The 57,671-nt window shown below is 29.0% G+C and carries 53 protein-coding genes and 1 pseudogene (2 of these 54 cut by a window edge); 41 read left to right on the forward strand and 13 right to left on the reverse strand.

Going from position 1 to position 57,671, the window contains the following annotated elements; translation table 11 throughout:
* The 10 genes from topA to RATSFB_RS03300 form a co-directional block, all read left to right on the forward strand.
* Nucleotides 1-1,349: the 3' portion of a type I DNA topoisomerase gene (topA, locus tag RATSFB_RS03255; protein ID WP_014094621.1), read on the forward strand. The gene continues 703 nt to the left of window position 1, outside the view; 1,349 of the gene's 2,052 nt are visible here — the last part of the coding sequence; its start codon lies beyond the left edge, outside the window; the stop codon is at nucleotides 1,347-1,349.
* A gap of 144 nt (nucleotides 1,350-1,493) precedes the next feature.
* A complete protein-coding gene (gene rpsB, locus RATSFB_RS03260) occupies nucleotides 1,494-2,219 on the forward strand; it encodes a 30S ribosomal protein S2 (RefSeq protein ID WP_014094622.1) in 726 nt (241 codons plus the stop codon).
* Between the two features lie 14 nt (nucleotides 2,220-2,233).
* The gene (gene tsf, locus RATSFB_RS03265; protein WP_014094623.1) at nucleotides 2,234-3,163 is read left to right on the forward strand and encodes a translation elongation factor Ts; all 930 of its coding nucleotides are present in this window, start codon (nucleotides 2,234-2,236) and stop codon (nucleotides 3,161-3,163) included.
* A 77-nt stretch (nucleotides 3,164-3,240) separates the two neighbouring features.
* Nucleotides 3,241-3,948, forward strand: a complete 708-nt coding sequence (pyrH, locus tag RATSFB_RS03270; protein ID WP_014094624.1) for a UMP kinase — start codon at nucleotides 3,241-3,243, stop codon at nucleotides 3,946-3,948.
* Nucleotides 3,949-3,962: 14 nt separating this feature from the next.
* Nucleotides 3,963-4,520, forward strand: coding sequence for a ribosome recycling factor (gene frr, locus RATSFB_RS03275; RefSeq protein ID WP_014094625.1), 558 nt, complete (start codon nucleotides 3,963-3,965; stop codon nucleotides 4,518-4,520).
* Between the two features lie 16 nt (nucleotides 4,521-4,536).
* Nucleotides 4,537-5,262: an isoprenyl transferase gene (locus RATSFB_RS03280; protein WP_014094626.1), complete on the forward strand. Its 726-nt coding sequence runs from the start codon at nucleotides 4,537-4,539 to the stop codon at nucleotides 5,260-5,262.
* A complete protein-coding gene (locus tag RATSFB_RS03285; RefSeq protein WP_014094627.1) occupies nucleotides 5,252-6,037 on the forward strand; it encodes a phosphatidate cytidylyltransferase in 786 nt (261 codons plus the stop codon). The genes RATSFB_RS03280 and RATSFB_RS03285 overlap by 11 nt, the downstream gene beginning before the upstream one ends.
* Before the next feature lie 11 nt (nucleotides 6,038-6,048).
* Nucleotides 6,049-7,089: an RIP metalloprotease RseP gene (gene rseP, locus RATSFB_RS03290; RefSeq protein ID WP_014094628.1), complete on the forward strand. Its 1,041-nt coding sequence runs from the start codon at nucleotides 6,049-6,051 to the stop codon at nucleotides 7,087-7,089.
* A gap of 28 nt (nucleotides 7,090-7,117) precedes the next feature.
* Nucleotides 7,118-8,167, forward strand: coding sequence for a flavodoxin-dependent (E)-4-hydroxy-3-methylbut-2-enyl-diphosphate synthase (gene ispG, locus RATSFB_RS03295; RefSeq protein ID WP_014094629.1), 1,050 nt, complete (start codon nucleotides 7,118-7,120; stop codon nucleotides 8,165-8,167).
* A gap of 51 nt (nucleotides 8,168-8,218) precedes the next feature.
* Nucleotides 8,219-12,415, forward strand: a complete 4,197-nt coding sequence (locus tag RATSFB_RS03300) for a PolC-type DNA polymerase III (RefSeq protein ID WP_014094630.1) — start codon at nucleotides 8,219-8,221, stop codon at nucleotides 12,413-12,415.
* On the opposite strand, the gene RATSFB_RS03305 is transcribed toward RATSFB_RS03300, so the two are convergent.
* Nucleotides 12,401-13,111, reverse strand: coding sequence for a Crp/Fnr family transcriptional regulator (locus tag RATSFB_RS03305; protein WP_242821424.1), 711 nt, complete (start codon nucleotides 13,109-13,111; stop codon nucleotides 12,401-12,403). The two genes, RATSFB_RS03300 and RATSFB_RS03305, sit on opposite strands and share 15 nt — an antisense overlap.
* 59 nt (nucleotides 13,112-13,170) lie before the next feature.
* Between RATSFB_RS03305 and hcp the strand changes: the two are divergent.
* The 23 genes and pseudogenes from hcp (at nucleotide 13,171) to RATSFB_RS03415 (ending at nucleotide 36,329) form a co-directional block, all read left to right on the forward strand.
* Nucleotides 13,171-14,759, forward strand: a pseudogene (gene hcp / locus RATSFB_RS03310) (hydroxylamine reductase).
* A 151-nt stretch (nucleotides 14,760-14,910) separates the two neighbouring features.
* Nucleotides 14,911-15,372: a ribosome maturation factor RimP gene (rimP, locus tag RATSFB_RS03315; RefSeq protein WP_014094632.1), complete on the forward strand. Its 462-nt coding sequence runs from the start codon at nucleotides 14,911-14,913 to the stop codon at nucleotides 15,370-15,372.
* Between the two features lie 10 nt (nucleotides 15,373-15,382).
* Nucleotides 15,383-16,528 carry a transcription termination factor NusA gene (nusA, locus tag RATSFB_RS03320; protein ID WP_014094633.1) on the forward strand — a complete coding sequence of 382 codons (1,146 nt, stop codon included), beginning with the start codon at nucleotides 15,383-15,385 and terminating at the stop codon, nucleotides 16,526-16,528.
* Nucleotides 16,518-16,787 carry an RNase P modulator RnpM gene (gene rnpM, locus RATSFB_RS03325; protein ID WP_014094634.1) on the forward strand — a complete coding sequence of 90 codons (270 nt, stop codon included), beginning with the start codon at nucleotides 16,518-16,520 and terminating at the stop codon, nucleotides 16,785-16,787. The genes nusA and rnpM overlap by 11 nt, the downstream gene beginning before the upstream one ends.
* A gap of 25 nt (nucleotides 16,788-16,812) precedes the next feature.
* Entirely contained in the window at nucleotides 16,813-18,951 is a 2,139-nt protein-coding gene (gene infB, locus RATSFB_RS03330; RefSeq protein WP_014094635.1) for a translation initiation factor IF-2, read from the forward strand.
* A gap of 21 nt (nucleotides 18,952-18,972) precedes the next feature.
* On the forward strand, nucleotides 18,973-19,329 hold the full coding sequence (gene rbfA / locus RATSFB_RS03335) for a 30S ribosome-binding factor RbfA (RefSeq protein WP_014094636.1): 357 nt from the start codon (nucleotides 18,973-18,975) through the stop codon (nucleotides 19,327-19,329).
* Nucleotides 19,322-20,281 carry a DHH family phosphoesterase gene (locus tag RATSFB_RS03340; RefSeq protein WP_014094637.1) on the forward strand — a complete coding sequence of 320 codons (960 nt, stop codon included), beginning with the start codon at nucleotides 19,322-19,324 and terminating at the stop codon, nucleotides 20,279-20,281. Before rbfA ends, RATSFB_RS03340 begins: the two co-directional genes overlap by 8 nt.
* Nucleotides 20,278-21,159 (forward strand): tRNA pseudouridine(55) synthase TruB, encoded by an 882-nt coding sequence (gene truB / locus RATSFB_RS03345; protein WP_014094638.1) that lies wholly within the window; start codon nucleotides 20,278-20,280, stop codon nucleotides 21,157-21,159. Before RATSFB_RS03340 ends, truB begins: the two co-directional genes overlap by 4 nt.
* Nucleotides 21,160-21,164: 5 nt before the next feature.
* Nucleotides 21,165-22,088, forward strand: a complete 924-nt coding sequence (locus RATSFB_RS03350) for a bifunctional riboflavin kinase/FAD synthetase (protein WP_014094639.1) — start codon at nucleotides 21,165-21,167, stop codon at nucleotides 22,086-22,088.
* A gap of 102 nt (nucleotides 22,089-22,190) precedes the next feature.
* Nucleotides 22,191-22,454 (forward strand): 30S ribosomal protein S15, encoded by a 264-nt coding sequence (gene rpsO / locus RATSFB_RS03355; protein WP_044035644.1) that lies wholly within the window; start codon nucleotides 22,191-22,193, stop codon nucleotides 22,452-22,454.
* Between the two features lie 72 nt (nucleotides 22,455-22,526).
* Nucleotides 22,527-24,644, forward strand: coding sequence for a polyribonucleotide nucleotidyltransferase (locus RATSFB_RS03360; protein WP_014094641.1), 2,118 nt, complete (start codon nucleotides 22,527-22,529; stop codon nucleotides 24,642-24,644).
* 116 nt (nucleotides 24,645-24,760) lie between these two features.
* The gene (locus tag RATSFB_RS03365; protein WP_014094642.1) at nucleotides 24,761-25,048 is read left to right on the forward strand and encodes a YlmC/YmxH family sporulation protein; all 288 of its coding nucleotides are present in this window, start codon (nucleotides 24,761-24,763) and stop codon (nucleotides 25,046-25,048) included.
* 24 nt (nucleotides 25,049-25,072) lie between these two features.
* Entirely contained in the window at nucleotides 25,073-26,272 is a 1,200-nt protein-coding gene (locus tag RATSFB_RS03370) for an aspartate kinase (RefSeq protein WP_014094643.1), read from the forward strand.
* A 110-nt stretch (nucleotides 26,273-26,382) separates the two neighbouring features.
* Nucleotides 26,383-27,168, forward strand: a complete 786-nt coding sequence (locus tag RATSFB_RS03375; protein WP_014094644.1) for a ClpP family protease — start codon at nucleotides 26,383-26,385, stop codon at nucleotides 27,166-27,168.
* Nucleotides 27,169-27,288: 120 nt separating this feature from the next.
* Nucleotides 27,289-29,610 carry an FtsK/SpoIIIE family DNA translocase gene (locus tag RATSFB_RS03380; protein ID WP_014094645.1) on the forward strand — a complete coding sequence of 774 codons (2,322 nt, stop codon included), beginning with the start codon at nucleotides 27,289-27,291 and terminating at the stop codon, nucleotides 29,608-29,610.
* 28 nt (nucleotides 29,611-29,638) lie between these two features.
* Nucleotides 29,639-30,955 (forward strand): 30S ribosomal protein S12 methylthiotransferase RimO, encoded by a 1,317-nt coding sequence (gene rimO, locus RATSFB_RS03385; RefSeq protein ID WP_044035645.1) that lies wholly within the window; start codon nucleotides 29,639-29,641, stop codon nucleotides 30,953-30,955.
* A complete protein-coding gene (pgsA, locus tag RATSFB_RS03390; protein ID WP_014094647.1) occupies nucleotides 30,955-31,524 on the forward strand; it encodes a CDP-diacylglycerol--glycerol-3-phosphate 3-phosphatidyltransferase in 570 nt (189 codons plus the stop codon). Before rimO ends, pgsA begins: the two co-directional genes overlap by 1 nt.
* Nucleotides 31,525-31,527: 3 nt before the next feature.
* Nucleotides 31,528-32,598 carry a recombinase RecA gene (gene recA / locus RATSFB_RS03395; RefSeq protein ID WP_014094648.1) on the forward strand — a complete coding sequence of 357 codons (1,071 nt, stop codon included), beginning with the start codon at nucleotides 31,528-31,530 and terminating at the stop codon, nucleotides 32,596-32,598.
* A 179-nt stretch (nucleotides 32,599-32,777) separates the two neighbouring features.
* Nucleotides 32,778-34,349, forward strand: coding sequence for a ribonuclease Y (rny, locus tag RATSFB_RS03400; RefSeq protein ID WP_014094649.1), 1,572 nt, complete (start codon nucleotides 32,778-32,780; stop codon nucleotides 34,347-34,349).
* A gap of 137 nt (nucleotides 34,350-34,486) precedes the next feature.
* Complete coding sequence (locus RATSFB_RS03405) at nucleotides 34,487-34,747, forward strand: stage V sporulation protein S (RefSeq protein ID WP_014094650.1); 261 nt, start codon at nucleotides 34,487-34,489, stop codon at nucleotides 34,745-34,747.
* Nucleotides 34,748-34,839: 92 nt separating this feature from the next.
* Complete coding sequence (locus RATSFB_RS03410) at nucleotides 34,840-35,100, forward strand: HPr family phosphocarrier protein (RefSeq protein ID WP_014094651.1); 261 nt, start codon at nucleotides 34,840-34,842, stop codon at nucleotides 35,098-35,100.
* A gap of 59 nt (nucleotides 35,101-35,159) precedes the next feature.
* Complete coding sequence (locus RATSFB_RS07240) at nucleotides 35,160-35,294, forward strand: GNAT family N-acetyltransferase (RefSeq protein ID WP_242821425.1); 135 nt, start codon at nucleotides 35,160-35,162, stop codon at nucleotides 35,292-35,294.
* A gap of 90 nt (nucleotides 35,295-35,384) precedes the next feature.
* Complete coding sequence (locus tag RATSFB_RS03415) at nucleotides 35,385-36,329, forward strand: tyrosine recombinase XerC (protein WP_014094652.1); 945 nt, start codon at nucleotides 35,385-35,387, stop codon at nucleotides 36,327-36,329.
* Between the two features lie 25 nt (nucleotides 36,330-36,354).
* Here the strand turns inward: RATSFB_RS03415 and RATSFB_RS03420 are convergent, their stop codons facing one another.
* The 6 genes from RATSFB_RS03420 to RATSFB_RS03445 form a co-directional block, all read right to left on the reverse strand.
* The gene (locus RATSFB_RS03420; protein WP_014094653.1) at nucleotides 36,355-37,626 is read right to left on the reverse strand and encodes an aminotransferase class I/II-fold pyridoxal phosphate-dependent enzyme; all 1,272 of its coding nucleotides are present in this window, start codon (nucleotides 37,624-37,626) and stop codon (nucleotides 36,355-36,357) included.
* Nucleotides 37,627-37,638: 12 nt separating this feature from the next.
* Nucleotides 37,639-38,559 carry a tRNA (adenosine(37)-N6)-dimethylallyltransferase MiaA gene (gene miaA, locus RATSFB_RS03425; RefSeq protein WP_014094654.1) on the reverse strand — a complete coding sequence of 307 codons (921 nt, stop codon included), beginning with the start codon at nucleotides 38,557-38,559 and terminating at the stop codon, nucleotides 37,639-37,641.
* Between the two features lie 5 nt (nucleotides 38,560-38,564).
* Nucleotides 38,565-40,394, reverse strand: coding sequence for a DNA mismatch repair endonuclease MutL (mutL, locus tag RATSFB_RS03430; RefSeq protein ID WP_014094655.1), 1,830 nt, complete (start codon nucleotides 40,392-40,394; stop codon nucleotides 38,565-38,567).
* A 10-nt stretch (nucleotides 40,395-40,404) separates the two neighbouring features.
* A complete protein-coding gene (gene mutS, locus RATSFB_RS03435; RefSeq protein WP_014094656.1) occupies nucleotides 40,405-42,966 on the reverse strand; it encodes a DNA mismatch repair protein MutS in 2,562 nt (853 codons plus the stop codon).
* 30 nt (nucleotides 42,967-42,996) lie between these two features.
* The gene (gene miaB / locus RATSFB_RS03440) at nucleotides 42,997-44,340 is read right to left on the reverse strand and encodes a tRNA (N6-isopentenyl adenosine(37)-C2)-methylthiotransferase MiaB (RefSeq protein WP_044035646.1); all 1,344 of its coding nucleotides are present in this window, start codon (nucleotides 44,338-44,340) and stop codon (nucleotides 42,997-42,999) included.
* 92 nt (nucleotides 44,341-44,432) lie between these two features.
* Entirely contained in the window at nucleotides 44,433-45,596 is a 1,164-nt protein-coding gene (locus tag RATSFB_RS03445) for a restriction endonuclease subunit S (RefSeq protein WP_014094658.1), read from the reverse strand.
* Between the two features lie 176 nt (nucleotides 45,597-45,772).
* On the opposite strand from RATSFB_RS03445, the gene RATSFB_RS03450 reads away from it, so the two are divergent.
* Nucleotides 45,773-46,147 (forward strand): TM2 domain-containing protein, encoded by a 375-nt coding sequence (locus RATSFB_RS03450; protein ID WP_014094659.1) that lies wholly within the window; start codon nucleotides 45,773-45,775, stop codon nucleotides 46,145-46,147.
* A 37-nt stretch (nucleotides 46,148-46,184) separates the two neighbouring features.
* Here the strand turns inward: RATSFB_RS03450 and RATSFB_RS03455 are convergent, their stop codons facing one another.
* Nucleotides 46,185-47,342 carry a phosphatidylinositol-specific phospholipase C domain-containing protein gene (locus tag RATSFB_RS03455; protein WP_014094660.1) on the reverse strand — a complete coding sequence of 386 codons (1,158 nt, stop codon included), beginning with the start codon at nucleotides 47,340-47,342 and terminating at the stop codon, nucleotides 46,185-46,187.
* Between the two features lie 176 nt (nucleotides 47,343-47,518).
* On the opposite strand from RATSFB_RS03455, the gene RATSFB_RS03460 reads away from it, so the two are divergent.
* The 6 genes from RATSFB_RS03460 (at nucleotide 47,519) to RATSFB_RS03485 (ending at nucleotide 51,870) form a co-directional block, all read left to right on the forward strand.
* On the forward strand, nucleotides 47,519-47,893 hold the full coding sequence (locus tag RATSFB_RS03460) for a hypothetical protein (RefSeq protein WP_014094661.1): 375 nt from the start codon (nucleotides 47,519-47,521) through the stop codon (nucleotides 47,891-47,893).
* Nucleotides 47,894-47,939: 46 nt separating this feature from the next.
* A complete protein-coding gene (locus RATSFB_RS03465) occupies nucleotides 47,940-48,254 on the forward strand; it encodes a hypothetical protein (protein ID WP_014094662.1) in 315 nt (104 codons plus the stop codon).
* Between the two features lie 318 nt (nucleotides 48,255-48,572).
* Complete coding sequence (locus RATSFB_RS03470) at nucleotides 48,573-48,947, forward strand: GntR family transcriptional regulator (RefSeq protein WP_014094663.1); 375 nt, start codon at nucleotides 48,573-48,575, stop codon at nucleotides 48,945-48,947.
* Entirely contained in the window at nucleotides 48,948-49,808 is an 861-nt protein-coding gene (locus tag RATSFB_RS03475; protein ID WP_014094664.1) for an ABC transporter ATP-binding protein, read from the forward strand.
* Nucleotides 49,801-50,445 carry an ABC-2 transporter permease gene (locus RATSFB_RS03480; RefSeq protein WP_014094665.1) on the forward strand — a complete coding sequence of 215 codons (645 nt, stop codon included), beginning with the start codon at nucleotides 49,801-49,803 and terminating at the stop codon, nucleotides 50,443-50,445. Before RATSFB_RS03475 ends, RATSFB_RS03480 begins: the two co-directional genes overlap by 8 nt.
* Before the next feature lie 231 nt (nucleotides 50,446-50,676).
* Nucleotides 50,677-51,870 (forward strand): pyridoxal phosphate-dependent aminotransferase, encoded by a 1,194-nt coding sequence (locus RATSFB_RS03485; protein WP_044035537.1) that lies wholly within the window; start codon nucleotides 50,677-50,679, stop codon nucleotides 51,868-51,870.
* 26 nt (nucleotides 51,871-51,896) lie between these two features.
* Here RATSFB_RS03485 and RATSFB_RS03490 read toward each other — a convergent pair whose 3' ends face one another.
* The 5 genes from RATSFB_RS03490 to RATSFB_RS03510 all read right to left on the reverse strand — a co-directional run bounded on the left by RATSFB_RS03490 (nucleotide 51,897) and on the right by RATSFB_RS03510 (nucleotide 56,656).
* Entirely contained in the window at nucleotides 51,897-53,105 is a 1,209-nt protein-coding gene (locus RATSFB_RS03490) for a uracil-xanthine permease family protein (RefSeq protein ID WP_014094667.1), read from the reverse strand.
* A gap of 74 nt (nucleotides 53,106-53,179) precedes the next feature.
* A complete protein-coding gene (gene pyrR / locus RATSFB_RS03495; protein WP_014094668.1) occupies nucleotides 53,180-53,710 on the reverse strand; it encodes a bifunctional pyr operon transcriptional regulator/uracil phosphoribosyltransferase PyrR in 531 nt (176 codons plus the stop codon).
* A gap of 193 nt (nucleotides 53,711-53,903) precedes the next feature.
* Nucleotides 53,904-54,641, reverse strand: coding sequence for a phosphatase (locus tag RATSFB_RS03500; protein ID WP_014094669.1), 738 nt, complete (start codon nucleotides 54,639-54,641; stop codon nucleotides 53,904-53,906).
* A gap of 15 nt (nucleotides 54,642-54,656) precedes the next feature.
* Nucleotides 54,657-55,598 carry a TDT family transporter gene (locus tag RATSFB_RS03505; RefSeq protein WP_014094670.1) on the reverse strand — a complete coding sequence of 314 codons (942 nt, stop codon included), beginning with the start codon at nucleotides 55,596-55,598 and terminating at the stop codon, nucleotides 54,657-54,659.
* Between the two features lie 107 nt (nucleotides 55,599-55,705).
* Complete coding sequence (locus tag RATSFB_RS03510) at nucleotides 55,706-56,656, reverse strand: phosphotransferase (RefSeq protein ID WP_014094671.1); 951 nt, start codon at nucleotides 56,654-56,656, stop codon at nucleotides 55,706-55,708.
* A gap of 251 nt (nucleotides 56,657-56,907) precedes the next feature.
* On the opposite strand from RATSFB_RS03510, the gene RATSFB_RS03515 reads away from it, so the two are divergent.
* Nucleotides 56,908-57,671, forward strand: the 5' portion of a protein-coding gene (locus tag RATSFB_RS03515; RefSeq protein WP_014094672.1) for an FkbM family methyltransferase. Its footprint extends 337 nt past the window's final position; the window shows 764 of its 1,101 coding nt (coding positions 1-764); its start codon is at nucleotides 56,908-56,910; its stop codon lies off the right edge, out of view.

Raw genomic sequence — 57,671 nt, forward strand, 5'->3', positions numbered from 1 at the left:
AGTATGTTGTAGATGAAGTAAAGGAAGGTATAAAAAATAAATATCCGTTACCACCTTTTACTACGAGCACTCTTCAACAGGATGCTTACAAGAAATTAAATTTTCAAACTAAGAAGACCATGTCTGTTGCTCAATCATTATATGAAGGAGTTGATATTAAAGGATATGGGGTTGTTGGTTTAATTACTTATATGAGGACAGATTCTGTTAGATTGTCAAGCGATTCGTTAAATCAAGCAAATGAATTTGTTAAAAAAGTATATGGGGATAAATATAAACTTGATAAACCAAGGCAATATGGGAAAAATAATAAGAATATTCAAGATGCACATGAGGCTATAAGGCCTACTAATGTTGAGATTACGCCAGAAATTGCAAAGCAAACACTAAAAGATGATCAGTATAAATTATACTCTCTTATATGGAAAAGATTTTTGGCAAGTCAAATGGCTAACGCTGTGTATAACACAATGTCTATTTCTATAAAAAATAATGGTTATTTATTTAAATTAAGCGGATCTCAATTAAAATTTGATGGATTTTTAAAGGTTTATGAAATTGATAAAGATGACAAAGATTTGATATTACCAATTTTTGAAGAAGGAGAAGAATTGAATAATATTAAAATAGAAAGTGTGGAACATTTCACGCAGCCTCCTTCAAGGTATACTGAGGCATCTTTTGTTAAATTAATGGAAGAAAAATCTATAGGAAGACCGAGTACATATGTGCCAACTATAAGTACTCTTTTTGATCGTATGTATTTAAAACGTCAAAATAAACAATTTGTTCCTACTGAATTAGGAATTATTGTTAATGATCTTATAAAAAATAATTTCACAGAAATTGTTGATATAGATTTTACAGCTGATATGGAAAAAAAATTAGATGGAATAGAAGAAGGTAAGGTTGATTGGAAGAACATAGTTCATGAATTCTACAAGCCACTTAAGGAAAAAATTGATATAGCTGAAAATACTGTTGAGAAAGTCGTAATTGAAGATGAAGTTACTGATGTTTTATGCGATAAATGTGGACGTAATATGGTGAAGAAACACAGTAGATATGGTGTTTTTTTGGCGTGCCCAGGGTATCCAGAATGTAAAAATACTAAATCAATTACTCAAAAACTAAATGTCTCGTGCCCAAAATGTGGCGGAGAGATTAATGTAAGAAAAAGTAAAAAAGGCAAAGTATTCTATGGATGTAATAATTATCCGGAGTGTGATTTTGTATCATGGAATGAACCGAGCGATGTGAAATGTTCTAGATGCGGTGGTATAACTGTTAAAAAAATTAAAAGAAAACAAGAAGTTTATGAATGTATCGATGAAAACTGTAAAGAATAAATAAAATTTTTATTGATGCTTTATTACCTATGTGATATATTAGAGAATGATTAAGCACATCACCTAGTTTAAATCTTGGTGCTTTTGAAAAGTTTGGTTTAAAATATGGGTGGTGGAAGATTTAACCAAATGGAGGATTTTTTAATGTCAATTATTTCAATGAAACAATTATTAGAAGCTGGGGTTCACTTTGGACATCAAACAAGAAGATGGAATCCTAAAATGAGAAAATTTATTTTTGCAGAAAGAAATGGAATATACATAATAGATTTACAGAAAACTGTTAAGAAATTAGAGGAAGCGTATGAGTTTGTAAGAAGTTTGTCTGCTGAGGGAAAAGACATTTTATTTGTTGGAACTAAAAAACAGGCTCAAGAAACAATAGGAGAAGAAGCTGCAAGAGTAGGAATGCACTATGTTAATCATAGATGGTTAGGTGGAATGCTAACTAATTTTAGAACTATTAGAGATAGAATCAAACGTCTTGAAACTCTAAAGGCAATGGAGGAAGATGGGACATTTTCTTTGATGTTAAAGAAAGAAGTTGTAAAACTCCGTGCTGAAATAGAAAAATTAGAGAGAAACCTAGGTGGAATGAAAAATTTAAATGCTAATAACATTGGAGCAATGTTTATAATAGATCCTAAAAAGGAAAGAAATGCTGTTTATGAAGCCAAGAAATTAGGAATTCCAATTGTTTCAGTTGTAGATACAAATTGTGATCCTGATGAAATAGATTTTCCTATCCCAGGAAATGATGATGCTATAAGAGCTGTAAAATTAATAACTAGTAAAATAGCTGATGCTGTTGTTGAAGGAAGACAGGGCATAGATGTTGTAGAAGAAGTTCAAGAAAGTCAAGAAGCTTAAAGGGAGGAATTGTAATGGTAACTGCACAATTAGTTAAAGAGTTAAGAGAGTTAACTGGAGCTGGAATGATGGATTGCAAGAAGGCTTTATCTGAAACAAATGGTGATCTTAGTAAAGCTGTAGATGTTTTAAGAGAAAAAGGGTTAGCATCAGCAGCTAAAAAGGCTGGTAGAGTTGCAGCTGAGGGAGTTGTTTCTTCTTATGTTAATGCAGATTCCTCAAAAGGAACTTTGGTTGAGTTGAATTGTGAAACAGACTTCGTAGCTATTAATCCACTATTTGTACAATTATCTAAAGAGATTTGTGAAATAGCCTCTGAAAATCAATGTGAAGATGTTCAAACAATTGAAACTTTGGATTACAAATTCAGTTCAGAGTTTGCTACAGTTAAAGATGCTATTGTTGGTTTGGTGTCTAAACTTGGCGAAAACATATCGTTAAGGAGAGCTGTTAATTATTCAACTAATGAAGGAGTAGTTAATACTTATATCCATGGTGATGGTAAAATAGGTGTTATGGTTGAGTTGAAAAGCGAGAATAAGGGTGAAGAAGTTTTAAAAGTAGCTAAAGATATTTGCATGCAAATAGCTGCCGCTAATCCTTTATTTTTAAATATTGATAGCGTTGATCAATCGGTTGTTGAAAAAGAGCGTCAAATTTTAAAAACTCAAGCTTTGAATGAAGGAAAACCAGAGCAAGTAGTTGAAAAAATGGTTGAAGGAAGAATCAAGAAGTATTACCAAGAAATTTGTTTACTTGAACAAAGTTTTGTTAAAGATCCAGATTTAACAGTTACGAAATTTATTGAAAATAAATCTAAGGAGTTAGGATCAAAAATTCAAATTATACGTTTCTCACGTTTTGAAAAAGGGGAAGGTATAGAAAAGGCTGAAGAGAATTTTGCTGAAGAAGTTCAAAAGCAAATTAATAAAGGTGATAAATAAGATTTGTTTTGTAGAAGAGAACATGTTTTGCATTGTTCTCTTTTTTTAAAATTTATATAAATTGTACGGGGGAAAAAATGAAATATAATTTTAAAAGAGTTTTGTTAAAATTGTCTGGTGAAGCACTTTCGGGAAAGATAGGATTTGGAATAGATTTTGAAATATGTAGAAGAATTGCTAGAGAAATAAAAGAACTTACGGATAATGGATTGGAAGTAGGTATAGTCGTCGGAGGTGGAAATATATGGAGAGGTAGAGCAGGTCGTGGTATGGATAGAACTACAGCTGATCATATGGGTATGCTAGCTACGTGTATAAATTCATTGGCTTTACAGGATTCTTTAGAAGAGTATGGTGTTATTACAAGAGTGTTGAGTGCTCTTGAAATAAAACAAATAGCAGAGCCATACATAAGAAGGAAGGCAGTTAGACATTTGGAAAAAGGTAGGGTTGTTATATTTTCATCTGGGACGGGCAATCCGTTTTTTTCGACAGATACAGCGGCAGCATTAAGAGCAGCAGAAATTGAAGCAGAAGTTATACTTCTTGCGAAAAAAGTAGATGGAATATATAATAAAGATCCTATGAAATATGATGATGCTATTAGATATAATGAAGTAACTTATTTAGAAATTTTGAAAAACAATTTACAGGTTATGGATTCAACTGCCACATCATTATGCATGGATAATAATATACCAATAATTGTTTTTAATTTAGATATTGAAGGAAATATATTAAAGGCGGTTAAAGGTGAAAAAATAGGAACATTTGTAAGTAAATAAGTGAGGTGTTTAAGATGGTTAGTCAAATAATGGACGTATTAAAAGAAAAAATGTTAAAAACTATAGATGTATTGTTGGAGGATTTAAATTCTGTTAGAGTTGGGAGGGCTAATCCGAGTATGCTTGATAGAATAGAAGTTGAGTATTATGGGAGTATGACAAAAATTAATCAGATTGCCAATATTTCTACACCAGAGCCAAGAACATTAATGATTCAACCTTGGGAAAAGAACATTTTAAAAGATATTGAAAAAGCAATATTAAAATCAGATTTAGGATTGATGCCAAATAATGATGGAACATTAATAAGATTAACTATACCTGAAATGACAGAAGAAACTAGAAAAAATACAGCTAAAAAGGTTAAAAAAATTGCTGAGGAATCAAAAGTTGCTTTAAGATCTCTAAGAAGAGATGCAAATGATAAAGTTAAATCGCTAAAGAAAGAATCATCAATAACAGAAGATGATTTGAAAAAAGCAGAAGATGAAATACAAAAACAAACAGATAAATTTGTCAAAAAGATAGATGAAATAGTTGTTAATAAAGAGAAGGAAATAATGTCAATTTAGGAAGGTTCGATTAGAATTGAATTTAAAACAGAAAGGTCTTCCAAATCATATTGCGATAATTTTAGATGGTAATGGAAGATGGGCAAAAAAGAGGAATCTCTCAAGGACTGATGGACATAAAGCTGGGGTAGATAATTTAGAAACACTTATAGATCAATGTAAGGATCTTAATATAAAATACATAACGCTGTACGTATTTTCTACAGAAAATTGGAAACGTCCAGCATTTGAAGTTAGTAATTTAATGTTATTATTAAATAAATATTTAACTGAGAAGATTGATGATCTGATGAATAAAAATATAAAATTAAATATTATTGGTGATATTAGTGGATTACCAAATAAAACCAGAAAGTTAATAGTATCTGCAGTTGATAAAACTAAAAATAATTTTAAATTGATTTTAACCCTTGCAATAAATTATGGTGGTAGAAATGAGATATTACGAGCTGTTAAAAATTTAGCTAATGATGTTAAGAATTTAAAATTGAATATTGATGATATTGATGAAAGATTATTTTCAGACTATTTGTATACATATGACATACCAGATCCAGATTTATTAATTCGTACTAGCGGGGAATATAGATTAAGTAATTTTTTATTGTGGCAATGTGCTTACACTGAATTTTGGTACACAGATGTGTTTTGGCCAGATTTCGGAAAAACTGATTTATATAATGCTTTAGAGAGTTTTAAAAAAAGGAAAAGACGTTTTGGAAAGGTAGAGGATGATAATTAATTTTTCAAAAATAAGCAAAAGATATATAGGATCATTAATAATTATTCCGATAATTATATCATTGATTTTGGGCAATTTTTGTTTGAAAGCTGTGACATTTATTATAACTATTTTATCTTTAATTGAATTTTCAAATGCTTTTACAAAAAAAAATTTAAGGATTAATAAATGTTTACTTATTTTTTTTGTAATAATATATTATATATTAGGAATTAAATACATAGATATTTTAATAATTTTATTTCTACCTATATTGCTATGCTTTTTGTTAGATGACAAGAGAAGTATTATAGATATAAGTCTTGATTTTATAGCTATTTTTTATATAGTAATACCATTTAGTTTTATTTTTATATTAGATGAAATTAATATTTATTTAGTTTGGATTATTTTTTTATCTGCTTGGACAATAGATACTATGGCATATATGGTTGGCAAAAATTTTGGGAAGCATAAACTAATTGAAAAAATAAGTCCAAATAAAACGGTGGAAGGATTTATTGCTGGAGTTGTAAGTTGCATTGTAGTTATTGTGACTTATGGTGTTGTTTTTATGGACAGATTGAATATCTCAATGCTTAATTTGGTTTTGTTAAGTTTGACAATAGGAATTATAGGACAGATAGGAGATTTAGTTGCGTCATCAATAAAAAGGTTTGCCGACATTAAAGATTTTAGCAATTTAATTCCTGGGCATGGTGGTATATTAGATAGATTTGATAGCATATTGTTCATATCTATTGTTGTATTTATTTATTCTCAAATTTTTATGTAAAGGAGCATTAAATGAGTAATTTAATTATAATACTTTTGGTTGCAGTGAGTTTTGGTATTCTTATAATTGGGCATGAGTTTGGTCATTTTATTGTAGCAAAAATGAATGGGGTTTTAGTTGAAGAGTTTGCTATAGGAATGGGGCCTTTATTATTTAAAATTAAAGGCAAAGAAACTATGTACTCTATAAGATTATTACCTATTGGTGGATATGTTAAGATGTTAGGAGAATATGAGGATTCTGATGAAGAAGTTGATAGAACTAGTCAGGATAGAGCTTACATATATAAAAGTCCATTAAGAAAGATATCCATAATTTTAGCTGGACCAATTATGAATTTTATTTTGGCGTTTTTTATTTTTTGGGGAATTAGTACATTTAATGGATACACTGATACGGTTATAAGGGAGGTTGTCGCAGGAAGTCCAGCTGAGACTGCAGGATTGAAGAATGGAGACAAATTAATATCTGTAAACTCTAAAAAGTTTTTGAATTGGAACGAGTTTGTATTTAAGTTACAAACAGTTGAGAACAAAGAGAAGATTAATATAGGAGTTATAAGGGATAGTCAAAAAATTAATTTTGATGTTTTTCCGAATATTGAAAATAATTCATTAACTATTGGTATTAAGCCACAGATTGTAGAAAAGCCTGGATTTTTTGAAGGTGTAGCTAATGGATTTAGGCAAACCGTATCAGAAATTAAACAGGTCATATCATCTCTAGGACAGCTTATAACAGGTAAAGCATCTGTTAAAGATTTGAGTGGACCAATTACTATCTTTAAAGTTTCGGGTCAAGCAGCTAAGGCTGGAATTCAACAATTGTTAAATTTCACAGCGTTTCTTAGTGTGAATTTAGGAATTTTTAACTTGATACCTTTCCCAGCTTTAGATGGTGGAGCTTTTGTTATTAATTTAATAGAGTTGGTTTCTAAAAAGAGAATTAAGCAGGAGATTTTAGCGAAGATAAATTTTGTTGGATTTACATTGTTAATTTTGTTAATGATTTTTGTAACATTGAAAGATATACTATTTCCTGTAGCTTTATAATTTTTGTTAGATAAGGAATGGGATTAAATTGGATAGAATTTTAAAAAATGAGGTAAATATAGGTAATATAAAAATCGGTGGATGTAATCCAATAGCAATTCAATCAATGACTAATACAAATACTAAGGATATAAATGCGACTATAAATCAAATTAATTCTTTGGAAAAAGAAGGATGTGATATAGTTAGAATTGCTGTTACTGATAATCAAGAGGTAGAATGTATCCCTACAATTAAGAAGAATACAAACATTCCTTTAGTGGCTGATATACAATTTGATTATAAGATAGCTTTAGGTTGTATAAAAAATGGAATTGACAAGGTTAGAATAAATCCAGGTAATATTGGTAATGAAGATAAAGTTCGAGAAGTTGTTAATGCTTGTGATGAATATGGAATTCCAATAAGAATTGGCGTTAATGGAGGTTCACTTCAGAAAGATATTCTTAGTAAGTATGGAAGAAAGACAACTGATGCATTAGTTGAGAGTGTTTTGAAAAATGTTGATTTGTTAGAGAAATTTCGATTTAAAAACATAGTCATTTCAGTTAAATCGTCAGATGTTGATATGATGATTGAATCTTATAAGAAAATTTCTAGTGAGGTTAATTATCCATTACATTTGGGTGTTACGGAGGCAGGTTTATTTTTATCAGGAGCTGTTAAGTCAAGTATTGGTATTGGTACTTTATTGCATAATGGTATAGGTGATACTATTAGGGTTTCTTTAACGGATGATCCTGTGAATGAAATTAGGGTCGCTAAAGAAATATTAAAATCTTTGAACATTTATAATAAAGGTGTGAATTTGATTTCTTGTCCAACTTGTTCAAGGACAAAGTTTAATCTTATAGACTTAGCAAATAAAGTTGAGCAATTGACTAAGGAAATAGATAAAAATATAACTATTGCAGTAATGGGATGTGCTGTTAATGGTCCAGGGGAAGCAAGAGAGGCAGACATTGGAGTTGCTGGTGGAAATGGTGAAGGATTAATTTTTAAAAAAGGTGAAATACTTAGAAAGGTCAAAGAAGAAAATTTGTTAGAAGAATTGAAAAAGGAAATAGATACTTTATAAAGAGAGGAAAATTGATTCCTCTCTTTTAAATTTTAAGTGAGTGAGGTAAGAATGAAAGTTTTAAAAATAGAGGTATGGGAAGATGCGAGAAGGGTTTTGGTTTATGTTGAATATGAAGATGATTTTGATAAAGAAGGTCTAAAGGCAAGGCTTAGAAGTCAAGTAGACCGAAATTTTAATTATGAGATTATTTTGATAAAAATTTTTAACGATAAGTCGATAAATGGATTTTTACATAATAGCTATGAATCATTTCTTGAATATGTTAAAGTTACTAATCCAATGTTACATCCAATTTTCTCTGTAATGCCTAATTCGGTTGATGATAAGCTGATCTTTACCTCTTCTAACGATTTTTTAATAAGAAGGTTTAATGAAAATAATACGAATTTAGAACTTGAAGCTTTTATAAAATCTTTTTTTGGTATAGATGTTAAGATAGAAATTATCCATGGAATTCAACATAAAGAGCATATTAAAATTAAGGATGATGTTTTTGTTAAAGATAAGAGCACTAATTTTGTTCAAACTGATTCAAATATTTTAAAGAGTAAAGAGAGGCAGATTAAATATTCAGATGATTGCGTTATTGTTGGGAAACAAATTTCTGAAAGTGCAATTGAAATATCTTCAATTACTATTCCTGAAAAAAATATAGTTATTCAGGGATGTGTTTTTAATCAGAAAGTTATAACAACTAGAACGGGTAAAGAAATTCTTAATTTTTATATTAATGATGATACTTCATCTATAAATGTAAAATATTTTTTGAAATCTAAAGATAATGGAGAGATCTTAGATAAAATAAAAAATGATTCTAACATTAAAGTTAAAGGTGAGGTTGTGTTAGATAGATTTACAAATGAGTTGGCTATTATTGCGTATAATATTAATTCAATTAATAAGATTGTGCGTAAAGATGTTTATGAAGAAAAGCGTATTGAACTACATACTCATACAAACCTTAGTACTATGGATTCTGTAATTAATGTTAATGAACTATTTAAAACTTTAAAAGAGTGGGGGCATAAATCTGTTGCGATCACTGATCATAATGTTGTTCAAGCATATCCTAGTATCATGGATGCATCTAAAAAATTTGGAGTTAAACCGATTTATGGTATAGAAATTAATATGATTGATGATTTGAAACCTCTTATTAATAATACAGATTGTAAGACAATTAATGATACTTTTGTTGTTTTTGATATTGAAACTACGGGGTTTTCAAATGTTAGTGAAAAAATAATTGAGATTGGTGCTGTTAAAATTAAAAATGGAGAGATTATAGATGAGTTTTCGACTTTTGTTAATCCAGAGAAAGTCATACCATTTAATATCACAGAACTTACATCTATAAGCAATGAGATGGTGGCATCTGCTCCTGTTATTGAAGATATTATTGGAAAGTTTTATGATTTTTGTTCTGGAGCTGTACTTGTTGCTCACAACATAGATTTTGATATGTCATTTATTAGGCGAAATGGTGATAAATTCGGATATAGTTTTAAAAATTCTTTGCTTGATACTATAGACATATGTAAACTTTTGTTTCCAGAACTTAAGAGATATAGGTTAAATGTGGTTGCGAAACATTTGGCTATACCTCTTGATAATCATCATAGGGCGGTGGATGATGCTAGAGCAACTGCGATCATTTTGATTAAATGTTTTGAAATTTTAAAATCACGGGAAATTTTGAGTTTAGATGATTTGAATAAAGAGTATAAAGAAAACATAGGAACATCAAAATTCTTTACATATCAAGCTATATTGCTTGCAAAAGATTATACGGGATTAAAAAATATATATAAGCTTGTGTCTAAAGGGCATTTGGAATATTTTTTCAAAACATCAAGGATTCCAAAGAGTGAGATATTAAAGCATCGGGAAGGTATATTAATAGGTTCATCTTTTAGGGAGGGTGAAATATTTAAGGGGATTACTGATTATTTGGACAAGGATAGAATTGATAATTTGGTAAATTTTTATGATTATTTTGAAGTTTCTCCACCTATTAATTGCACTGAGCAAATTAAATCTGAGAGATTTAAAGATCATAAAGAAATTGAAGATATTGTCTTTGAAATTTATAATTTGGGGAAAAATAATGGGAAGTTAGTTGTTGGAGTTTCAAATGCTCATTACATAGAAAAGAAAGATAATATTTATAGAAATATTTTGAGGGTTTGCCAGAATTTTAAGGTTAATTTGGATGATACAAGTTTGTATTTGAGAACTACGGATGAAATGTTTGAAGAATTTAAGTTTTTACCAAAAGATATAAGAAATGAAATTATAATTTCAAATCCAAATAAAATCAATGATATGATTGATGAAATTTTGCCAATACCAAATGGGACTTTTCCTCCTAAAATAGATGGAGCAGATAATGAAATAAGAACTATGACTTATGAAAAGGCACATTCTATTTATGGAGAAAATCTTCATCAAATAATAAAAGATCGACTTGATAAGGAATTGAATTCAATTATATCAAATGGTTATGCTGTGCTTTATTTAATCGCACATAAGCTTGTTAAAAAGTCATTAGATGATGGATATTTGGTTGGATCAAGGGGGTCTGTTGGTTCTTCAATTGTTGCGACATTTTGTGGAATAACGGAAGTTAATGGACTTCCACCTCATTATGTTTGTTCAGAATGTAAACATACAGAATTTATATCAGATGGTAGTGTAAATGCAGGGGTGGATTTGCCACCTAAAAATTGTGTGAAGTGTGGTACTGAATATTTAAGGGATGGATTCGATATCCCTTTTGAAACATTCTTGGGATTTGACGGAGATAAAGAGCCAGATATTGATTTAAATTTTTCGGGAGAGTATCAACCATTGGTACATAAATACACTGAGGAATTATTTGGTAAAGGTTATGTTTTTAGAGCTGGAACTATTGGAACTATAGCTGATAAAACAGCCTATGGATACGTTAAAAAATATTTAGAGGAAATGAATATTACTGTACCTCAGCCAGAGATTGAAAGATTGTCTAAAGGTCTAACTGGAGTTAAAAGAACAACCGGTCAACATCCAGGAGGTATAATGGTTGTCCCTAAAGATAATGATATTTTTAATTTTACACCAATACAACATCCTGCGGATGATATTGAGGCTGATGTAATAACAACACATTTTGATTACCATTCTATAAGTGGTCGTTTGCTTAAACTTGATATTCTTGGACATGATGATCCTACTATGCTTAAGATGCTTAAAGATTTGACTGGATTAAATCCTCAAGAGATACCATTGAATGATGAAAAAGTTCTTAGTTTATTTACTGGGGTATCTGCACTTAATATGGATAGTGGATATATAGATTGCTCTGTTGGGACGCTTGGGATTCCTGAATTTGGAACTAAATTTGTTCGTCAGATGTTACTTGATACAAAGCCAACTACATTTTCGGATCTTGTGAGAATATCTGGTTTATCACATGGGACTGATGTTTGGATCAATAATGCACAAGAATTTATTATGAAAGGATATACAACTTTGAAAGATTGTATATCAACAAGAGATGACATAATGGTTTATTTAGTTTATAAGGGATTACCGGCTAAAAAAGCATTTGATATTATGGAAAGTGTACGTAAAGGTAAGGGTTTAACGCAAGAATATGAGGAGATAATGGCAGAAAATAAAATAGAATCTTGGTATATTGAATCTTGCAGAAGAATTAAGTATATGTTCCCTAAAGGTCACGCTGTGGCTTATGTTATGATGGCTGTTAGAATTGCTTATTATAAAGTTTATTATCCTATTGAGTATTATACAGCTTATTGTACTGTTAGAGCTGATGAGTTTGATGCAGATTTAATTTGTAATGGAGCAGATCTTATTAAAGAAAGGATTGGTCAATTAAATGCTTTAGGAAATAATTTAACTCAGAAAGATAAGGGACTTTTAACCATACTTGAAATAGCGTTAGAAGCATATTCACGAGGTATTAAATTTCATAAAGTTGATTTGTATAGATCGCATTATAATGATTTTAAAATAGAGGATGGCGGGATACTCCCACCTATTAAAGCATTGCAGGGCGTTGGATTAACTGCTTCAAAAAATTTATACGATGCGAGTAGGTTTTGTGAATTTATATCTATTCAAGATTTGAAAAATAGAGCAAAGGTATCTAAAACTGTAATTGAGACACTTCAATCTCATGGATGTATAAAGGATTTACCAGAGAATAATCAATTATCTATGAATTTAGATATTTTTTAAAAGTTCAAATTTATTTTTGTGAAATTTAATAAGTCCTTCATCCCTCATTTTACATAAAATGTTAGATAAAGCACTTCTATCAACTGATAAATAATCAGCTAACTCTTGACGATTGAATGGTATTTTAAAAGTATTGTTTTTAAATAATATAGCACACTCAGAAAGATAAGATAATATTTTTTCTCGTGTGCTTTTTTGTGTTATATGCTTTATCTTGCGAGTTAGTGTTACGTTTTTATTTGCAAGCATTTTAACTAAATTCTGAATAAGAATTTTGTGAAATTTGCAGGAGAATGTATATATTGTTAAAAGTTTATTGCAGTCAATTAATAAGATGTTGCTATTTTCTCGTGCTATTATTGAAATAGGAAGAGAGTTTACGTCTGCGTATGAAAATGATTCTGCAAAAACTTCTCCTGTTTGTAATACTGAAAAAATTGTACGTTTTCCCCAATAGTCTTCTTGAATAATATTGGCACTTCCTGATAAAACAATGCCAATATATTGAGGTTTGTCTTCCATATTTAAAATGGATACGCCTTTTTTGACATTTAAAAATTTTGCATTTAAAGAAGAAAGTACATAATTTAAGTCATTTTCTTGTATATCTTTAAAAATTAAACATTCTTTTAGTATAGATAAATAATTTTTCATTTTTTCTTCTCCCGTTGTTTTAACAACTAAAAATTTTTTCATAGTGTAGTATAATGAAAACTTAAAGTCAAGTTAATTATGAGAATTAATGGAGGATTTTTATGAAAGAAATGTTTTGCTTTCAATGCGAGCAGACAGCTATGGGAGAAGGATGTACTGGAAGATCAGGTATATGTGGGAAACAAAATCATATAGCTAATATTCAAGATAAATTAACAGTAGATTTAATTGAATTATCACAAATTGTAAATGATTGTAAAAAAACAGATAAGATTGATCGTTTGATATTAGAAGGATTATTTACAACAGTAACTAATGTTAATTTTGATGAGGAATCTATTCAAAATTTAATTAAAGAGATTGAAAATATAAAAAAATCATTGTTACAAGAAAATTTTAGAAATAAATTTGAGTTTAATTTTGATATATTTTCAGTATGGAATGATGATGAAGATATTAGATCTTTAAAATCATTAATTTTGTTTGGTATTCGCGGGATGGCCGCATATACTTATCATGCTTATTTGCTTGGATATACAGATAGAAAAGTATTAGATTTTTTTATAAAGCTATGATTGCCTTATTCAGTGATTTAAGTTCAAATGAATTATTTAATTTAGTTATTGAAACAGGTAAGATTAATTTAAAGTGTATTGATTTGTTTAATAGAGCCAATACTGAAAGTTATGGAATACCAAAACCTACTCTTGTTCCGCTAACAATTGAGAAAGGTCCGTTTATAGTAATTAGTGGACATGATTTACTTGATTTGAAGTTACTTTTAGAACAAACAAAAGGTAAAGGGATTAACATTTATACACATGGAGAAATGTTACCAGCACATGGATATCCAAAATTGAAAGAATATTCTTATTTAAAAGGTAATTTTGGTACAGCATGGCAAAATCAACAAAAAGAATTTGAAAATATACCTGCACCGATTTTATTTACAACAAATTGTATTATGCCTGTAAAAGATAGTTATTATGATAGAGTTTTCACTACAAATGTCGTGGCATACCCTGGAATGAAACATATTGATAATAAAAAAGATTTTACACCTGTAATTGATAAATCGCTTGAACTTGCAGGATATAATAAAGAATATATTATAAAAGGTATTAATGGAGGAAGTATAGTAAGTACTGGTTTTTCTCATGGATTTGTTTTATCGATTTTAGATAAAGTAATTAATGGTGTTAAATCTGGGGTAATTAAACATATTTTTTTAGTTGGAGGATGTGACGGAGCTAAAATAGGACGAAACTATTATACTGATTTTGTTAAAAATACTCCAGATGATACTATTATTTTTACGTTGGGTTGTGCTAAATATCGTTTCAATGATCTAGATCTTGGTGAAATTAATGGAATACCTAGGATTATGGATATGGGACAATGCAATGATGCTTATTCAGCGATTCGAGTTGTATTAGCTTTAGCACAGACACTTGAGTGTGATGTGAATGACTTGCCTATTACATTAGTATTATCCTGGTATGAGCAAAAAGCTGTGGCTATTTTACTTACATTGCTATCACTAAATATTAAAAATATTTTTATTGGTCCTAGTTTACCTGCTTTTATCTCAAAAAATATATTGAATGTTCTTATTGAAAAATATAATATTACACTAATTTCTACAGTTGAAGAAGACTTAAATAGTATATTAAAGTGTATACAGTTCTAATATTTAATAGTTGCAATGATAATATAATTGTGCTATAATCCAAAAATAAGATGTTTATTTACATTATTTATTTGAGGGAGAGTAGGTCTTAATGCCTACTCTCCCTGTATTTTACGATGTAAAATTTTTATAATAAAAGAGGAAGGTAGTTTTGGATAGTTTGGTTAACTTGATTAGAGAAAATATTAGTAGCACTATAAATGATATAGGATATAAAATTTATCATATTGAGTATGTGAATGAGTTGGGTCACAATTATCTAAGGGTGATGATTAACCATAATGATATAAGCGAGAAAATCACTATTAAAGATTGTGAAATTGTTGCGAAAACTATCAATCTTATTATAGATGATCTCGACATAAAGGATAAATTTTTTTTAGAAGTGTCTTCTCCTGGGATTAATAGAAAGTTATATACTCTAGATCAAATGAAGGACGTAATAAATGAGCGGGTTTGTGTTAGATTGATTAAAAGTTTTGAGGGAGATAAAAAATATATTGGAACTCTAATTGATGTAAGTAATCGTAGTATTAAAATTAAAATTGAAGATAAAGAATTAGAATTTGACCTTGATATGGTAAAAAATATAAATTTAGAGGAAATATCTTAGGGGGATATCCATGAATAAAGAATTTATAGATGCACTTAAAATTATAGTTAAAGATAAAGGAATCAGTGAAGATTTAATCTTCACAACAATAGAGGATGCTCTTATCGCAGCATATAAGAAAAACTATGCTAATCAAGGAGCCTCTCAAAATGTAAAAGTAACGATGAATAGAGTTACTGGTGAAATAAAAGTTTTTGCACAGAAATTAATTGTGGAATCGATTCGATATTCTTCTTTGGAAATTATTTTAGATGATGCTCAAAAAATAAGTCCCTATTATAATATTGGAGATATATGTGATGTTGAGGTTACTCCAAAAAGCTTTGGACGTGTTGCAGCTACGCTTGCAAAGCAAGTAGTAACTCAAAGGATTAAGGAAGCAGAACGTGATTTGTTATACAAGGAGTATGTGAAAAAAGAATTTCAAATTATAACAGGTAAAGTTCTTCGTAATGATAAAGATCATGTATTTATAAATATAGGGCGTATTGAAACCATTTTAAGAACAAGTGACAAAATTCCAAAAGAAAAATTTATGATGAATGAGAAAATAAAACTTTATGTTTCAGAGGTTATTAATTCACCAAAAGGAACTCAAGTTCATGTTTCGAGAACTGATCCAAATTTTGTAAAAAAATTATTTGAATTGGAAGTTAGTGAAATACAAGAAGGTATCGTTGAAATTAAAAATATTGTTCGTGAAGCGGGTGCTAGAACAAAAATGTCAGTTTTTTCTAATATGGAAGAGGTTGATCCTGTAGGAGCGTGTGTTGGAGAGCAAGGTCTTAGAGTAAGAAATGTTGTTAATGAACTTAAAAATGAAAAGATTGATATTATAAAATGGAGTGAGGATCCTGAAGTATACATATCAAATGCCTTGAATCCCGCTAGTATATATAAGATTTCGCTTGACTCAGAAAAGAAATTAGCCGATGTTATAGTTGATGATTCCCAACTTTCTTTAGCTATAGGTAAGGAAGGGCAAAATGTAAGGTTGGCCGCTAAATTAACTGGATGGAAGATAGATATAAAGGCATTATCAAAAGTTGAAAATTCTTTACATGAAAGTAATGCAAAAGAGGAAGAGATTTATGGAAATAATATTGTCGATGTTAATGAGGAGATAATTCAAGAGGAAATAGTTAATGAAAAATAAAGAAGTTTTACTTAGAAAATGTATCGGATGCAATGAACGACGTAACAAATATGAACTAATAAGAATATGTAGGACTCCTGACAAAACAATTAAAGTCGATGAAACTTGTAAAGCGGATGGCAGAGGAGTATATGTTTGTAAAGATAATTTAAAGTGTTTAGATAAAAGTATTAAGTTTAATAAGATTTGTAGATCTTTAAAAATAGAAATTCCGCTAGAGATTATAAATGAATTACAAAAGAAATTAGAAAAAATTTAGAATTTATATTAGGGAGGTAGATTTTATGTCCAAAGTTCGAATTTATGAGTTAGCGAAAGCTGTAAATAAATCAAGTAAAGAATTAATATCGATTCTTAAAGATGAATTTGATGTAGACGTAAAAAATCATATGAGTGTTTTAAGTGATGAGGATAGCGAGCTAATAAAAGAATATTTTGAGATAAAGGATAATGATTCTGAGTTAGAAGATGATATGTATAACAAAGAACAAGAAAATGTTTTTAAAAATGATATTGTTCAAGAGTACGAAGACATTATAATTGAGCAAATTGATAAGCAAACTTCGAAAAATAAAAACAAGAATAAGAATAATAAAAAACAATCCTCATTTAAAAACAAGAAAAATGTAACAACTTATGAGAGTGATAGTGAAGTAAATGATGGGATTTTGGAGATTGGTAGAACTATAAGTGTTAAAGATCTCGCACAAAAACTCAATAAATCAACAGCAGATGTTATTAAAAATTTAATGTTTTTGGGTTTAATGGTTTCGATAAATCAAGAGATAGATTTTGATGTTGCAAAAAAACTTTGTGACAAATATGAAGTTGAATGTATCCAAAAAGAAGAAAGTTTAAATAATGATAAGTATGAATTAACGAATGATTTGAATGAAGTTAAATCAGAAAATTTATCAAAAAGACCTCCGATAATTACTGTAATGGGTCATGTAGACCACGGAAAAACATCTTTACTTGATTGTATTAGAAAAACAAATGTATCACAAAAAGAAGCTGGTGGAATAACTCAACATATTGGAGCTTATAAAGTTCAAGTTAAGGATGAAATTATAACTTTTATAGACACACCAGGACATGAAGCCTTCACACAAATGAGAGCTAGAGGTGCTAAGGTTACAGATATAGTTGTCCTTGTTGTTGCAGCAGATGACGGAATAATGCCTCAAACAGTTGAAGCTATAAATCATTGCAAATCTGCTAATGTACCAATAATAGTTGCCGTTAATAAAATTGATAAACCTGAGGCAAATGTTGATAAAGTTAAACAAGAACTTACTGAATATGAAATTGTAGCTGAAGATTGGGGAGGCAATACAGTATTTGTAAATGTTTCTGCAAAAACTGGAGAAGGTATAGAAGAATTATTAGAAATGATTGTATTAACTGCAGATATACAAGAATTAACTTCAGATAAAAATTCACCTCCAAAAGGCACGGTTATCGAATCTAGACTCGATAAAGGACGTGGACCTTTAGCAACGTTACTTGTTCAAGATGGAACTCTTAGAATTGGAGATTGTGTTGTTGTTGGTAATGCATATGGTAAAATTAGAGCGATGTATGATGAAAATGATATAGCAATAAAAGAAGCAGGTCCATCAATTCCAGTACTTATTCTTGGCTTAAATGAAGTTCCAGATGCTGGAGATAGATTTGAGTTTGTAAAAGATGAGAAGATTGCTAGACAAATTTCAAATAATAGGAAGCAACAAATTAAAGATAACCAAACGAAGAATTCAAAAGTATCTCTAGAAACTGTTTATAGTCAAATTAAAGATGGAACAATAAAAGAGCTTAGCGTAATAGTTAAATCTGATGTCCAAGGATCTTCAGAAGCATTAAAACAATCTTTGGAAAAACTATCGTCAGAGAGTATTAAAGTTAAAGTTATTCATAGTGCAGTGGGAGCAATTAATGAGAGTGATATTATATTTGCTAGTACATCAAATGCTATAATAATTGGATTCAATGTAAGACCTGATAATAATGCTCTTTCTTTAGCTGACAAAGAGAAGGTGGATATAAGAACATATAGACTTATATATGAGGCTCTTGACGATATAAAATCAGCTATGATTGGACTTTTAGATCCGGATATTAAAGAAGTATATCTTGGACGTGTTGAAATAAGGCAAATATATAAAATATCTAATGTTGGAACAGTTGCAGGTTGTTATGTTTTAGATGGTAAATTAACGAGAAACTGTAATGTAAGAATTTTGCGTCAAGGTGTTGTTATTTTTGAATCTAAGTTGTCATCTTTAAAAAGGTTTAAAGATGATGTAAAAGAAGTTAATAAAGGATATGAGTGCGGTTTATCTATAGAAAATTTTAATGATATAAAGGAAGAAGATATAATTGAAGGATTTGAAATGAAGGAATTCAAAAGAAATGACCTTTAATTAATATAGAGGTGATAAATTTTGGGAAAGTTTAGAATAGATAGAGTTAACGAGGAAATAAAGAAAGCGATAAGTTCTTGCATACAAAATGATTTGAGAGATTCAAGGATTACAGGATTAATAACTGTAACAAGAGTTGATACTGCTACGGATCTTAAAACTGTAAAAGTTTATCTAAGTGTTTTTGATAAGAATAGGAATGAAATATTTGAAATTTTAAAGAAGTCTGTTGGTAAAATGAAAAATTCAATAGCTAGAAATGTGAAAATCAGATTTATTCCTGAAATTGATCTAAAGATGGATAACTCAATAGAGTATAGTTTTCACATTGATGAAATATTGAAGAAAACCAATAAAGAGGATTTTAATAATGATTAAATTTGATGATATCAAATCCTTAATTAAAGATTCCGAAAATATAGGACTTAGCTATCATGTATCACCTGATGGAGATGCGGTTGGTAGTTTGTTGTCCTTATATTTTGCATTAAAAAAATTAAATAAAAATGTAACGATTTTCTCTAAAGATAATTTAACTAATACTATCAATTTAAGATTTTTACCATCAATTAACGAAATAGATGGGATGAATTATTTCGTAACTTCGGATATTGATCTTTTAATAATTTTAGATTGTGGCAATGTCGAAAGGGTTTCGTGTGAAGTGGATTTCGACAAGACTACAACGCTTGGAATTGATCATCATATTAGCAATGATATGTATTGTACTTATAATTTTGTGCAAGGCGATGCTAGTTCTACTGGAGAAATTGTATTTGATATTATAAAAAATTTAGGGATCGAAATAGACCAAAATATTGCAAAATGCATTTACACATCTATAATGACTGATACTGGTGGTTTAAGATTTGAATCTACATCGCAAAAAACTTTTAATATAGTTGGTGAATTGGTTGCGACTAAGTTTGATTTTTGGAATACATATGAGCAATTATTTTTATATAAAACATTTTCAAAAGTTAAGCTTTTAGGATTGGTTTATAATGAATTGAAGTTAGTTGACAATCAAATATGTGTTATACATGTAACAAATGATATGCTAAATAAATCAAACTCCACAGATGAACAAACAAATGATATTGTAAGTTATGGATTAACTATTGATGGAGTTAGAGTGAGTATTTTAATTAAAGATTTTAATGGTAAACACAAAGTTAGTTTGAGAAGTAAAGGGTGTATAAATGTTTGTGAAATAGCTAAAAAATTTGGCGGTGGTGGACATATTAAAGCATCTGCATTTGTTACTGATTTGAAGAGAGATGTTATAGAAAGAATGTTGGTTGAGGAGTTTAGGAATCTTTTAAAATGATGTGTGGAGTTATAAATGTTTATAAACCTCAAAATGTTACTTCAAATTACATCGTAATAAAAATCAAGAAGTTGTTAAACACAAAAAAAGTTGGTCATACTGGAACTTTAGATTTATTAGCTTGTGGTGTGTTACCAATCTGTATTGGTAATGCTACTAAAATAAGCGAATATTTGATTAATAAAGATAAAGTTTATAGTGTTAAAATAAAATTTGGAATTTTAACAGATACATATGATTGTGAAGGAAGTATAGTAAAAAGGGATTTGGAATTTAGGCTAGATAAAAATAAATTGTTAAGTATTATAGAAAATTTTGTTGGAACACAAGAACAGGTTCCACCGAATTATTCTGCTTTAAAGATTAATGGGAAAAGAGCGTATGAACTTGCGAGAAATGGAATTGAATTTAAACTTAAAGCTCGAAAAATATCAATCTATTTTATAAAGGATATTGTTATTGATGAAAAGAATAATGAATGTTCTTTTATTGTTAAATGTTCTAAGGGTACTTACATAAGAAGTTTATGTAAAGATATTGCAGATAAAATGGGTACATATGGGACTATGACTTTTTTAGAAAGATTGGAGAGCGGAAAGTTTAAAAAGGATACGGCGTTAGATTTTGAAACTATAGATGATGATAAAATCAAAAAAAATTTGATACCTATTGATGATGTTCTCGATTATCCCAAAATTGAAATAAATGACCCCACTGCTATAAAACTTTTGACAAATGGAGTTTCTGTTAAAAATCCAAATTATATAAATGAAATTGCTGAAGGATTGTATTTGCTTTATGTTAAGGGGAGTTTGGTAGGTGTTTGTGAGCGAAATATGCTTTCTTTAAGTGTTACTAAATTTTTAAATCAAAGGTAATAGTTATGAAAATAATTGATTCAGTTAATGAAAAAATAAATGATAGTACTGTTTTATGTATTGGGAATTTTGATGGAGTACATAGTGTTCACCAAAAGATAATAAACAAAGTCATTCAAGATGCTAAAAAAAATTACTGTAAAAGTATGGTTATAACTTTTAGACAACATCCTATGTCATTTTTAAATCCTAATAATGTTCCTAGAATATTGACACCCTTGAATGAAAAAATTCGAATATTTAAAGAAATGGGAGTGGATTATTTAGGGCTTTATGATTTTTTGGAAGTTAAAAATATTCCCCCAAAACAATTTGTAAAATATTTGGTCAATAATTATGGGATGAAAAAGATTGTATGTGGATTTAATTTTAGATTTGGATATAATAATGTGGGAAACATTCAATATCTTAGTGAGCTTAGCAAAGAATTTGGTTTTGATGTAGATATTATTGAACTTTTGAATTTATACAACAAAAAGATAAGTAGTACAAAGATACGATCTTATATTAAATATGGCGATATTGAAAAAGCTAATGATTTTTTAGGTAGATTCTTTAGCATTACAGGTGAAGTTATTCGTGGAAAACAACTTGGTAGAAAATTAGGTTTTCCAACTGCAAATTTAAAATATGATGCTAAATTTTGTATACCACAAAATGGTGTGTATTCAACTATAACGGAATTTAATGGGTGTAAGTATGCATCTATGACAAATATAGGATATAATCCTACATTTAGGAACAAATATATTTCCATTGAAACTTTCATATTAGATTTTGAAGGTGACCTATATAATCAAAAAATTAAAGTTAATTTTATAAAAAAATTGCGTAACGAAACTTTGTTTTCGGATGTACATGCACTTATAGATCAACTTGAAAAGGATAAAATAGACACTATAAATATAATAAAAAAATATTTAAAATGAATATAATATTTGTTATACTTAAGGTATGCAAACCTTGAACTAGGTTTTAGTTCTAGAAACTATAACTTGGTTTTGGGCGATTTATAGGAGGATAATTTTATGATAAATAAAGAGAAAAAGCAAGAAGTAATTAAACAATATTCTAGACATGAAAAGGATACGGGATCTGCTGAGGTTCAAATAGCTTTACTTACAAAAAGAATTTCTGAATTAACAGAGCATTTAAAAGTACATAAAAAAGACCATCACTCAAGAAGAGGTTTACTTATTATGGTAGGTAAGAGAAGAGGATTGTTGAACTATATAATGAAACAAGATATTGATAAATATAGAAGCCTGATTAAAGATTTAGGAATTAGAAGGTAAATTATTTTGTAGTAAGAGCGGTTTTTTATCCGCTCTTAAATTTATATAAAACAAAGAAGGAGGAAATGTTTAGTGCTGAATACTTTAGAAACCATATTTGAAGGTAGAAAGTTATCTCTTAAAATTGGAGATTTGGGCATGTTATCAAATACTTCAATTATTGTAAGTTATGGAGATACATGTGTACTTGTTAATGCTAATGCCTCTGAAAAACCGAGAGAAGGTATAGATTTTTTTCCATTGAGTGTTGAATATGAGGAAAGATTATATTCGGTTGGTAAAATTCCAGGTGGATTTATAAAAAGAGAAGGTAAACCATCTACTCAAGCTATATTAAATGGAAGAGCTATTGATAGACCATTAAGACCATTATTTCCTAAAGGATATAGGAATGATGTTCAGGTAGTTTGTACAGTTATGTCTGTTGAAAATGATAATTTACCAGAAATATTAGCTATTAATGCAGCCTCATTGGCGTTGTGTATTTCTAATATTCCGTATACTGATCCTGTTGGAGCAGTTATGGTTGGCTTAGTTGATGGAAAGTTTGTGATAAATCCAACATCTAAACAAAGAGAAGAAACTAAGTTGAATTTAACAGTATGTGCAACTAGAGAAAGAGTTATAATGATTGAAGCTGGTGGATGTGAAATATCAGAAGATATTATGTATAACGCAATAAAGTTTGGGTTTGATGCTTGTCAAGAATTAATCAAGTTTCAATTAGATGCTGTCAAAAAATATGGAAGAGATAAGCTTGAGCCTGAACTTTATTCAGCTTCGGATGAATTATCAAAAGAAGTGTATGAATTTTGCTACGATAAGATTAAAGACGTTATGTATACAACTGATAAAATTGAAAGAGCAGAAATAATGGGTGATCTTAAGAATGTAATTAGTGATCATTTTAAAGAAATATATCCAGACAACATGATGGATGTGAATTATGTTGTTTACAATATTCAAAAAGAAATCGTTAGAAAAATGGTATTAGACGAAAAGAGAAGACCAGATGGGAGAAATTTTGATGAAATAAGACCTATATCATGTGATGTATCTATACTTCCTAGAACTCATGGAACAGGATTATTCACACGGGGACTTACTCAAGTATTAACTATAGCCACACTTGGACCGCTTGCTGATGTTCAAATTATTGATGGAATTGGAGAAGAGGAATATAAAAGATATATGCATCATTATAATTTTCCATCATATAGCGTTGGAGAAGTTAAGCCACTTAGAGGGCCAGGAAGACGTGAGATAGGACATGGAGCGTTGGCAGAGAAAGCACTTGAGCCATTAATACCTCCAACAGAAGAGTTCCCATATACTATACGTTTAGTATCTGAAGTTTTAAGCTCGAATGGTTCAACATCACAAGCTTCTGTTTGTGGAAGTACACTTGCATTGCTTGATGCAGGAGTTCCAATAAAAAGACCAGCTGCGGGTATAGCAATTGGATTGTTTACTAATGATGATTTAACAAGAGAAGAAATTTTGACCGATATACAAGGGGTAGAAGATTTCTTTGGCGATATGGATTTTAAAGTTGCAGGAACAGAAAAGGGAATAACAGCTATACAAGTTGATACAAAGATAAAAGGATTATCGTGGGATTGTATTAAAAAAAGTTTGGATTCAGCTAAGAAGGCTAGACTTGAAATTTTGGATAAGATAAATAAATGTATTCCTAAGCATAGAAATGAGTTGTCTGAATATGCACCTAAGACTAAACTTATAAAAATTGATCCAGATAAGATAAGAGATGTAATAGGTATTGGTGGTAAAGTTATAAATAAAATTATTTCTGATGCTAATCTTAAGAAGCAGGCGATACATATAGAGGATGATGGACGTATATTTATTTCGGATTATGATATCAATAAGATTAATTACGCATTAAATCAAATAGAGATTATTACAAAAGAGATTAAGGTTGGAGAAGTTTATTTTGGAAAAGTTGTTAAGATAACAAATTTCGGTGCTTTTGTTGATATTTTTAATGGTAAAGAAGGATTAGTTCATATTTCTAAGCTTTCCAACAAAAAGTTTAATAAAATTGAGGATGCTGTTTCTGTTGGAGATGAAATATTAGTTAAGGTAATTGATATTGATTCACATGGAAGAATTAACTTATCTAGAAAAGATGTTTTGGATGACAATAAGCAGGAACAAAAAGATAATTAGGACTATAAAACAGAATAATTTTATAAGAAAGCAAGAGATGAATATCCTTGCTATTTTTTATTTTTTAAGTACTAAAAAATAAAAAAAATAATACCTTATATTAGGAGGTAATAGCTATGCATAAAAAAGATAAACCTTATAGTGAAATACAACGCTATGAAATTATTAATATAAGTGATGCAGAGAAATATGGAAGTTTATTTAATCATGACTTAATTATTGATAAGTATGGAAATTTTAAATTTATAGCTTTAAATATAGGAAGAGGGGGAAACTCATTTTTTAGAAATTCAAAACAATTTTATAAAATACCGTGGAGTTCAATAAAAAAAATAGGAACAAAAACAATTATAATTGATTTTGATAATATAGATGAAAAATTACTTGATTCAGACGCTTATTAATTTAAAGATGGGGTTTAAATAACTATGGAGCTTATATTACAAAAGTTTGGTGGAACATCAGTACAAACAAAAAAATCTAGATTAATGTGTATTAAAAAAGTAGAGCAATCTTTGAAGTATAATAATAAATTGGTTGTAGTTATATCAGCTATCGGAAGAAAGGAAGACCCTTATTCTACAGATATGTTATTATCGTTAATTTCAGATAACTTTAGAAAAAGATATCCAAAATATACTGATAAATTAATAAGTTGTGGCGAAATAATTAGTGCAATAATATTTGCATCAGAACTTAGAGATAGAGGTATAAATGCAATTCCTGTTGTAGGTAAGGATATCGGAATAATTACTGATGATAACTTCGGAAATGCGAATATTTTAGAAATAAATACCGAAAAAATAGTTTCGTTATTGAATGATGGAATTGTACCAATAATTGCTGGATTCCAAGGAATAACAAGTGATGGAGATATAACAACATTAGGTAGAGGCGGAAGCGATATATCTGCCGTTAAATTGGCTGAAGTCTTAGAATGTAATAAAGTTCAATTTTTTAAAGATGTTGATGGACTTATGACTGTAGATCCTAAGATAGTCGTTAATGCAAAATCTATTGATGAGATAAGTTATGAAGAACTATTTGAACTATCTATTTTTGGGAATAATATTATTCACCCAAAGGCTGTTAAAATTGCGATGGAAAGCAATATACCTATCGTAATTAAAAATACATTCAATGATTTTAAAGGGACTGTTATAAATAATAATTCAAAAGATAATGATGATGTATTTAAAGGAATGACTTATTTAAAAAATTGTGTGCAGATAAAAATATTTAGAGATGAAAATAAGGAAAATCAAAATTATTATAAGGTGTTTCAAGAAATATCAACTAAAAATATAGTCATTGATTTTATAAATATTTTTACAGATCACAAGATCTTTACCGTGTATAAAAAAGATTTTGGTGATATTATAAATATTTTGGACAATTATAATTTGAAGTACTCTATTATAGAAAATTGTTCCAAGATTGGTATAGTTAAAGCAAATCTTAAAAATGTTTCTATAACTATGGCTAAACTTATTGAGCTTCTTCATAAAGAAAATATTGAGGTTATGCAAACGAATCATTCTAATATGAGTATTTGGTTGCTTGTTAAAAATGATGATCTTGATAAGAGTCTTAATGCTATTCATAATAATTTTTTCGTTACAAATTAAAAATTAGCAGGTCGTATTGGACTTGCTAATTTTATTTTTTGTATAAATTAAGTTTTTGTTCACAAAATAATAAAGATATTTTTGTTTATCAATTGAAGGGAGTAAAAGTTATGTTTTATGATATGCCTAGCATTTATAAGAATGCTTTTCAATTTTTATCGGCAACAGGACAGTTAGGAGATGGAAAAGATCAAAAATCGGATCCAACTGAAACAGCAAAGAATATTAAAGATTTTGGTATGATTGAAGTTGTAAATTCACAAGATCCAGCGAATTATATACAGACAATAAATATAATTGGACAAATTGAAGGTCATGGTGTTGCATCTCCTCAAACAAAAAGCACAAAGTATGAGCACGTTATACCTCAATTGATTGCTATGGAACAAAATCCAAATGTAAGAGGAGTTCTTATAACTCTAAATACTCTTGGTGGGGATGTTGAAGCTGGACTTGCTATAGCTGAAATGATAAACAGTTTAAGTATGCCTACGGTATCTTTGGTTTTAGGTGGAAGTCATTCTATTGGAGTGCCTCTTGCGACTGCGTCTGATTATGCCTTTATAACACCATCAGCAACGATGATATTACATCCTATTAGAATGAATGGGCTTATTATTGGGGTTCCACAAACGTTTGATTATTTTAAAAAGATGCAAGAGAGAATCAATGATTTCATTGTTAGGACAAGTAGTATTAAAAATGATGTTTTAGATAAGTTATTACAACAGACGGGTGATTTGTTAAATGATATGGGTACTATTTTAATTGGACAAGAGGCTGTTGATGTTGGATTGATTGAAGAAGTTGGTGGGATAACTGACGCACTTAAAAAGTTGAATTCTATGATTAAGGATAAAGAAAAGGAAAACAAATCTATTGAAGAGAATAAATAAAGATAAGTAATTTATTATTGAAATAATTGTATATTTATGACAAAATATTTTGTACTAAATATTTCTTTTCAATAAAGTATATATAAGTTTGAAATAAGTTTTAAAGAGGTTTTGGGAAATATGAGCAAAATATCTAACGTAGACAAAAAAAATGTAGACAAAAAGAAAGAAATCACAGGAGTTGTATTAATTTTAATTGCATTATTGTTGATAATAAGTTTCTATAGTAATACAGATGCGTTTTTACTTGTTTTTATTAGAAATTTAGTCAATAATGGCATTGGTGTTGGAGGATATGTATTACCAATTCTAATTGGATTTATTGGTATTGGGTACATTACAAAAAAGAAAATCAAAGACTTCAACAAAAAGTTTTATGCACTTGTTATTTCTCTGGTAACACTTTATCTTATCATAAGTTTAATAACTTTAGACAAGTTTAATAGCAGAACATATCTTTCTACACTTCAAGCTGTTATGTCAAGTACTTCTACTTTTCATGGTGGAGTATTGGGTGTTAGCATAATGCGTTTATTTAAATCATTTATTGGTTTTGCGGGCAGCTTAGCTTTATTAATTACGGTTCTTATTATCAGCATTATAGTTATATTTGATAAATCTTTATATGATATAGGACAAATTGTCAAAAAAAAAATAAGTGATATTTCCAATAAAAGGAATACTGACAAAAATGTATTTGAGAATAATAACTCAAAAGAATCGAAGAAAATAAATGATAATGAGATGCATATAAGTAAAAAGAAAAAGAGCAATGCATCCATAGTTAAGTTTTTATCTAAATCATTATCCCTTGAAGAACCTCAAGAAGTTTCAAGCATCGTTAAAGAAGAATCAGATGAAGAATCTTTAAGAGAAATTTGTGAAGAACCTCTTTATGAAGAAGATAAAGATATTCCAATTTATGAAGAAGATAAAGATATTCCAAAAAATAATGACAATAATAATGAACAAATTATATCTAACGATTTTAAAGAAAATAAAACTAACAATGAATACACTAGAATTAGTTATGACGATATTAATAATGCTTTAGAAGATATAGACACAGATGATTCCTATGAAGTTTCTGAAGAACTTAAAAGAAAAAAGGAATTGCTTCAAAAAACATTGGATGATTTCAAGGTGAAGGCTGAAATTAAAAATGTACAAAAAGGACCAGCAGTAACTAGATATGAAATAGAGCCACATAAAGGTGTGAAAGTAAGCAAGATATTAAATTTATCAGATGATATAGCACTAGCACTTGCTACTAGTGGAATAAGAATTGAAGCTCCAATCCCTGGGAAATCACTTGTTGGAATCGAGGTTCCAAATGATGTGGTTTCTATGATAAAATTTAAGGAGATTATAAATTCTGAAGAATTTAATTCTTCTAAACTTAAAATTGGTATTGGACTTGGTAAAGACATAAGTGGCAAAAGTATTGTTGCAGATCTTGCTACTATGCCACACTTGTTAATTGCTGGAGCTACTGGTTCGGGTAAATCAGTTTGCATAAATACAATTTTAATAAGTATATTGTGCGAATATCTTCCAGATCAAGTTAAAATTATACTTATTGACCCTAAGGTTGTTGAACTTAATGTTTATAATGGAATTCCTCATCTTTTGATACCAGTTGTGACAGATCCTAAAAAAGCATCTCATGCGTTAAATTGGGCAATAACTGAGATGACAAGCAGATATAATAAATTTGCTGAAAAAGGAGTTAGGAATATAGATAGTTACAATGAGTTGTATAACACAGGAGAAATTGATGAGAAAATACCGTACATAGTTATTGTAATTGATGAGCTTGCTGACCTTATGATGGTTTGTCATAATGAGGTTGAAGATGCTATAGCAAGACTTGCACAAATGGCTCGTGCTGCAGGAATGCATTTAGTAATAGCGACACAAAGACCTTCTGTTGACGTTATAACTGGAGTTATTAAAGCGAATATACCATCTAGAATATCTTTTTCCGTTTCTAGTTCTGTAGATTCACGCACGATTTTGGATCAATCTGGAGCTGAAAAGTTATTGGGTCGTGGAGATATGTTATTTTATCCTATGGGATACTTGAAACCTCAACGTGTACAAGGTGCATTTATTTCGGAATCTGAGGTTGAAAAATTTGTAGATAGTATAAAGAAAAATTACAAATCAAAAGTTGAATATAATGAAGAAATTATTGAACATATAAATAATGCTACTTCAAAAGTTGAGGTTGGAAATTTTAAAGGGGATGAGTTATTAGAAGAAGCTATAAAAATAGTTGTACAATCTAATATTACAACTACTTCATTTCTTCAAAGGAGACTTAAGATTGGATATAATAGAGCGGCAAATTTAATAGAAGAAATTGAAGCTAGAGGCATTATTGGAATAGGTCCGTCTGGTAAAAAAGAGGTTTTAGTAAAAGAGGAAGATTTATTTTAAATTATTTTTTGTGAGTGAGGAAACAAAAGTGAAAAAATTAAAATTAGGTGTTATAAGTCTTGGATGCGATAAAAATACGATCGACACAGAAATGTTTTTAGGAAGTTTGGTTGATAAATTTGAAATTACATTAAATGAGGAAGATGCAGATATTTTAATAATAAATACTTGTTCGTTTATTGAATCTGCAAAACAGGAATCTATTGATACCATACTTGATATTAGCAAGTATAAATCTAAAAATTTGAAGGTTCTTGTGGTTACTGGATGTTTATCAAAAAGATATGGAAAAGAACTTTTTGAAGATATTCCAGAGATAGATATACTCCTCGGAGTTATGAATTATGATAATATACTTAAGTACATAGAAGATTTTATTAAAACGGGCAATAGAATCATTGATAATGAAAATAAAGAAAATACAATATTTGAAGCAAATAGAATTTTAACAACTCCTAAGCATTATGCATATTTGAAAATTTCTGAAGGATGCAATAATAATTGTACTTTTTGTATAATTCCTAAAATTAGAGGGCGTCATGTGAGTAGAAGTATTGAAAGTTTGGTAAATGAAGGTAAACTTCTTGCGACTCAGGGAATTAAAGAACTTATATTGATAGCTCAAGATATAACAAAATATGGTCTTGATTTATACGGGGAAAAAAGACTTATACAACTTATTCGTGAATTGTCTAAGATAGATGGGATCAAATGGATAAGACTCCACTATGCTTATCCAGAAGATATAGATGATAATTTAATAGAGGAATTAAAAATAAATTCTAAACTTTGCAAATATATTGACATTCCACTACAACATGTTAGCGATAAAATTCTAAAAAAAATGGCGAGGCATACGAGAAAAGATAAAATTTATAAACTTATAGAAAAATTGAGAGAAGTTCCTGATCTTGTTATAAGAACTTCTTTAATAGTAGGCTTTCCAGGAGAAACACAAGAAGACTTTGAAATGCTTGAAGAGTTTATAAAACAAAAGAACATAGACAATATTGGCGTATTTACATATTCGCAAGAGGAAGATACTGTTGCAGCAACATTTGATGATCAAATTGATGAAGATATTAAAATTAAAAGACGTGATACAATTATGAGAATTCAGCAAAAAAATTCAAAAGAACTGCTTGAGAAAAAAATAGGAAAGAAATTTGAGGCTGTTGTTGATTCTAAAAATGATGATTATTACATTGGGCGACTAAATTTTCAAAGTCCTGGAATTGATGGTATAATTTACATAAAATCTAGTCATAATCTAAATATAGGAGAATTTGTTAATGTTAAAATCGTGTCTTGTATGGAGTATGACTTTATAGGAGAGGTTATTTAATGAATTTACCTAACAAATTAACTGTATTAAGGGTGTTAATGATACCTGTCTTTTTAATATTATTGAATTTAAATTCTAAGATAGGTGTTTTAGGAGCATTAATTATTTTTATATTGGCATCTATTACTGATCAATTAGATGGTTATATTGCAAGAAAATATAATTTAATTACTGATTTTGGGAAGTTTATGGATCCTTTAGCAGATAAATTATTAGTAGTAGCAGCTTTCATTTCATTTGTGGATTTGAAGATGGTGGAACCTATATTAGTTATAGTTATAATTTCAAGAGAATTTATAATTACGGGGATAAGACTTGTATTATCGACTAAAAGTGGGGAAGTTGTGGCAGCTAATATTTATGGAAAACTAAAAACTGTTTTTCAAATTTTGGCAATAATATTTCTTTTGATAGAACTATATCTTATTAATTTTGTTAGTGGTTCATCTTTTATAAATATAGTACAGGTAATTGCAGATGCAACATTTTATTTGTGTGTAATTTTAACTGTTTTATCTGGATGGGATTATATTAGAAAAAATATTAAAGTATTAAAGGAGAGTCTGTAAATAATGTCTATTGATTTAGATAAAATGAAAGCCATTGAAATTGCTATGAGTCAAATTGAAAAACAGTATGGAAAAGGATCGATAATGAAGCTTGGTGAGCAAAGTGCTTTAAATATTGAAAGTGTATCTACTGGTTGTTTAGATTTAGATATTGCACTAGGTATAGGTGGATTGCCTAAAGGAAGAATTATTGAAGTTTATGGACCTGAGTCATCTGGTAAAACTACAGTTGCTTTGCATGTTATTGCAGAAGCTCAGAAAAAAGGTGGAGCTGCAGCATTTATTGATGCTGAGCATGCTTTAGATCCATCGTATGCAAAAAATTTAGGGGTAGATACTGAAAACTTAATAATTTCTCAGCCAGATAATGGTGAGCAAGCACTTGAAATTGCAGAGGCATTAGTAAGATCGGGAGCTATTGATGTTATTGTAATTGATTCTGTTGCAGCACTTGTTCCTAGAGCTGAGATAGAGGGAGAGATGGGGGATTCGCATGTTGGACTTCAAGCTAGACTTATGTCACAAGCTCTAAGAAAACTTGCGGGACATATAAATAAATCTAAATGCGTGGCGATATTTATAAATCAATTAAGGGAAAAAGTTGGGGTTATGTTTGGTAATCCTGAAACCACTCCTGGAGGAAGAGCATTAAAATTTTATGCATCTGTCAGACTAGATGTTAGGAGAATTGATTCAATAAAACAAGGTGATGAAATTGTAGGTAACAGAACAAGAGTTAAAATAATGAAAAATAAGGTTGCTCCGCCTTTTAGAATTTCGGAATTTGATATTATATATAATAAAGGCATATCTAAAGAAGGAAGCTTATTAGATCTTGCTGTTAAAGAAAATATAATTCAAAAAAGTGGATCATGGTTCTCTTATAAAAATGAAAAATTGGGACAAGGAAGAGAAAATGCTAAACAGTTTTTATTGGAAAACAAAGCTATATTGCGAGAAATAGAAACGTTAATTTTAGAAAAATACAATATAGCAAAATCTGATAACTCGGATGAAATAAAAGATATTGATAAGAAAGAAACAAGTGTAAATAGTGACAATGCAACGGTTTAAAAAATGTTATTATTTGTGTTAATAGCTTTTAGTTATAATTGACATTAAATAAAAATTAATATAAAATTATCTATGATACTGGTTACTAAAAGTTTTAAATGTTTTCAGTAAGAATAAAATATGGCACCAACACGCTTTTGATAAATAAATTTTTAAGAGCAAGGGGGTGTTATAGAACTATGTATATAGAAATTTTTAATATAGTTTTTTCTGCTGTAAATATATTTTTAATTATATTTATGGCGGTTATGATAATCTCAATGAAAAAACGTTTAAAAGAACGTTATGATGCTTCTATACTTAAGATTAAGAAGGAAGAAGAAGAAAGAAAGAATTTGTTTGAAAATACTAAGAAAGAAGCTGAGGCATTAAAGAAAGAGTTATTAATTGAAGCTAAGGAAGATGCACATAAGTTAAGAATGGAAGTTGAAAAAGAGTCTAGAGAAAGAAGAAGTGAAATACAGAGATTAGAGAGAAGAGTCTTACAAAGAGAAGAATCTCTGGACAAAAAGAGTGATGTTCTAGAAAAGAAAGAAAAGGAATTGAACGTACGTGCATCTGAGGTTGATAAACTTGAAAAGGGTATAAAAGAAATTGATATAAAGAAAAGACAGGAATTAGAAATAATTTCTAATATGAGCTCAGAAGAAGCTAAAACTTTTTTACTTAATGAAGTTAAGAAAGAAATAACTTATGAATCAGCGATCTTAATAAAAGAGTTTGAAACAAAAGTGAAGGAAGAAAGTGAAAATAAGGCTAAAGAAATAATAACAGGAGCGATTCAAAGATATGCAGCAGATCATGTTTCTGAATCTACTGTTCATGTGGTTGCACTGCCTAACGATGAAATGAAAGGTAGGATCATAGGAAGAGAAGGTAGGAATATAAGAACCTTGGAGATGTTAACTGGTGTTGATTTGATTATAGATGATACTCCGGAGGCTGTGGTTTTATCAAGTTTTGACCCTGTTAGAAGAGAAATTGCAAAAATAGCTTTAGAAAGATTAGTGTTAGATGGAAGGATTCATCCTACCAAAATTGAAGAAATGGTTGAAAGAGCAAAAAGAGATATAGAAAATGAGATCAAAGAAACAGGCGAGCAAGCATTATTTGAGACAGGTATTAACGGAGTACATACGGAGATAGTTAAGCTGTTAGGTAAATTGAAATTTAGAACTAGTTATGGGCAGAATGTACTTAAACATTCTATAGAGGTTGCGTATTTAGCAGGTACTATGGCTTCGGAACTTGGTTTGGATGCTGGAGTTGCAAAAAGAGCTGGATTACTTCATGATATAGGCAAAGCCTTAGATCATGAGATAGAAGGTCCTCATGCTTTGATTGGATACGAGTTTGCTAAACGTTATAATGAGTGTGATGCTGTTGCTGAAGCGATTGGAGCTCATCATGAAGATATACCTATGACTAGATTAGAATCTATTTTGGTGCAAGCTTCTGATGCTATATCAGCAGCACGTCCTGGAGCAAGGAGAGAAACCTTGCATGCGTATATAAAAAGGTTGAATCAATTGGAATCTATAGCTAATTCATATGAAGGCGTGGAGAAGTCTTATGTTATTCAAGCTGGAAGAGAAATAAGGATAATAGTTAAACCAGATATTATCGATGATTTAAATGCTAATTGTATGGCTAGGGATATAGTTAAAAGAATAGAAAGAGAATTAGAGTTTCCTGGACAAATTAAGATAAATGTTATAAGGGAAACAAGAGCAATTGAATTTGCAAAGTAAAAGTGATTTTGGTGTACAAATTGAATTAAATTTGATAATGTTCTATTCTCTGGTTAGAATAGTTTATTATATATTTTATTTTAATGAATTTTTATATGTGATGTAGTTTTTTTAGATTAATTATAGGGGGCCTAAATATGGAAGTGTTAAAAGTTTCTACAAAATCAAATCCAAATTCAGTAGCAGGTGCATTAGCGGCAATTTTAAAAGAAAAGTCTTTAGTAGAAATTCAAGCAATCGGAGCTGGGGCTATAAATCAAGCTATTAAATCTGTAGCTATTGCCAGAGGTTTTGTTGCTCCTAGTGGTAAGGATATAGTTTGTATACCTGCTTTTACGGATATACAAATTGATGGAGAAGAGAGGACGGCTATTAAATTAATAGTTCAACCTAGATAATTTAAATTGATAATAGCTTTTTCTCGAGAATTATGAGATGATTTTTGTTTTGTATAAGATAAATTTTATAAATATATAAAGGAGAGTTTAAAATGGAATCAATTAAAGTTAAAATTTCAAATAATACTGGTTTACATGCTAGACCCGCAACATTATTGGTTAAGAAAGCATCTTCGTTTGCATGTGATGTGAGTGTTGAAGCTAATGGTAAAAAAGTTAACGCTAAAAGTCTTATTGGAATTTTATCTTTAGGAGCTACTAAAGATACAGAAGTGACTATTATAACTTCAGGTAAAGATGAAGTTGAAGCTGCTAAAGAGTTAGCTAAGCTAATTGAAACATTAGAAGATTAATTTGAGTTTTATATTTAATATAAATAGAAAGTAAGAAGGGAATACTTCTTACTTTCTTATTGTTAGGAGTATGGGAACATAATATAGCTTCAATAAAATTTTATGAAAATCTAGGATTTGAAAAATTTGATGTACATATTTTTAAATTAGGTAATGACAAACAAATAGACTATTTAATGAAATTAATTTTATAAGATCAACTTCGCAAAATATAAATTTTGCGAAGTTGATAATAAGTTAAGTTGAATTAATATATTCTCGTTTTAAAAAGGGTGATTAATTAAATGGAAAATAAAGAGTGCTCTATTATAATATCTGATTTTTTGGATTATTTGTCTGGTATTAAAGGGGCATCCGAAAAAACGATAAAAGAGTATCGTATAGATCTGATTGGTTTTTTTAATTTTATTATAAAAAAAAGAATGAATTTAAAAATTCGACATCAGGAAATGGATTTAGAGACCCTTAAAAAAGTTTCAATAAGTGATATGTATGCTTATGTAAGATATATCGATAAAGAGCGTTTAAACGCTCATAATGCACGTGCCCGAAAAATTTCTTCGTTAAGAACATTTTATACTTATCTTACAGACAAAATTAAGGTTATTGATAAAAATATTGCTTCTGAATTAGAAACTCCAAAAATTCCTAAGCGTAATCCTATTTATCTTGATCTTGAAGAATCGAAAAAAGTTTTATCTACCTTAGAACCTGATAAAAAGTTTTATACTCGTGATTATTGTATTATTTCTATGTTTTTGAATTGTGCTTTAAGATTGTCAGAACTCGTTTCTATTAATATCGAAGATATAGATTGGGTAAATAATTCTTTATCTATTATAGGTAAGGGTAATAAAGAAAGAATAATTTATTTAAATGAAATGGTTTTGAATTCTATAAAGAATTATTTGAAAGATCGTAATAAATATCGAATTAAAGAAAGTTTTAAAAATGCATTATTTATAAGCTCTGTTGGTCAAAGGATTAGCAATAGAGCTGTAGAAGAAATGGTTAAGAAACATGTGAAAAATTCTAGCATTGATAAGAAGATTACTCCTCATAAGTTAAGGCATACTTCGGCTACTCTAATGTTTAAGTATGGAAAGGTTGATATACGAACGCTTCAAAAAGTTTTAGGTCATGAAAATATTTCCACAACGCAAATATATACGCACGTTGATGATGAAGGAATCAAAAATGCTTTTAACTCTAATCCCCTTAATTTATGATTAAATAGTACAAAAACTAACCCTTTTATCTTTGGGTTAGTTTTTTAATACTATTTAGAATAGCTAATTGTCCATGCTCAAAAGTTAATGATCCTTGCAAGTAAGCTACATATGGTTCTCTTATTGGAGCATCACATGATAATTCGATTGATGCTCCAGATACGAATGTTCCTGCTGCCATTATTACTTGATCATTGTATCCTGGCATATCCCAAGGTTCGCATTCTAAGAAAGAATCCACTGGTGAATTTTTTTGTATCTCTTTACAAAAGTTGATTAGTTCATCTGATGTATTGAATTTGATTGCTTGAATTATGTCACTACGTTTTACATCATATTTTGGATATACATCATAACCTAGATTTTCAAAAATTCTTGAACTAAAGATGGCTGTTTTCATTGCTTCTACCACAATATGCGGAGCAATAAACAATCCTTGAAATACTTGTCTTAAATCTGTAAGACTCGCTCCACATTCTGCCCCTATACCAGGAACTGTTAATCTATACGCAGCATTTTTGATTAAATCAGTATCCCCTACTATGTATCCTCCAGTTGGAGATAATCCCCCTCCAATATTTTTAATTAAAGAGCCAGCCATTAAGTTTACGCCAACATCTGTAGGTTCTATTATATCAGTAAATTCACCGTAGCAATTATCAACAAAAATACATAAATTTTTATCTACGCTTTTTATAATTTTTACTATATCTTTTATGTCATTAGATAAAAGGGATTTTCTGAGAGAATATCCTCTAGATCTTTGAATGTAAATCATTTTTATGTTTTTATTATTATTGAGAATTTTTACAATGTTCTCTGTATCAAAATTACCATCATCTTTTAAATTACATTCAAGATAAGATACTCCAAGATTTCTTAGACTACCCTTTTGTTCGTTTTCATAATTTAAACCAATTATATTTCTTATTGTGTCATATGGTTGACCGGTTATTGAGAATAAAATATCTCCTTTTGATAAATTTCCTAAAAGAGCACAACCAATCGCATGAGTCCCATTAACAAATTGAAGTCTGACTAAGGCACTTTGTGTTCCGAAAATATCTTTGTATAAATTTTCAATGCCTTCTCTACCTAAATCTGTATAGGCATAACCACTTGTTGTTTTAAAATGTGAATCAGATATCTTATTGTCCTTAAATGCTTTTAAAACTTTATATTTATTCTGTAATTTTACTTGATTTAATCCTTCAAATATATGTTTTACGTCATTTAGGCTTTCAGTGTATAAATTTTCAATATAATCTCCGAATAAATTTTTAATAAAACTGCTCATAAATTTTTAGTGTTAACTCCTATTAAAATCATTAAGTATAAATTCTAAAATTTCACTTTCATTCATTTCATCTCTAGAAATAAATATATTACCCTCTTCTTTTCTAAACCAAGTCATTTGACGTTTCGCATAGTTTCTTGAGCCTTGCTTTATTTTTTCAATTGCTTCATCATAAGTTGTAATATTATCTAAATAATCTAAAATTTCTTTATATCCAATTCCTTGCATCGATTGAAGATCTTTTGTGTAACCAAGTTTTTTCAAATATATCACTTCATTTAAAAGACCATTTTCAATCATTGCATCAACTCTATTATTAATATTTTCATATAAGCGATCTTTGTTTAACGTTAAAGTGTAATATTTGTAATTAAAAATAGGAATATTTTTTTGCTTAAATGAGCTAAAAGGCTTGTTAGTTAAATGATATACCTCTAAAGCTCTTACTACTCTTTTTACATTATTGTAATGGATTTTATTGTAACTTTCCAAATCGATATCTTTCAAAAGATTATGTAAATATTTATTCCCATTATTTTTAGCCAAGTTATATAAATGATTTCTATATTCTTTGTCCTCGCCTGATTCACAAAAGCTTTGATCAAAAATAAGAGAACGTATATATAAACCTGTTCCACCAACAATAATGGGTAAATTTCCTCTGTTTGTTATATCTTTAATTGCATTTTTTGCAAGCGTTGAGTATAATGATACGTTAAAAATTTCATCAGGTTCGCAAATATCAATTAAATGATGAGTTATTCCATCCATTTCATGACTTGATATCTTGGCAGAACCAATATCCATATGCTTATATATCTGCATTGAATCAGCAGAAATTATTTCTCCATTTAAATTTTTTGCTAGTTTAATCGATAAACTAGTTTTACCAACACCAGTTGGACCTGATAATATTAAAATTTTTTCCTTCATATCCTTTAAGTCCTTTTAAACATTTTTTCAATTTCGTTTAATGAAAATTTTATTATTATTGGACGTCCATGCGGACAAGTAAATGGATTTTCTAATTTCATAAGCTTTGATATCAGAACTTTTATATCTTCATCATTAAGTTTACAATTTGCTTTAATTGCACTCTTGCATGCTTTTTTCGCAATTAAATCATATTTAACTTCAGCAAGAGTTCCTGATCCAAAATTATCAATGTTCTGGATTATATCTAAAATTAAAGATTTAGCATCACAATCTTTAAATTCAAACGGAACTTCTCTAACTACTATTGAATTTTCTCCAAAGGTTTCCATTGTGAAACCGCAATTTTCAAAGTAATGTTTGTTATTTTCATATACGGAATATGAAAATTCATTTAAATGTATTATAGAAGGAATTATTACCTGTCTTGAAATTTTTCCATTATTAAGTTTAGTTGTAAATTCTTCAAATAAAATTTTTTCGTGAGCGACATGTTGATCAACTATGTAAAAATTATCATACCACTCACCTATTATGTAAGTTTTATTATACTGTCCTATTATTCTAAAATCTGAATTTTGTGCATTATTCAAAATTTCAAATTTTAAGTTTTCTTTAAGTTCTTCAAAATGATTTTTACCAAATTCTTCGTTGCTTACTAGGTCGTAAGGTAATGTTTCTGTATCGTCATTTTTATTATTACTATTTAGGTTGTTATGTTTATTTATCAATTCTTGTAACTCTGCTTTTGAAAATGGTGACGGTTCTGTTCTGGATAAATTAAACAATTTATCGTTTGGCGAAGTAATGCTGGTCATATCATTTTTCTTTACTAAAGTAGAATTTGATAAACAATCGTTCAATTTATTTATGCAGGTTTTATATAAAAAGTTATATACCATTCTTTCATCTTGAAATTTGATCTCGGCTTTGGTTGGATGTATGTTAACATCTATATCATTTGGATCAACATCCAAAAATGCAATGAAGAATGGATATTTATTTATTGTCAAGTAATTTCTGTAAGCATTCTCTATAGATAAAATCAAATTTCTATTTTTAACTATTCTATTATTTACAAATAGATATTGATTGTTTCTTGAACTCTTACAAAAGTTAATATCTCCAAGATATCCAAAAATATACACTTTTTCACATTTATTTTCTACAAAAAATAAATTATTTAGTGTATCTAAACCAAAAATATCAATTATTGCATCTCTCAGGCTTGTTCCATTTGTCTTAAAGATCAATTTACCATTTGATATATACTCAAAGCATATTTCAAAATTTGATAAAGCAAGTCTAATTATAACATCTCTAATTATCGCAGTTTCACGACTTTCACTTTTTAAAAATTTAAGTCTTGCAGGAGTGTTGAAGAAGATATCTCTAACAATTATTTCTGTACCGATGTTACACGAACATTCTTCTTTATTAATAATTGTTCCTCCATGGATATCTATACCCATACCATATTCAAATTCTTTGCTTCTTGATTTTAGTGATACTTTTGAAACTGATGCAATGCTTGGAAGTGCTTCTCCACGGAAACCAAATGAAGTTATATTAAATAAATCATCTTCTGATGAAATTTTACTTGTAGCGTGTGGTAAAAATATTTTTTCAATATCATCTCTATGAATACCTTCACCATCATCTATAACTTCTATACACTCCTTTCCTCCACCAGTAATTTTAATTGTGATATTTTTAGCTTTAGCATCTACGCTATTTTCAACCAACTCTTTAACTATAGCAGCAGGTTTTTCAACAACCTCACCTGCTGCAATTTTATTTGTAATTGAACTATCTAAAATATTTACTCTACTCATAATTACATCTCTATAAATTTTTACTGTTTTCAACTAGCTCATTTAATTTTGTAAGGGCATCCATCGGAGTTATGTTTAATATATCGATAGATTTTATTTTTTTGATAAATTCTTGTGTTTCGTCAATTTCTTCAACGATAATTTCTTCTTGTGAGTTTTGGTATTCAATTATATCTTTGCAGTCTATTTGTTTTTCGAGAGTTTTCATAACATTTTTCGCTACATCTATAATGTATTGATTTATGCCTGCAAGTTTTGCAACTTCGATTCCGTATGAATCATCAACAGCCCCTTTTGATACTTTTCTTGAAAAAATTAGATTATCGCCAATTTTTTTTGCAGATACACTATAATTTTTTACATTAGGTATAATTTCTTCGATTCGTGTAAGCTCATGATAATGAGTTGCAAATAGTGTTTTAGGTCTAACTTTACTAATAGATGTTAAATATTCTATTATGGCATAAGCGATGCTAAGTCCATCGTACGTGCTTGTCCCACGCCCAACCTCATCAAGTATTATCAAACTATTTTGCGTAAAATTATCCATTATGTGAGCAACTTCTTTCATTTCAACCATGAATGTGCTTCTCCCAGTTGATAAATCATCTGATGCTCCGATTCTTGTGAAAATTTTATCGCATATGGATATTTGAGCTTTTTTCGCAGGAACAAAGCTTCCTATTTGAGTCATGATTACAATAAGTGCTACTTGCCTCATAAACGTTGATTTACCAGCCATGTTTGGACCTGTTATAATATGTAGTTGCTCCTCAAAATTATTAAGATATACATCATTAGGAACATAATTAAATTTATTTAAGAGTTTTTCAACAACAGGATGTCGTGCTTCATGAATATCAATTACTCCATCTTCAGTTATTTTTGGCTTAACATACTTGTTTTTTATAGCAACTACTGCAAGCGAAAATAAACAGTCGATAGTTGCGATATGCCTTGATACTTCTTTCATTCTAACAACATTTTTTTCTACCTTATCTCTGATATCTAAGAACACTTTATATTCTAAGTCATTTAATTTTTCTTCAGCGGATATGATTTTCTCTTCAAGGTCTTTAAGCTCTTCTGTTATATATCTTTCAGAATTAGCTAGAGTTTGTTTTCTTATATAGCGATTTTCTGGAACTAAATCATAATTTGATTTACTTACTTCTATATAGTATCCAAAAATTCTGTTATATCCTATCTTCAATGATCTAATGCCTGTAGTTTCTTTTTCCTTGTTTTCAATATTTAAAAGACATTCTTTGGAATTAAATTTTATATTTTTAAGTTCATCAATTTCAATATTATAATTTTCTTTTATGATCGAGCCATCCTTTATAGCTATACCAGCATCATCTGAGATCGAATCTTCTATAAGATCATAAATATCATCAAGCACATCAAAATGATTGTATATATCTTTAAATAGCGAAGCGTTAAATTGAATTAAAATTCTTTTGATCTCTGGCAATAGTTTAAGACACTTCTTCAATGAAAGTAATTCTTTTGGGTTAATCGTCATCAAAGAAATTTTTGATATTAATCTATCTATGTCTGTTATTTCGGATAATAAATTTTTTAAATTTGCGTGAAGGTTATATTTTTCAATTAATTCTTCTACGCAATTTTGCCTTCTTATTATTTTTCCGATCTTAAGAAGAGGCTTTTCAATCCATCGTTTTAAAAGTCTTGATCCCATAGAAGTATTTGTGTTGTTTAAAACCCAAAATAAACTCGATTTTTTTGAATTGTCATATGTATTTGTTATAAGCTCTAAATTCTTTTTAGTGTTTTTATCAATAAGAAGAAAATCATTTATGTTATAAAATTCAACTTGTTTTATGTTTGATAAACTCATTCTCTGAGTTTCGTATATGTAATTATAAAATCCACCGATTGAATTAATTTGATGTTCGTATAAATTTTTTTCCTTATCAACATTTTTTGGAAGTTTTGCATTGGTAAAGAATGCGATGTCTTTTGTTGTAATGAGGAATTCATTTTGAAATGGTGAAAGTAGTTTATCAAAATTAAAATCCTCATTAACAATAAGTTCCTTAGGAGAAAATTTCATTAATTCATCAATTAACAGAGAAGCATCATCTAATGATGTGCTATATACTTCACCCGTAGTTATATCTCCAAAAGTCACACCAAAAACTTCGTTATAAATATCATAAAAAACACTTCCGAGAAACACATTAAAGAAATTATCGTTTGAATTTTCATTAAAATATGTACCAGGAGTTATTATTTTAACAACATCTCGATTTACAATACCTTTAGAGGCGTTAGATTCTTCTATTTGTTCACAAATAGCAACTTTAAAACCTTTATTTATAAGTTTGTTTATGTAAGTAGGCGATGAAACATGAGGAATGCCACACATAGGGGCTTTTTCTTCAAGTCCACATTCACGCTTAGTTAAAACAAGTTCTAATTCTTTTGATGCGATTTTAGCATCTTCAAAGAACATTTCATAAAAATCACCTAGCCTAAAAAAGACTATACAATCTTTGTATTTATCTTTAATTTGTAAATACTGACTCATCATTGGTGTTATCATAGCAAAATTTCTCCTAAGATTTTAAAATTTTTAGATTTGTTTTCCTTCGAGTGAGAATGATTTAGGATTTGTAATTTTCACATCTATAATTTTTCCTACACAACTTTTATCACCAACAAAATTTACAAGTTTTCCATTATCCGTTCTTCCAGTGAGTTTATTTTCATCATTTTTGGAATTTCCTTCAACAAGAACTTTAACGATTTTATTTTCATAAGTTTTGTTTATTTCAGCACATATTTGGTTAACTGTATCAACGAGCCTGTTAAATCTTTCGTGCTTAACATCGTCAGGAATTTGATTAGGCATCATGTCAGCACCTGTGAATTTTCTGTTTGAATATAGGAACATGAATGCTGAATCGTATCTAACTTCACGAACAAGATTTAGTGTTTCTTCAAAATCTTCTTCAGTTTCACCAGGGAAACCTACAATTATATCTGTAGTTATAGCGATATCTGGTATTAAATTTTTAATCTTTTTGATTTTCTCAAGATATTCTTCTTTGTTATAGTGCCTGTTCATAACTTTTAATACTCTATTTGAACCGCTTTGAACAGGTAGATGCAATTGGTTACACACCTTTTCGCACTCTTTCATGACATTTATTAAATCATCAGAAAAATCTCTAGGGTGCGATGTCATATACCTAATTCTTTCTATGCCTTCAACCTCATTTACTTTTCTTAAAAGCTTAGGGAAATCTATGTCTTCATCTAAGCCCTTCCCGTAAGAGTTAACATTCTGACCTAAAAGAGTTATTTCTTTATACCCTTTTTTTGCTAGTTCTTCAATTTCATTTATTATGTCCTTTGACTTTCTAGATTTTTCACGTCCACGAACTTGAGGAACGATACAATAAGTACAGAAATTATCGCACCCATACATTATAGTTACGAAAGCTTTTAAAGAGCTTTTTCTGTCTATTTCCATTCCTTCTATAATTTCATCAGAACCGGCTTCTATTTCGAGTATTCTTTCATCATTCATTAAAACACGGTTCAAATATTCAGGGAATTTATGTAGATTATGTGTTCCAAATATTATGTCAACAAAAGGATATTTTTTAGATATTTCTTGTGGTATACCTTTTTGTTGCATCATGCAACCACACACAGCTATTATTAAATCCTTTTTATGTTTCTTGAGATTTTTTAATTGTCCCAAATTTCCATGAACTTTTAGTTCAGCATTTTCACGAACACAACAAGTATTAAAAATTATTATGTCAGCATCGTTTCTATTTTCGCATGAGGAATATCCCATAGAGATGAGCATTCCAGATAATTTTTCGGAATCTTCCTCATTCATTTGACAGCCCCAAGTTTCAATAAAGTACAATTTAGTTTTTTTATCGGTTTGTAAAAAATCCAATGTTAAAACTACTCTCCTTTCATTTTTAAAATTCTTAATAATTATAACATATTTCTTATATTTTAAAATTACATTCATTAAAAGCTATTTGCTTATTTTCCAATCTCTTTAAAAGTCAAAAGCTTATCTCTATAATATTCGTATTGTTTCTTCCTGGCTTCAATTTCTGCAGGAAGTCCTTCGGTTAAATCATTGCAAAGCTTGTCAAACTTATCGAGTATTGAAACTATTCTTTCTTGTTCTTCTAAGGAGGGAAGAGGAATTTCTATATCTAATAAATTACTCGGAGTTACTCTAATAACTTTTGTTCCATGTGCTAACCTACGTTTTTGCGTAAAAAACATTTCTGTATAAAAATAATAAGCTAGATAAGATGGGTTTTGATTATGTTTAATAATTACAGCATCTCCACTAATTGCAGCATCTTCATCTCCCAACCAAACTAAACACTTACATAAATCTTTAAGATTTTCGCTCGTTACTGCCATTATGATATCATTCTTCTGAGCTTTCTTTGATTTTTCAAAAATTTCTCCCTCAACAAAACTAATTGTATTTTTAACTTTCATTCCATATTTTGTATATATCTGCCCATAATGAATACATGGAAATCCTTCATCTCTAAAATCTTTTTTCTGAAAATTTCCACCTCTAATTATCGTTGCAACATCCTTGAGTTTTACCCTCGGCACATCATCACCAAACGTAAATAGCTTATCTCTATAATACTCATACTGTTTCTTTCTTGCTGTAAGCTCTGCTGTAAGCTCTGCTGTAAGCTCTGTAAACGAATCTAAAATATGTACAATCTCTTCTTGAACTTCTAGGGGTGGAATTGGGATCTCAAACTTCTCTATCATGGGTTTTCTTATAGATTTTACAGTTGCACTTACAGCCTTTTTCAAAATAAATTTTTTGAAAAAGACACAAAAATAATAATACACAAACTTTACATTAATTAAATTTCCAGTAAAATGTATCCTATAAACTCTTTGATGAATAGCATATTTCCCATTTATATAATGATATATCTCTCCAATCCTACCTTCTCCAGGTATAATAATTGCTTCCTCATCATACTCCCATTCATTTTTTCTTTTTACAATTTGTGAACGTATAAAAAATGGATAATTCCCACCTTCCTCTGCTTCATTACCATTACTACTTCCAGTAGTAATCTCTGCTAAATTTTCAATTGCTTTATACTCAACGCCATCAGGACAAAGTTTTTTTATCAATTCATCTATATTGCTCATCTATAAGATCACGTCATTTCTACATAAATTTCAAAATTTTACTATTATATATCATTTTAATCATCAAAATTATATCATGAATTTATAAATAATTCTATTTGCTACTTTTATGAATATTCACTAATTTAGTATAATACAATTAAATGTACTATTTATTTATTAATGGAGGATGAATTATGGATCAAACAAGTGTACAACTAGATACAAGAATGAATAACGAATCATTTATAGACATGTTTTTATTAACAAATAAAAGATTTTTACCCTCATCTAAGATGAATTTGATTAAAGAGAAATTAATGAGGGTGGACAATTATAGATTGGATAATGTTCTATCATTAGATTTTAAAGATCCAATTACAACTTTTATGTTTTCAATGTCTTTAGGTGTATTTGGAATAGATAGATTTACAATTGGAAGTGTAGGAATAGGAATATTAAAACTTTTAACATTTTGGTTTTTCGGCTTGCCATGGTTTATAGATTTATTTTTTATCCAAAACGCAACAAAAAACAAAAATTATGAAAAGTTATTAGATGTTATTGGATAATTAAAAAGGAGCAATTAAATTGCTCCTTTTTGTTTTTTTAAGAATTTATAAAAGTAAATCCCCATCCGTCTGTATTTGAAGTAGATCCCGAAGAGCTTCCTCCACTGCTACCGCTACCACTTCCATTTGAACTAGATGAATTATTTGTCTTAAAATTAACATTTATAATTTCCTCTATAAGTCCAGCCCCTGGGAAATTCGCAAGTATTACACCACAAAACTTAACATCGTTATCTACAATATAATCAAAAGTTAAAGTATTTGTGCCTTCAAAGGCAATAGTTGAGAAAATTCCAAGTCTATTAACTCTTGGAAAATCTGGATAATATGAATTAAATCCTGGTGTAGTAAGTCCAGTTGATAATCTATTAGCATCCGTTCCAGAACTAACATGACCACTTGCAACAAAGTAAGGTAATGCTCCACCTTGTCCAGCTATATTATTTTCATATCTAATGCTAGGATTAGGTGAGTTAGATGTTTGATATAATTGATTTTTTACCTTTTGCCATTTTGAATATAAATCCCAATTAGTTGCAAGATAATTGTCGGCTTGTATTGAGGCATTTTCCTCATAAGGTATAGTCTTCCATCTTCTTCCCTTTGTTTCATAATCAGCAAGAAGAATTATTTGACCTCTAGCGTCACCTAGTCTAGGGTTTGTTGTTTTAGATCCATCAAATATATAATGATCTAATTTGTCTTTTTCTAAAACTGTTTGAACTTGATAAGCAAAGTTACCTGCACTATCTCCACTCTGAGTTACTTTTAAAAGTACAGTTTCATCTCTGTGTTTATCAAGAAACTCCCCTATTGTTTTTACAACATCTGATAAACTATGTCCCAAAGAAATACCTTCTTTGTACACTTCGAACTTATTTTGCTCTATATTTTTAACCCAGATATCTATATATCTTATTCCAGATTCGAGTTGTGTTTTAAGATCCATACTTTGAGTTAAAGTAAAGTCGGTATGATCTCCATATGCCATAGATTGATTTGTACCTGGTATACTCAATCTATTTATTAGAATATCATCACTTAAGCCAGACATCCAATTAGGTTTACTCAAACCCACATTACTATCATGAGAATATGAACTATGCTTATGTGCATTTGCCCTAATAGGAATTATAAGTAAACTAAAACACAATAAAAAAGATAAGAACTTCAAAAACTTTTTCAATTGTTTCACCTCATGAAATTTACAAACTTTAGTTTAAGTTTAGATTTATTAAAATTTCGTTTATTTCCTAAGAATACTTTACCATGTATAGCAAAAAATTTAAATACTTTATTAAAAAATAATTTATAATTTATTAACAATATGCTATTATAATCATAAAAATTAATTATTATAGGAGTTAAAGAATGAATAAAAATAAACTTTTAATTAAGTTTACATCAGTTGCTTTGCTATCATCTGTTATTTCTTTAGGATTCATCGGACAGATATCTAGTGCAATGTTACGACTTCCTATGAAATTAACTAGTGGAGGGCTTTTAGGTTTATTAAAAAAGCCATTTACCTCAAGTGCTTCATCATCACCATTTGTAAGAGGTGGATATGGTAGAAATCCTGTTCGATATACAACTGAAACGGATTCAGGATATTCATTTGATAGAGGCGGTTTTGGGAGAGTAGCTGTAAGATTCCCTGATAGTAGTAGACAGAACTTACCAAAATTCAATAGGCATAGACAATATGGTGGGGGTAATTTCCAAGTAGGTAGGGCTAATAGTTAATTTGACATATATTATATTTTGTAATTTTTAATAAGAGGTATTAATAATGAATAAAACTAAACGTTCAATTGTTTGTAAATCAGTTGCAGCTTTGTCATTGGCTTTCACGTGTTTAGGGTTTTATACTAAAGAATCTAATGCGATAAGATTTCCAAAATTATCACCATTAAAATTACCAACTAATCTTCCAGATGTTACATTAGGACCAATATGTGGTAAAACTAGTAAAGGTTCAAATCAATTACCTGGGGGAAGGGATTCTATAGTTTTAAAATCTTTTGGAGGAGGTCAAACTCAGAGTAGTAGTCAAAATGGACCTGCAGATCCAAATCTTGGACTTTTCAGACTCGTTTGTCGCTAAATTTCAGCTTAACAATTATAAACTTTAAATGTGTGCGGTGTAATTACCTTTTCAGGATATTACGCCGTTTTTTATTAATAAAATTATTATTTAATTTTAAAATATTGATATAATACATATAGGTAGGGCTAGAAGTTAGTTTAAAAAAATAATATAGAATTCTCAAAACAGTGTTTCGTTATTTTCATATAAGGGAAATAACAACACTGTTTTTTGCTGTTTTTACTCTTTATGAGAAATTTATTGATTTATAACTGTTATATGTGTTATGCTGTTATTGTAGATTATATAACAGTGTAATCAGTTAGGAGGGTGATCGTGAAACTTATTATTTCAAATGTATCGGGTATTCCAATATATGAGCAAATTAAGCAACAAATCAAATCTGCAATTATGTCTGGTGATCTACAGAAAGGTGAAACACTTCCTTCATTACGTACCCTTGCTAAAGAATTAAAAATTAGTGTTTTAACTGTAACAAGAGCATATACAGAATTGGAACAAGAAGGTTTTGTAAAAAATATTCAGGGGCGAGGTTGTTTTGTTTTAGATCAGGGATCCGAACTTTTAAAGGAACAGTTGATTTGTAAAATAGAGAATAATTTATTGGAGGCAATAAATACGGCCCGCGTTGCAAATATTTCCAAAGAAGATTTACATAACCTTCTAAATATTTTAATGGAGGAAAAATAGATGGAGAATTGCTTAGAGGTAAAAAATCTATCAAAGTCTTTCAAAAATTTTCAATTAAATGATATTACTTTTACACTTCCAAAAGGCTATATTATGGGATTAATTGGTCCGAATGGATCTGGGAAAACAACTATAATAAAGCTCATATTAAATATGTTAAAACGTTCAGATGGTGAGGTTAAAATTTTAGGACTTGATAATATTAAAAATGAAAAAGAAACAAAAATGAATTTGGGTGTTGTTTGTGATTCAAATTATTTTAGTGATGAGTGGAAAGTGTCACAGATTGAAAAGTCCGTATCGTTATTTTATAAAAATTGGGATACACAAAAATTTTCAAATATGTTGAAGAAATTTAATATTATCACTTCTAAAAAAATAAAAGAGCTTTCTAAGGGAATGCAGATGAAACTTATGCTCGCATATGCTTTTTCATATAATGCAAAACTATTGATATTAGATGAACCTACCAGTGGTCTTGATCCTGTTTCAAGAGATGAACTCCTTGATATCCTATTAGAATATATTGAGGATGGCGAACACAGCGTTCTATTCTCTACTCATATTACTGAGGATTTAGAGCGTATTGCTGATTATATTACTTATATTAAACATGGAGAATTATTTTTTAGTGGTGGTAAAAATGAGTTTGTAGATATGTTTCGAGTAGTCAAAGGAGGAAATGAGGAATTGTCTATGAATTTAAAGAGAAAAATTGTTAATATTAGGAATTTTTCGACTGGCTTTGAAGCTCTTATTAAAACAGAAAATTTAAAAGACTTTGAGCATTTAAATATTGAGAAAGCAACTATTTATGATATTGTTGTATTTACGAGTAATAGAGGTGAACATCATGAGTAATATTTTGAAATTATCAAAGTTGGATTTTGATCTAGTAAAACCTTACTTGAAATCACTATATTTAAAAATGATAATACCTATTTTTTTTGTAGCTATCTCTCAATCACTAACGGCAGGGATTTCATTTGCGATGTTTTTGGTTGTTACAACAATAACATCATATATTTTCTCCGTTACAGAAAAGAATTCTATGGAACGATTTTATAGTGTTTTACCAATCAAAAAAAGTGAGGAAGTTATTGGACGATATATTTTTGTTATAATATCAGGTTTAGTTTCATTAATATTTTATTTGATTTTCCAATATGGCGTATTAGTAATTTTAAATAAGTCTATTAGTATTTATGAGATTATATTTTCTGGTTTTATAGGTATTGTTCTTTTTACTTTTTCTGCAGTTTTTCAACTTCCTGGGTATTATAAATTTGGATTTATCAAAGGTAAAGTATTTATGTATATACCTCTGTTATTATTTTTCATAACAAATTTTTCCTCTATTAATTTAACTAAATTATTTCAGGTTATTGGATATAATTCACCTATTCTATTAATATCATCGCTTATAATCTTTGTAGTTATAGCTTGGATTATTTCTATTTTGATATCTATTAATATATTAAAAAATAGAGAAATGTAGTGTAAAACTTATTATAAATAGTATTTTAGGTGATAAAATGTAAAATTAACAGGAGTAAATAAGCTTAAAATATGTGCAGTATAACTATTCTGTTATAGAATGTTATACTGTTTTTTATATCTATTTAAAACGTTAAAAACTAATAAAATAATTATTTAATCTTAAAATATTGATATAATACATAATAAAATGTTTTAATAATTTTTATTAAATGAGTTGGGATGTGATTGTTTGTTAATCTCAAATAGAATAAGAAATACAAAAATGTCAGCGATTAGAAAGTTAACACCTTTCGCTAAAGAAGCTAAACAAAAAGGATTAAAAGTTTATCATATGAATATAGGTCAGCCTGATATTGATACACCTGAAGAATATTTTGAGGGACTTAAAAATTATCATAAAAAAGTATTGGGATATGAACCTTCAGAAGGAATTGATGAATTAAGATCTGCTTTTTCAAATTTTCTTGGAAAAAATAACATAGATTATTCACCCGAAGAAATTTATGTAACAAATGGTGGGAGTGAAGGTTTATTATTTTCATTTCTCATGATATGTGATGAGGGGGATGAAATTCTTGTACCCGAACCATATTATAGCAATTACAACACAATCGCAAATTCTTGCGGTGTAAAATTGGTATCTTTCGAAACCTTTATAGAAGATGGATTTCATATAAAGAGCAAAGAATCTATAGAAAAAGTAATTACATCTAAGACAAAAGCAATTTTATATTCAAATCCATCAAATCCAACTGGAGTTGTTTATTCAATAAAAGAACTTCAAATGATTGCGGATGTTGCACATGAAAACAATTTATATATCATATCAGATGAGGTTTATCGTGAACTTGTGTATGATGGTATAAAATATGAATCTATATTCTCTATCGAAAAAATAAGGGAACATTTAATATTAATAGATAGTCTATCTAAAAGATATAGCGTTTGTGGTTCAAGAGTTGGAATGATAGCAACCAAAAATAAAAATTTAAGAGAAGAAATTGTTAAACTTTGTCAATCACGTTTAAGTACATCATCTGTTGAACAATATTCGGCATTAAATCTTTTGAAAATTCCTACATCTTATATTGAAAACATAAGGGATATATATCAAGAAAGAAGAGATGTCGTTTGCGGAATTTTAGGAAAGATAGATGGAGTTAAGATATATAAACCTGAAGGAGCATTTTATTTAATAGCCTCATTACCTGTTGATGATGCTGAAGATTTTTGTAAATGGTTATTAACTGATTTCAACATAAACAATGAAACAGTTATGTTCGCTCCAGCTGAAGGGTTTTATATGAATAATGAGGTGGGAAAATCTCAAATAAGATTATCTTATTGTATATCAGTTAAGGATTTAGAAAAGGCACTTCATATTTTAAAAGAGGGGCTAAGGTCTTATAATAACAAAAATTAAAGGAGAGCAAATTATGCTCTCCTTTATTATTTTAAACTTTTAAATTCTTTGTGGTTTAGTATTCTATTTAATATCAATCCAACAATGGCTGCAAGACTTAATCCTGTTATAGACACATTTGGAGTTATAGGGATACCGATTGATATTCCTTTATTAGATAAATAACTTGTACCTATTCCTATTAAAATAATTGCTATTATTACAATTAGATTTTTTATACTTTTAAAAGATTTGCTATCTCTTATCGTTCTTATTCCTATATAGCTTATCATCGAAAATAACATTATACTTATTCCACCCATAACTGCCGATGGAATACTTTGAAGGAATCCACCGAATACTCCAATAAATGAAAGAAGTATTGCGTATATAGCTGTATATCTTAACAAAGAAGGATTATAGTTTTTTGTGATTGCAAGGACTGCAGTGTTTTCACCATATGTTGTGTTTGCAGGTCCTCCTATAAATCCTGATACTACTGTAGCAAGCCCATCTCCAAGAAGAGTTTTATTTAATCCAGGATCTTCTATAAAATTCTTTCCTACAACTGTTCCATTAGTTGTCATATCTCCAACGTGTTCCATAAATACAGCTATAACTATTGGAGCTATTATTATTGTTGCCTCAAGGCTAAACTTTGGTAGTGTAAAGTTTGGAATTTGAAATAAACTAGCGTTTGTTATTGAGCTTATATCCACTCCACCAGAAATTAAACTTAGTAAATATCCAAAACCAACAGCTATTAAAATTCCTAATTGCTTTAAAAATCCTTTCCCAAATACATTTATTAATATCGATGTAACTAGTGTTATTAGTGCTATTACTACATTTTCAACTGCCATATTAAGAGCACTAGGTATCAAATTAAGACCTATGACAGCAATCATAGCACCTGTTACTTGAGGGGGAAAATATTTTTTAATCTTATCGATACCGATAAATTTGATTACGAAAGAAAGAAGAACATATATAAGACCTGCAACAATGATACCACCTTGTGCAAAAGCTTTATCACCGTTTGAAATTTGATTTGCTGATATAACAACTGGTATGAATGCAAAACTAGATCCCAAAAATACTGGAACTTTACCTTTTGTACAAAGATGAAAGATTAAAGTACCAAGACCTGCACAAAATATTGCGACAGACGGATCAAATCCAGTAAGTATTGGAACCAGTACTGTTGCACCAAACATTGCTAAAAGGTGTTGAATTGATAAAATAAAATTTTTCATAAAAAACCTCCTGAATAATTAGGAGAACATGTCTCCTTTTCTAGCATCTCTGTGCTAATTTAAAAGGGATTAATTTATTTTTTAGTTATAGTCACTGAATCTTCTACATCATCAATTTCTTTTAAATTAACGTGTATGATTTCATCTTTTGATGTTGGAATATTTTTACCAACATAATCGGGGCGTATTGGAAGCTCTCTATGCCCCCTATCAATCAAAACAGCTAGTTGTATAGATTTAGGTCTATCAATATCTATTATTGCATCCAACGCACTTCTGATTGTCCTTCCTGTGTATAAAACATCATCAATTAAAATAATAATCTTATTTTTTATATCAAAATCTATTTTTGAATTATTTATAGTTGGCTCTTCTGAAATTTTTTGGAGATCATCTCTATAAAGACTTATATCAAGTTCACCAATATTCAAAACTTTATTTTCAAAATTTTTAATTTGTTGAGCTATCCTTTTAGCGAGATAAATCCCTCTAGTTTTAATACCAATAAGTACAATGTTATCAATTCCTTTATTTTTTTCGATGATTTCATGACTTATTCTTGTTATAGATCTCTCTATAGATTTTTCATCAAGCAACTTTTTCATAAATTAAATACCTCCACTCTTAACATAAAAAAGTTCCCTACCACAAGGATAGAGAACTTTTATAGATAAAATGGAAGTTATACAAAATAACGTCTAAATATAAAATAACTTTTTGTAGTATTAAAAAGTAATCTCGATCCTTATGATATCACTGTATCATTTAAAAAACCTCAATTAATATTATAACATTAATTTAAAAATTTTCAATAATATTTTTACGTTTTATCTGTATAAAATTTTTGAATTTTTGAACATCTGTATTAATTATAAGCTCATGAGGAAAATCAACTTCTTTAATTAAATTGAATGCAAGTTCATTTTCTCCAACTTGTGTACAAAAATGAGAGTCACTCCCTATTGTTATGAATGCTCCTACATTTTTACATATTTTCAAAATCTCTTTAAGATTTTCATAAACATTTGCCCTACTGCTAGTTGGTTTCAAAGAAGAATTATTTACTTCTATTAAAGTATTTGTGTCTTTTGCTTTTTTAACAACTGCTTCGAAATCAATTGGAACATTTCCATTTTCAGGATGACCGATTATGTTTACATATGGATTATCCATAACTTTAAGAAAAGCATTCGTATTTTTTTCGACTGTACTCACGCTTAAACAAATACTGTGAAAACTTGCAATACAAACATCTAATTTACGCAATATGTTTACAGGAAGATCAACGCTTCCATCGTAATCTATAATGTTTAATTCTACTCCCATAAAAATCTCAACACCATGAATAAATTTATCAATTATTTTAAAATTTTTAAAATATATTTCATGAGCAGAGCCGGGCATATTCGGAGCATGATCTGTAATACACAGAAGTTTTAATCCTTTTTTGCTTGCATAAAATGCCATTTCGCTTAATGTTGAATACGCATGACCGCTAGCGATTGTATGAGAATGAGTGTCTATTAAAAGTTTCATATTTAACTCCATTCTTTAAGTTTGAATTTTAAATTTATTTTTTGGCATTACTTTAAATAAGTAAATGATGTAATGAGCTACCGTGTAAAATACCAATACTGATGCAATAATTATTTCTATGTTAACAATTATTGGTAACCATGAAGGAATCATCATAGCCGCACTAAAATTAGCCACAATTTGTTTCAATGCAGTTGCCGTAATTACAAATGGAAATGTAAATGCAGCAAAACTAGGATAAAATTGTAATTTTAAAAATTTTGGAAGTTGAGTTAAAACAATAAAATATATAGTTTGAGCTATGCACCCACCAATAAATAGTAAAGTGAGTGATTTGTTTTCGAAAACAGCACAATATCCTGCAATTGTTAAGCTCATGGGTGCTGTATAAAGACATAATAGAGGTTTTAACGGCACATCCACCTCATGTTTAAAATATCTAAATGTAACTAGCACAAATAAAACAATAAAAGCAGCAAGCCCTAAAACAACTATAATTTTACCAACAGCTTGTAATTTAAATTGGACGCATGTAACTGCAGCAACTATAGGTCCAACATATGCAACGAAATAAGTTGGGAAAATATCTTTAAGTGAAAAATTGGAAAATCTTCGTATACTGAAATAAATAATAAGAGAAATATGACCAATAAAGGCAAATATCCAAATCATAAATGCAAGCAATATTAAACGTTCGGGTATATAGGTTGTTAATACCATAATAGCCATAAAAAACGCAGCAAAAACACTTGAAACCACAGGACTCCTAAATTCTTCTATAAATTCTTGAGCACAAAAAATAAATTTAGATGCTACCATCAATATAAATATAAGTGCCAAAATACCGCAAAGTGCATATACAAACATAGAATATGGCTTTAACAAATTTCCTAATGATGCCAATCCTAATCCCACACCAGCTATAGGCAAAGGTATCTTTGATAAAAATTCTTTCATGTTATTCATTCCCTCTTAAATTTATTTATTACACTATTTAGTTTAATAAAATTTAACGAATAATTACAAGTTTGATTTTTAGATATAAAAAGCAACTAATTGTGATTCTAGCTGCTTAATTCGTATTCTGCATACTTTTTTAATTTATTTATCAATTTTTCATTGTCAAATTCCTTATTTCTCAAATAAAATTTAACACCAAATTTTATAAATTTGTATGGAAACTTCATAGATAAATCAAATAAACGTTTTTCTATATCGTTGAATTTATAACGATGATTATAAAATTCAAATATTTCATTTAACAATCTCATATCAAATTTATTTTTATAAAACACTCTACGAGCAAACCTCGCTAGATCGTAAACAAAATTATTAATGCATATTCCACCGAAATCTATGAGATAAATTTTTTTGTTTTTTAATATGAGATTTTGGTAATACAAACTATTATGACATATTGATTTATTATTGGTTAAAAAATCCTTTATATCGCTTTTGGATAAATCTGATATAATGCTATGTAATATTTTTAACGCTGTATTTATATTTTCATAATAAAACATATCTATAGAATTCCACGATTTTTTATTTAAAATGATATTTCTTATATTATAAAGATCTATAAGATTTTTATCGAAAACTATTTCCCAATTTGAATTATCTTCTATACTCAAATCTGAATAGTCTATACCAGCAAGAGATTTATGAAATAAATAAATAGAATGTATAGATCTCTTGATATTTTTAATTTTCCTAAGATCAACTTCAATTCCATCAACCCATGAAAAACAAGAATAATATTTATTACCCAATTTAAAATAAAATTGATTATTATTATTGTGAAAAATTTTCTGACAAAACTTAAAATTATTTTTATGAAGATAATGAAGAACTTTTTGTATGTTCAATATTTTTTTATCTGACCTAAACTCTTTCAATAAAATATTATGACCTTTCGTTGATATCTTATAAACACTCCGAATTTTTTTGATTTTATAATTTTTTATACCATAACTTTCCAGAGTTCTATCTAAATTTTCATTGACTTCTACCATATTCAAATTCCTTTAAATAATTATAATACAACATATTAATATACAATAACATCAATATTGTTACTATATTCATCATTTTACCTCTTTTTAAAATAGTTTTTGGCTAATAACTTTATTAATCCAGTAATTCAAGATATAATAATACTTAATATAAAAATTGTTCAGTAAAATACAGGAAACACATTCTATAACAAATAACATAAGTTTTGTAATTTTACTATATTTTAGGATTCAGAAAGGACAAAATGTGAATGAATAAATCTATGATAAACAATATTTCTTCATTGCTTGAAGATGTTCGTAAGGATATTGCCTATCTTCAGGAACGAGAAGATAATGAAGTCCGCCAAGCAGTAACTGATAGAAGACAAGTTATTACACAGTACATAGAAAGTATGTTGGGTGAGTCACTTAATAATCATATTAGTGCTAATAAGCTTGATGATGCTGAATGGCTTGGTGTAATATACCACATTGTCGACTATTTGGCTGAACCATTCGAGCCTACCAATGCAATTGATCGTGAATTTTGGAGCTTTCTTAAATATATTTGGCAAAACACTGAGGAGACACTCGTTAAAAAGATGAAAGAAGTATTGAACACTTGGGAAAAAACGCCGAATGGCAAGGCGTTATACTGTGGTTTTGTGGAGTATTTTGAAAAATATCCACTTTGGGGAACATTTTCCCCTGAACAAGGTGATTTTGATACGTTTGAGCGACGTGCAGCAGTACTCAAACGCCACAGTTATGACTTTTTGTGGCTATTCCGACGTTTAAATGATTATCTTTCCAAATCCACATTAATGGCAATTTTATTCAATTGGGCTGTTCTAGATATTGTGTACCCACAAAAGGTAAAGTCGATTTTTAAGGATTATTGGGAGCCAGATATATTCTCAAATAATGTCGATGATGTACTTGTAGATGTTGGGGCATATGTTGGCGATTCTATTGCAGAGTATTTAAATATGTATGGAACCAAATACAAGCGAATTTATGCTTATGATATTTC

Source organism: Candidatus Arthromitus sp. SFB-rat-Yit (genome assembly GCF_000283555.1).
In the GTDB taxonomy this organism is placed as follows: domain Bacteria; phylum Bacillota; class Clostridia; order Clostridiales; family Clostridiaceae; genus Dwaynesavagella.

Bases quoted from the DNA above. Each gene is read 5' to 3' on its own strand.
- rpsB (WP_014094622.1), top strand. From the start codon at position 1,494: ATGTCAATTATTTCAATGAAACAATTATTAGAAGCTGGGGTTCACTTT.
- tsf (WP_014094623.1), top strand. From the start codon at position 2,234: ATGGTAACTGCACAATTAGTTAAAGAGTTAAGAGAGTTAACTGGAGCT.
- pyrH (WP_014094624.1), top strand. From the start codon at position 3,241: ATGAAATATAATTTTAAAAGAGTTTTGTTAAAATTGTCTGGTGAAGCA.
- frr (WP_014094625.1), top strand. From the start codon at position 3,963: ATGGTTAGTCAAATAATGGACGTATTAAAAGAAAAAATGTTAAAAACT.
- RATSFB_RS03285 (WP_014094627.1), top strand. From the start codon at position 5,252: ATGATAATTAATTTTTCAAAAATAAGCAAAAGATATATAGGATCATTA.
- rseP (WP_014094628.1), top strand. From the start codon at position 6,049: ATGAGTAATTTAATTATAATACTTTTGGTTGCAGTGAGTTTTGGTATT.
- RATSFB_RS03300 (WP_014094630.1), top strand. From the start codon at position 8,219: ATGAAAGTTTTAAAAATAGAGGTATGGGAAGATGCGAGAAGGGTTTTG.
- RATSFB_RS03305 (WP_242821424.1), bottom strand. From the start codon at position 13,111: ATGAAAAAATTTTTAGTTGTTAAAACAACGGGAGAAGAAAAAATGAAA.
- nusA (WP_014094633.1), top strand. From the start codon at position 15,383: ATGAATAAAGAATTTATAGATGCACTTAAAATTATAGTTAAAGATAAA.
- rnpM (WP_014094634.1), top strand. From the start codon at position 16,518: ATGAAAAATAAAGAAGTTTTACTTAGAAAATGTATCGGATGCAATGAA.
- infB (WP_014094635.1), top strand. From the start codon at position 16,813: ATGTCCAAAGTTCGAATTTATGAGTTAGCGAAAGCTGTAAATAAATCA.
- RATSFB_RS03340 (WP_014094637.1), top strand. From the start codon at position 19,322: ATGATTAAATTTGATGATATCAAATCCTTAATTAAAGATTCCGAAAAT.
- truB (WP_014094638.1), top strand. From the start codon at position 20,278: ATGATGTGTGGAGTTATAAATGTTTATAAACCTCAAAATGTTACTTCA.
- RATSFB_RS03350 (WP_014094639.1), top strand. From the start codon at position 21,165: ATGAAAATAATTGATTCAGTTAATGAAAAAATAAATGATAGTACTGTT.
- RATSFB_RS03365 (WP_014094642.1), top strand. From the start codon at position 24,761: ATGCATAAAAAAGATAAACCTTATAGTGAAATACAACGCTATGAAATT.
- RATSFB_RS03370 (WP_014094643.1), top strand. From the start codon at position 25,073: ATGGAGCTTATATTACAAAAGTTTGGTGGAACATCAGTACAAACAAAA.
- RATSFB_RS03375 (WP_014094644.1), top strand. From the start codon at position 26,383: ATGTTTTATGATATGCCTAGCATTTATAAGAATGCTTTTCAATTTTTA.
- RATSFB_RS03380 (WP_014094645.1), top strand. From the start codon at position 27,289: ATGAGCAAAATATCTAACGTAGACAAAAAAAATGTAGACAAAAAGAAA.
- pgsA (WP_014094647.1), top strand. From the start codon at position 30,955: ATGAATTTACCTAACAAATTAACTGTATTAAGGGTGTTAATGATACCT.
- recA (WP_014094648.1), top strand. From the start codon at position 31,528: ATGTCTATTGATTTAGATAAAATGAAAGCCATTGAAATTGCTATGAGT.
- rny (WP_014094649.1), top strand. From the start codon at position 32,778: ATGTATATAGAAATTTTTAATATAGTTTTTTCTGCTGTAAATATATTT.
- RATSFB_RS03405 (WP_014094650.1), top strand. From the start codon at position 34,487: ATGGAAGTGTTAAAAGTTTCTACAAAATCAAATCCAAATTCAGTAGCA.
- RATSFB_RS03410 (WP_014094651.1), top strand. From the start codon at position 34,840: ATGGAATCAATTAAAGTTAAAATTTCAAATAATACTGGTTTACATGCT.
- RATSFB_RS03415 (WP_014094652.1), top strand. From the start codon at position 35,385: ATGGAAAATAAAGAGTGCTCTATTATAATATCTGATTTTTTGGATTAT.
- RATSFB_RS03420 (WP_014094653.1), bottom strand. From the start codon at position 37,626: ATGAGCAGTTTTATTAAAAATTTATTCGGAGATTATATTGAAAATTTA.
- miaA (WP_014094654.1), bottom strand. From the start codon at position 38,559: ATGAAGGAAAAAATTTTAATATTATCAGGTCCAACTGGTGTTGGTAAA.
- mutL (WP_014094655.1), bottom strand. From the start codon at position 40,394: ATGAGTAGAGTAAATATTTTAGATAGTTCAATTACAAATAAAATTGCA.
- mutS (WP_014094656.1), bottom strand. From the start codon at position 42,966: ATGATAACACCAATGATGAGTCAGTATTTACAAATTAAAGATAAATAC.
- RATSFB_RS03445 (WP_014094658.1), bottom strand. From the start codon at position 45,596: ATGAGCAATATAGATGAATTGATAAAAAAACTTTGTCCTGATGGCGTT.
- RATSFB_RS03450 (WP_014094659.1), top strand. From the start codon at position 45,773: ATGGATCAAACAAGTGTACAACTAGATACAAGAATGAATAACGAATCA.
- RATSFB_RS03460 (WP_014094661.1), top strand. From the start codon at position 47,519: ATGAATAAAAATAAACTTTTAATTAAGTTTACATCAGTTGCTTTGCTA.
- RATSFB_RS03465 (WP_014094662.1), top strand. From the start codon at position 47,940: ATGAATAAAACTAAACGTTCAATTGTTTGTAAATCAGTTGCAGCTTTG.
- RATSFB_RS03475 (WP_014094664.1), top strand. From the start codon at position 48,948: ATGGAGAATTGCTTAGAGGTAAAAAATCTATCAAAGTCTTTCAAAAAT.
- RATSFB_RS03480 (WP_014094665.1), top strand. From the start codon at position 49,801: ATGAGTAATATTTTGAAATTATCAAAGTTGGATTTTGATCTAGTAAAA.
- RATSFB_RS03490 (WP_014094667.1), bottom strand. From the start codon at position 53,105: ATGAAAAATTTTATTTTATCAATTCAACACCTTTTAGCAATGTTTGGT.
- pyrR (WP_014094668.1), bottom strand. From the start codon at position 53,710: ATGAAAAAGTTGCTTGATGAAAAATCTATAGAGAGATCTATAACAAGA.
- RATSFB_RS03500 (WP_014094669.1), bottom strand. From the start codon at position 54,641: ATGAAACTTTTAATAGACACTCATTCTCATACAATCGCTAGCGGTCAT.
- RATSFB_RS03505 (WP_014094670.1), bottom strand. From the start codon at position 55,598: ATGAAAGAATTTTTATCAAAGATACCTTTGCCTATAGCTGGTGTGGGA.
- RATSFB_RS03510 (WP_014094671.1), bottom strand. From the start codon at position 56,656: ATGGTAGAAGTCAATGAAAATTTAGATAGAACTCTGGAAAGTTATGGT.